The sequence below is a fragment of the Fluviicola sp. genome (assembly GCF_029266855.1).
Classification (GTDB): Bacteria; Bacteroidota; Bacteroidia; order Flavobacteriales_D; family Crocinitomicaceae; genus Fluviicola.
This window is the reverse complement of sequence record NZ_JAQSWB010000004.1, coordinates 288,357-346,027: the sequence shown is the minus strand read 5'-3', so window position 1 is coordinate 346,027 and position 57,671 is coordinate 288,357. Positions and strand designations below refer to the sequence as shown.

Below are 57,671 nucleotides of genomic sequence, written 5' to 3'. Positions count from 1 at the left end.
AGTATACACGTAGCATTTTCCGTCAAAAGGCTCTGAGCGACATTTGGTAAAAAGGTATAAGGAGTCATTGGAAAAACTCAATGCTTCACAATCGAAATATTTTTCGGTCAGCTTGGGAGGAAAGTCTTTTTGTTCGGGGTAAGAGAATTCAATAAACTTTGCTTCGACGTCCTGGTTATCGAGAATTTTCTTTAAACTCAATTTTAAGATCCGGAGATTCTTCCGCGTATTATTATTATTCCCAAAATCACCAATGTAGACGTGCCCTTTTTGATCCAAAGCAATGTCTTCCCAATCCTCATTTTCTGCATTGATAACATCAACTCTGTGCCGGATACTTCCGTCCAGGTTCAGCACGAAAATTTCGGGATCGTTACCACCGTCATTGTGGGCGATCAGGGTACTGTCGTTTGCAAAAACCCAGCCTGATATCTCCTTCAAATCTTTTGGGAGACGGCTTGTTTTTTGCATTGTTGCGGCAACAAGAAGGAGGGGTGCAAATATGAGGGCAGCTTTTTGCATAGTGCAAAAGTAAGAAGAATGATCCAACGATGAATTTGGAAATAAAGCAAAATGGCTATTTTGCAAATTGGCAACATTGCAATATTGCAATGTTGCCAATTTGCAACTTTGTAATTCTAGATCAGAACAGCTTCCACCCAGGATTTACCCCATTCAGCGATCTCCATCTCAGACCATAGTTGAGGATAAAAGACGCGTTTCTGGAAACGCGGAGGAAGATATTTTTGCCAGTTCGTGCCACCGGTAGCGGCAATGTCACCTTTATCTTTCTGCAAATAACGCACGGCAGATTTGTAGTGAACCAAAGGCCAGTTAATATTTACGTTGACATCGTTCTGTTTCAGCACATGAATAACTTCCGGTAATTCCTGGTCTTCAGCCGGAAGACGTAAGTAACACCGCCATAAGTTATCGTTGCGAAGACTTTCACCCATTTGAATGAATTCATCTCGGTAACGATCCTCGAATTGAGTCAACGTCAGTGTTTTTTTGCCGGTTTGCATATCCGTTGCGCCTTCTTTCCAGTAAATGTTCTCAAAAAGCTCGGAAATAGGTTCTTTACCGGTATATTTTTCGCGGTGATCCTTGTGAACCAACTGAAGAAAATCAGTAGAATGAATTTCAATTTTTCGGTACTGTGCAGATTGGAAACCTGAAGCAGGTGCAAGTGCCAGCCTGAATTTCAGGAATTGCTCACGTTGCATTCCGTCTACCATGATCTCGAAACTCTTAGTCAAAGCTTCAAAATAACGATTGATGCGCTGAACATGCTCTACGAAAAAAGAGGCATCTAAATTCTTGCGATCTGAAATTTGCTGAAATTCGTGTAAGCATAGCTTGAAGTACAACTCAGTTACCTGATGGTACATCAAAAACACCATTTCATCAGGGAAATCGGTATATGTTTTCTGCAGCGACAACAATGTATCTACTTGAACATAATCCCAGTAATTTGGCATTCGGGAATACAACAGACTATCCAGGTATGCCACTAAATCCTGACCTTGCGCATCATACTTCGCTTTGAGAAGAGTAATTCTTTCTAAGATTTCAGGAGTTAATTCCATTTATTTTCAGATTTTAGCTAACAAAGATATGCCAAAGCAATGTATTAATCGTGAACAAAAACGTTAATATTTGAACATTTCATTCTTTCCGGCATTTTGTTGACTAAAAGTTTAGCAAGTTACCTGGTTGCAGCTTAATTTATTGACCGCGATGGGTTTTCATCCACCGCGGCACGTTCTTATTTTGCTTTTACCAAATCGTGTTTCAAACCGGACCATTCTACCAAATGCAGTTTGATTGATCCGACAGGAATTTTTGCTTTCACTAAAATTGGAATTCGGTTTTCATCTTTTGTGACCCAAAAACTCAGGTCATCTTGTTTTTTAAATACACGACCGGTTTGAACCACTGGAGCAAATTTCATACAGTTAAACTTTCCTTTGCGAATGGAAATTTTCTCATCACCCAGGTATTTCACTTTCAACGGCCAGATTTCGTCATCCATAAAACATTTGAATTCAAATGTATCACCGACCTTGGCAGATTTGAAATTCAGGGTTCTGGCATAGTAAAAGGACGAGATCATATCCTGAATTCCCGTTGGAGTGGTAAAATCCTTTTCTCCGTTATGCACTTTTTGTTTGTCTTGCTTGAATGCATAATCCTGTGAAAGCTTGTATCCGCCTTCTTCTACTCTTCGAACGAATTGCCATGGAAAAATACCTTTCTTGTCGATATAACTTTCGTAGACATCATTCACCTTGTAAACTGCATTGAATCCGCCCAACGTTCTGCCGGTTCCTTTAATATGGTATAATTCCCTGTTTCCGTTTCCTTTTTTGCTTGTCTCTTTTACTTCGAGAACGGCTTCACCCGCATCTACAAAACCATAGGTAATGCGGTAACGCAACTTCTCTCCGGTCTGAAATGAATTGTTTGAAACCTTAGGTAATGCAACTTCCTGCATACTGGTGGTCAAACCAACCACTATAACGATTGCTGAAGAAATGATCAAACTTGTTTTCATAACTTAAATTCTATTGTTGAAAGAGTTGTTTACAAACCAGATGCCAAAAATTGCATTTTCACATTTTATGGAAATAACTGATTGCCAGTCAAAAGATACACTTTTTTCAAAAGAATCAAAATACCAAGAATCTGGTATTGAGTGACAAGCTTGTTTCAGGTACTTTTGACCTCAAATTTAGTTACTATGAAAAGGACGTTAATCGGGATATTTGTACTTGCTTCAATTGCAGTTACAGCGTGCAAAAAAAACAAAAAGGACGATGAAACGTCAGCTGATCAGTATGCACAGCATAAAACGGACATCAAGAAAACCTATGCCGATATGGCTTTTGCTGTATACAAAGATTCCTACACTTCAGCATTAACGTTGCAAACTGCTTGTCATACTTTGGCTGACAATCCGTCTCAAGCAACCCTTGATGCGGCAAAAACTGCATGGCTGAATGCGCGTGAAATTTACGGCTTAACTGAAATTTTCCGCTTTGTAGACGGACCGATCGACAATACAAATGACGGACCTGAAGGTTTGATCAACGCATGGCCGATGGATGAGAACTATGTGGATTATGTAGCTGGTGAACCGAACTCGGGAATTATTAATGACTTGGTCAATTACCCGGCAATTGATGCTTCTACGATCGTTCAGGCAAATGAATTCGGTGGAGAAACTAAAATTTCTTCCGGATACCATGCAATTGAGTTTTTATTGTGGGGACAGGATTTAAGCGACGCGTCTGCCGGAACAAGACCTTATACTGATTATGTTATTGGCGGAACAGCCTTAAACCAGGCACGAAGAGCAACTTATTTGAAAACAGTTGCAGATTTACTGGTTTCGGCATTGAACCAGGTTAAAAACGCATGGGATCCTGCAATTACAGGAAGCTATTACTATACTTTCCAAGCTTTGGATAACCAAACAGCTTTACGTAAAATGTTTAACTCCATGCGTGTATTGGCCGGAGATGAGTTGGCCGGGGAGCGTATCTACGTTGCTTACGTGAATGAAAGTCAGGAAGATGAGCATTCTTGTTTTTCAGATAATACACACAGAGATATTTACCTGAACGCATTGGCTGTTGAGAATCTGTATAAGGGAAATTATACTTCTCCTTTCGGAAACAATGTAAACGGATATGCTCTGGAAGATTTGGTTGGAACGATCAATGCAGATAAAAATACAACCTTAATCAACCGTTTTTCTGCTACGATGGGATTCATCGCTGTGATGTACGAACCATTTGATCAGGCAATCATTTTAGATGCTGAACGTCCTAAAGTTATGGATGTCGTTACTTCATTGCAAGCTGAACAAGAAGATATAGATGCAGCAGCAGCAGTATTCTCAATTACATTTTAATGAGGCACTTATTCCTGCTTGGAATCGTTTTATCTGTAGTGGTTTTTTCCTGTAAAAAGGAAGAAGCCACTATTGTTTCACCCTATAGTGACGATTCAACATTAATTGACCTGGGAGGTAATTGCAGTACCGGAGACCAAACTTCGTATGCCTTTTCTTATCAGATCAACGGATTGAGCTCAAATCAGTCCCTGATGTTTTTTGTGGGAAATTCTTTTTTTAATCAAAGTTGGGTTCAGGCACCGTCTTCAACAACAGCGCGTGATGGATTAGGACCCTTATTCAATGCAAGATCTTGCTCGGCTTGCCATTTCCGGGACGGAAGGGGTTCACCGCAAGCTAATTCCGGTTTGCTTTTCAGATTAGGAGCTGGTTTTGACAATTCTCCGGATGCTGTTTATGGTGGGCAATTACAGGATTTTTCTCACAATGCGATTAGTCCCGAAGGAGGTATGGGAATTACTTATGTGGAGGAAACCGGTTACTTTGCTGATGGTACAAGCTATTCCTTAAGAAAACCTATTTATACTGTTGCAGGACAAAATTATGGTGCCCTGCAGGGTACAACGGAAATATCCCCGAGAGTGGGACAGCAAATGGTCGGATTGGGCCTTTTGGAGTTGATTTCTGAGTCAGCTATTTTAGCACATGCTGATCCGAATGATGCGGATGGTGACGGAATATCCGGAACTGCAAATTATGTTTCGGATGTTGTTTCGGGAAACCTGCTTATCGGTCGGTTTGGCTGGAAAGCGAACGTTGGTAGTATTGCACATCAGGTAGCAGGTGCTTTTAACGGAGATATCGGGATTACGAGTTCGTATTTCCCCAATGAAAATTATACGGTCAATCAACCGTCTTGCGCAGGATTACCAAATGGCGGAGCGCCTGAAATTGAGGACAACGACCTGGAAGCAGTGATTCTTTACGCAAGAAGTTTGGCTGTTCCTAAAAGACGCAATACTACGGATGTTGAAGTAAAGTACGGAGCACAGTTCTTTAAATCGCTTGGTTGTGTTTCTTGCCATAAAATGAATTATACTACTGGTTTCGGCGGAGATATTGCTCCCCTGAAGAACCAGAAAATAACTCCTTATACAGACCTCTTACTTCACGACATGGGCCCTGATTTAGCGGATAATGTCCCGGATCACCTGGCTACCGGCTCCGAATGGAGAACGCCGCCGCTTTGGGGATTAGGATTGATTTCGATAGTGAACGGACATACAAATTTGTTGCACGACGGAAGAGCAAGATCCATAGAAGAAGCTATTTTATGGCATGGCGGAGAAGCTGAAAAGAGTAGGGAGAAATACAAAAAACTCCCGGCAGCTCAGCGTGGCTATCTCATCAAATATTTACAATCGTTGTAATCAAAGTTGAAGCCTTTATTCTAAGGTGACTCAGCGTTGAAAACCTTGACCGATGCGTCAATGGGAGTCGAAGGCAACCTCAGAGGATCGAAATCTCCGTCCTCCTGTTTTGAGCTTTCCCCTGCGGACTTGTATTGTTGGCAACAGGTTGACTTTCTCCAAACCCTTTTGCAATGATCCTATTGGCTTCAATTCCCTGGCTGATGAGGTAGTTCTTTACGGATTCCGCTCTTCTTTGCGATAAGAGCTGATTCGCATTTTCTTCTCCGTCACTGTCTGTGTGTCCCGCGATCTGGATTTTGAAATCCTTTTTGCGTTTCATAACTTCTACAAGGTTTTTGAGGTGGAAGTAACTTGCTGACTTCAAATCTGCTTTTGCCGCTTCAAATTGTAAATTGGTGAAGGAGAAGGTGGTTCCGGGATCGTATTCGATCAACAGCTCAGCTTCTTCAAAAAATTCTCCGGGCTTAACTGCAGGTATTTCCAGTGTATTGTATTCAATTTCGTCACCGATACTTTGAATCCGGATGTCGTAAATATCTCCGCAGGGAAGCTGGATAACAAATTGACCTGCCGGATTGCTCACACCGGAAAGTGTTTGTTTGGATTTTTGCCCCACGAAAAGGACTTTATCGTTTGCATAAGGTTTGCCGTTGAATCCTTTGACAGTTACTTTTACAGGAGCTTTTGCAACCTGCGCCTGAATTCCGAAGGAAAGAAAAGCCAGGCATAAAGAATAGATCAGTTTCATAAGATTGTTTTTCTTCTAAATGTCGGGTTTATGAAAAAGTAACACTCGAACGAAGCTTTTTCGGAAATGAAAAAACTCTCGGGGAGTTCGAGAATTCTCGAACTCTATTTGTAGCTTGAGTTCGTTAAAACTAGAATTCTAAAATTCGAATGTTGCTTGAACAAAAAAACCCCGACATTTATTGCCGGGGCTATTCAATATGATTAACAAATTTAGTTCTTAATCACCTTCGAAGTCGTTTCCTGTAATTCATTTGCTATTCGCACGAAATACATTCCCGGAGCATAAGCAGTGACCGGAATTTGAATTGAATCCTCCTGGTTCACCAGTTTGTTGGAAATCACTAATTGCCCGGCGCTGTTATACAATTGGATTGTTGTTCCGCTTGTCAATCCCTGTTCGCTCACAATATGGATCAATCCCTGGTCCGGATTATAAGAAATCAGATATTCCAAAGAGATTTCTTCCAGGCCAAGCCCACAGTTAGTTGTAATCTGAATTGGAAACACAATGGTATCTGACCCACATGAATTTTCCGTGATCAATTGAACAGTTACTGCTCCGTCGGCGCCAAAAGTTACCGTCGGCGAAGAGCTGTTTGATGTAGCGGGAGTTCCGCCCGGGAATGACCAGAAGAAATTATCTGCATGTGCAGAATTACTGCCATCGAAAGAAACGGAGGTCGGACAAGCGACTGTACTGTCCACAAATACAATTGTAGCCACGGTTGGATCATCCACATTGATGGTAATGGTTGTCGAGTTACTGCATGCTCCGTTCGTTCCGGTAATTGCATAAGTAGTTGTCACGCTGGGATTTGCCGTAACGTTGTTTCCGGTTGTTGCGGATAAACCCGTACCCGGAGTCCAGGTGATGGAACTCGCTCCTGAAGCAGTCAACGCGGTACTTGCACCGTTACAAATGGTATTATTACCTGCAACACTGATTGTTGGCACCGGGTTTACGGTAATGGAAACAAATGCTGAATCAAACAAAGAACAGCCGCCGCCGATTGTATACAGAATAGCATCGTATGTTCCCGGTGTTGCGTAGGTTACAGAAGCTGTTGGAGCTGAAGGAACAACGGTTGGTGTTCCACCTGGAAAATACCATAATAAAGTATCCTGGTAAGTACTTCCGGCAGCATTAAAATCAACGGAATTCCCGGAACAAACGGTTAATGTACTTGGTGTAATAACTGCTTGTGAAGGGGTATTCGTAAGGAATGGGTGAATGAATAAAGAGGCATTCAAATTCCAGGAACCTGCAGTTCCGTACTGATACCAGATATTGTCTGATTGTTGTTCCCAGATTGCGGAAGGAGTTGTTTGTCCTGCCGAATTACTTACAATACTTAAAGTGTCTTTTACTCCTGCGGTCCATTGTAAGTTTGTCAGATCAACGGAAACGAAGAATTTTTTAGATGCCGGTAATGTAACCGGATTATTTACAAATGCTGCCTCGGTGTAAAAACCGCCGTTTACATCGTTCATGATTTGACCCATTGTCAGGTTGGTCGTTCCTAGCAGCGTTCCGGGTGTACCACTGGTTCCGTCGTAAACTTTAATAGGAACGATCTTGGATGGAGTGGTTGAATAAGCGAGTCCGAATGCCAGCCATACATTGTTCAAAACGGTATTTGGGGAAGCAGATGCATCAAAGTACATGGCTTTCTGTTTGTCCAGGTATACATTCATTCCGTTGATCCAGCCATCTGATCCGAGAGTAGCGCCTGTGTAATAATTAGATCCTGTCCAGCCGGCTGGCGTCGGCAAATTAATCCGTTCACAGACTGCGGCAGCACTTACTGTAATATACCCGTTTTTGGTTTCTGTGTCTGTGCCGTTTGCATTTGTTACAGTGAGTGAAACGTTATAAGTTCCAGGTGTATTGTAGGTTATCGATGGAGGATTCTGTCCGTTAAATGAAGCAGGTGTTCCACCGGTAAAGGTCCAGTTCCACGATGTCGGATTGTAAGTGCTCAGATTGGTAAACAAAACAGAACCTCCGGCGCTGATTGCTGTGAAGTTGGCACTGAAATCGGCAACGGGTGGATTATTCAACGAGGTTGAAACACAGGCCATAGCTGCAGCCGCATCAATTCGCCCGCTTCCAAGTTCACCGATAAAAGAAGGATTTTGAGCATCTATATTCACAGCTGTTGTGAGTAAGCAGTTAATCAAATCGGAATTCGGCATGTTGGGATTCAGTGATTTCATTAATCCCGCCAAACCTGCTACCATTGGCGAAGCCATAGAGGTTCCGGATTTATTGCCGTAAGAATTTCCAACGGTTGTACTGTAGATATTATTTCCGGGAGCGGAAACATCGATCCAGGAACCGTAATTGGAAAAGCTGGCCTTGGTATTTGTACTTGTCGTTGCAGCTACTGAAACAACATTGTTGTAAGCTGCAGGATAAAATTGAGTATTCACGTCATCATTTCCGGCTGCAGCAATCAGGATACAACCTTCGCCTGCCGCATAATTGACAATGTTTTGAGCAGTGGTTGAAGTTCCCGGTCCGCCCCAGCTCATATTGATAACGTCTGCTCCGCTTACCGCGGCGTATAGAATTCCGTCATAACCATTGGTAACCTGGCCAACTGTGGTGGTAGATTTTACACACATCAGTTTACAGCTGAATCCGATAGAGGCAACACCGACACCATTGTTAGAGCGCGCAGATACAATTCCTGCAACATGTGTTCCGTGATCAAAAGAACTGCTCGGTGGATTTGGATTATTGTCATTGCTGGCAACGTCATATCCGTTGATGTCATCAATATACCCGTTATTGTCATCGTCAATGTTATTTCCTGCAATCTCACCGCTATTCACCCATAAGTTAGGTGAAAGGTCTGCATGGGTCCGTTCAACGGCATCATCGACAATAGCAACTACAACATTACTGCCGGTAGAAAAGTAATTCCAGGCAGTCGGGGCATTAATATTTGATAAACCCCATTGTGAGCTGTAAGAAGGATCATTCGGAGTTAAACACATCCGGTCAAGCGGAACTTTCTCGGCATATTCAACACCTTTCAGATTTTCCAGGTCTTTGATACATTTCTCTATATCCTGGATGGATGAGAATTCCAATAAATAGGTGCGCTGCAGGATTTCCGAATTTTTTGCCGCCGCAAATGGTTTGGAAAGATTGATAAATCCGTATTTGGAAACAACCTGGTTCAGTCCTGGAATGGATTGAACAGGAATTTTGCTTGGATTTTCTTTGAGTGGCTGGAGGATTCTCACCTCCTTGTCAAGTTTAAACCAGATCTTTCCGTCCTGGTAATTTACATGTACAGTTTGTGCAAATAAACCGAACGGAATAAAGGCTAGTAGTGAGAGTAGTTTTTTCATAAGTCTTTAATTTAGCAGATGCAATTTACGATAAATTGTTCATTTCCAAAAGTTCTGAATTGAAGACTTGGTTAGTTGGATATGAAGCGAGGATGTTCCATAGATAAGAGTCCGCCGCGGCGGACGAAGACTGAGGTTCCGTCTCACTCGATCCGAAGCGATCAGACTGAGGCTCCGTCTCACAAGACGGAATGCCGAGGGACATAACGTAGATATAGCATAGATATAGCATAGATATAGCATAGATATAGCATAGATATAGCGACGTTTGTATATATATTTAACACCCATACAATATATTTAACCGCTAATAACAAACGACTAAAACCTATTGCCCGATGCTTGTTCGCTATTGCCTATTCCTCCCATTGGCGCGAGGCTCTGGCTCGTGCCACTATTTCTTTTAGTCTTAACGTCCTAAAGTCCTAACATCTAATTCGCAATAAATAAGTCCTATCTTTAAAACCAGCAATCGTTTATTCATGAAAATCATCCGGTTTAAAATTCTATTCGTCTTTTTAATTTCTTTTTTAGTAGGGTTTTGCTTCCATTTGTTCAAATGGACGGTTCAGGAAAGTATCGTGTTGGCCTGGCTCACATTTGGAATTTTGTACCTGCTGGAAAGCTTGTTTACTGTTATCCGGATTCCTTCAAATCAAATTATGTCCCGTGCAAAGGATGAAGATCTGGGTGTGTGGATGCAGTTTATCCTGTTAATTATAACCTGTTCGACCGCCTTGATAGCGATTATCTTCTGGAATAGTGACAATAACATTCATTTCAGCAAACACAGTGTGATCCATGAAGTTTTCTTCATATCATCGATTATATTGGCTTGGATGGTATTACACCTCTCTTTTACTTTTCGCTATGCTCATTTATATTACGGGGATGAAAATGAGAAATATTCAAAACATGCCCGCGGATTAGATTTCCCGGGAGAGGCTCACCCGGATTATTTCGATTTTGCCTACTATTCCTTCACGATCGGGATGACTTTCCAGGTTTCCGATGTGGTGATTAAATCCAAAGGATTGCGCCGGCTCACCCTGGCCCATTCCCTGCTTGCGTTTTTCTTCAATACCATTTTGATCGCCATCACGATCAATGAGATTATTAATTTATAACCTTATCCTGCAACGGGCGGAATTATTTCCTCCTCCTTTTCCGGGAAAACAATCGTCCGTTCCAATTCTCTTGTAGGAATAAATGGCTTGCTCGTTAAGGGAAATAAATCCATCAGTTCACCGCTATAGTAAAACTCATAACACAATCCCCCGAAGGTGTATTCTTTATCTCCCACTTTGAAGGTTGATCCACCCACCGAAGGGTTTTTCTTCGGTTTGCTCTTTTGGAAACCCAGGTTGTAAAGTGTTCCCAAAATTTCAGGTCGGTAAGCTAATGTAAATCCTTCTCTTTCCCAATGTGCCTGGAATTGACGCAGGAAAAAAGCGGTATATAAATACGAATAGAAATGATCTCCGCCTTTCATCAAACGCTGGATCGTTAAATGCTTGTGGGCTTCGATCGTATCATTCACAAGTTCAGGAAAGGAATCTTTTACGTTCAAACAGTTTTGATAATAATCTCCGGGATAAAAGGGACTTCCTTTTTCATACAGGTTCCGCTCAATTTTCAAAGCTGTATTTTGAAGGATTCCTGTAACGCCATATCCTCTGTTGGTCGTCAGGATCAATCGGTTGTATGGAACAACATACTTTTTGAATTGTTCACGTGAAGAGTTAAACATCCGGATTTGTTCACCGACCAAACACATGACAATGAGCCTGGACTCGACACCTGTAATGCGGGAGACAGAATCGATGGCTGCACTGTCAGCCCTTACAACACTGCAGAATTCCTTCCATTCCCGGTAGTTTGCCCATGGGTAAACGGAAAGAGAAGCTTCATCCGCCTGTTTTTCAATGCGCTGCAGTTCCTTTTGGTAGCCTTTATGGTTTTTCATGCGGAGATTTGCTGCGTCAAGCATACGCAATGCTATGGTAACATCTCCGGTGCGTTGAAATGCATCCAAAATAATTTTGGCGTTGTGCGGATAATATTTTGCAAGCAGCCCGACATTTTGGTACATCAAACGTTCCTGTTTGGCAAAGGTCAGACTGTCTGTTTGAAATCCCTGGTTGTATTTTCCGGCCATCTGTGAAAAATAGCGGCTGTTCAAATCTACGTTTCCACCGTCATTGGTCCATTTCATTTTAACGGCTACCGCAACACCGATCAGTCCAAGGGCGATTGTTGCAAGCCCATGAATCAAAACAGAGTAGCTGATCCTCAGCCATCTGCGTTTGCGTTTTTTAGGAAGTTGAACGGGTGGTGTAAGGACAGGAGAATCTGTAGTATCCATGTTTAAGTTTCGAGTATGAGCCCTCTTACGGGAAATTTTCTGAAATGTTATATTTTGGCTCAAAAGTAAGTTATTTTGAGAGATTCTTCTTTTTTAGGATAATAGAAATGCAATTAACCCCGGAAAAGCCAACTAAAGTTATTTTGTACTTTTAAACCGAATGCAGCGTATCATAATTACTATCTACGGATCGAAATTCCGGGCCTCAGAAGCAATGCTTTTTTTGTTCTTACTACTCCTGCCTACGTTTTCGACTGCGCAACAACCTGCTTATTTTATTCTCGGGGAGCAGCAATTCAGAGGTGTGCAGGTTTATAATGTGACCCAAGACAATAAGAACAATTATTATTTTGCCACCAGTGATGGAATCTATCGATATGACTTTTACAATTATGATAAAATTGAATGTGAAAGTGCGAAAAGTAATTCGGTGTTTAGCTTTGTTAATGACAAAAACGGGACAATATACTGCCACAACTTAAACGGTCAGATTTTTCAAATTAAGAATGGAGTATGCAATCTGTTCTACGAACTTTGTAAAGATGATACGCACTCAGATATCAGTTTGTCTATCTCTGACAGGAATGAGTTAGTGATTTCAGGTGGGAAAGTAATTGTACTGAACAGCAAAGCGAAAGTAGTTCAGAAATTTACGATTAATCGGTTCCTGGCACAGCCGTTTTCTCTGCAAAATGGCACTTTGATCTTTCATGCTACCTATAGCAATAATCTCTTAACCTATGCTGCCGGTAAATTTAAGCGAATAACAGTGTCTGTTCGTTCCGGCAAATTACATCCTGATTCACATCTGCGTTTTTTTTCTATCGGATCAACCAATTACGCAGTGGATCTGCGCAACAAACAGGCATATAAATACAATTTCAGGAAACAGCAGTTAACAGCTCACTCGACCAGTTTTGAATTCAAAGCGGGTGAGGCTATGCGTATTTACCCTGTAAAGAACGGGGCATGGATTGCCGGAACACTTCCAAGTACAATTCTTTTGGATAGTAAACTTGTTCAAAAATCGAATGACCAGTTCTATAAAGACTATTTTGTTTCTGATGTCTATGAAGACCATGAAGGGAACACACTGATCAGCACTTTTGACAAAGGAATTCTGGTGATCCGGGATTCAGACATACCGGATGTGATTCGGGCATTTCGTGACGATCCGGTAACATCCCTCTCCGATGACCTGGATTTAGGCCTGCTCCTGGGAACAACCAAGGGTGCTTTGATGAGTTATAAAAACCAAACGTTTTATTCGATTACTCATGAGGGGACACACCCGATTGAGGGGATTTACACGCACCCAAAAAGCAATTTCATACTCTTTGATAATGGGTATGTGCGGGCTTACAATAAAAAAACAAACCAACTGCTTGATATCACGGAAGCATCATTGAAGGACGTTGCGTTTATTTCTAAAAGCGAGAGTTTCCTTGGTACTGGCAGGGGTGTGCTTCGATGTCGCATGAAAAACAATACGTTCCTGGTTGAGTCAGTAAATGGCTTAACCAACAGGATTTACTCATTGGCTTATCATGTCAGGAATCAGGTCCTTTTTGCTTCTACTTCTATTGGACTTGTTTGCAAAAACGCTTCAGGAGAAATCAAATCGATCCGTTACAAAGGGAAGGAGATTTTCCCTGTTGACCTGCTTCTGGATGGAGATTTACTCTATGCCAGCACCAATAACAATGGGATCCTGGTAATAAAAGAGGGGAAAGTAATCTCAACGATTCCGATCTGGATAAAAGGAAAACGGGAAACCCTGGAAAAGATCCGGCTTCAAGGTCAAAACATTCTGGGTAAAACATCCAATGGCTTATTTGTATTTGACCGAAACGAAGGTATTTTAAAAACCCTGCATTCACTCTTCGGGTTCTCCAATCAAAGTGTGATGGATTTTACGAGTAGTGGAGACACCTTTTGGGTAAGTCATTTTGGCGGGGTGCAGCAAATAGATTTACCTTATGCAAAACGCTCTTTTCATTTACCACCACTTCTGCTCAAATCTGTTAAGGTCAACGATCACCTGATTGATCATAACACCAATAAACACTTTACAAGTAACCAACGAAAACTGGTATTTGAATTGTCTATTCCAACTTTGCGCAGCAGAGAAAGTATCCAGTATCATTATAAACTCCTTGGCTACGATACACAATGGAACACGAATGAGAGCGATGAGAATCGCATCACCTATAATGCACTTGCTCCCGGAAATTACACCTTAAAAGTAAATGCTGAAATTAACGGCAATTACACGGACGAAATCACTTACTCGTTTTCCATTGCTTCACCGTTCTACCTTAGCTGGTGGTTTATCGGTTCCATGGCATTGATATTTATTGGAATTGTATTTATTATCTATCGTTGGCAATTGAGGATCCAGCAAACAAAATCAAGACAGCTTAACGAGTTAAATGCATCAAAACTCACTGCTATTCAATCGCAGATGAATCCGCACTTCATCTTCAATGCATTGAATTCGATCCAGGACCTTGTTCTAAAAGGAGATATTGAACATTCTTACTCATACATTACCACTTTCTCTAATATGGTGCGCAGAACATTGAGCTATTCGGAGAAGGACTTTATTGAATTTGAAGAGGAAATAAAACTTCTGGAATTATACCTGTCCCTTGAAAAATTACGGTTTAAAACAGATTTCACTTATTCTATAAATTCCATTAATGCCGATGGAGTATTGATTCCACCGCTTTTAATTCAACCATTTATTGAAAATGCGCTTGTACACGGATTACTTCATAAAGAAGGCCCCAAACACTTAAGTATTTCTTTCGAATTGAAGCAGGATTTAATTTGCACCATTGTTGATAATGGAATCGGACGCGAACGTGCAAAAGCCATTCGTCTTAGACAACGTGCTGACCATGAGTCTTTTTCAGGGAAGGCTATTAAAAACCGCTTTGAAATTTTAAGCGAAGTGCTTCAGGGAAAATTCGGATATGAATACGAAGATTTGTTTGAAAATGGAGAAGCCTCAGGAACAAAAGTGGTCTTGCGAATTCCCGTTGAACACAGTTACTAACACCGTTACTGAAATAAATATGGCTATTGCTGAATAGGATCAACGGAATCTAAAGAATGAAGTTAAGTTTGTACGCGTGAAGAAAATAAGGGCCATATTAGTCGATGATGAAGAAAGTGCAAGAGATGTGCTTGAAAATTTGTTGAAACGATTTTGTCCGGAAGTAGAACTTTTGGCGAAATGTACTAACTTGGAACAAGCCGTTGCCAGCATCCATGAACTCCATCCTGATTTAGTCTTTCTCGATATTGAAATGCCGAATTATGCCGGCTATGAAATCGTAAAGTTCTTTCCTGAGATTAATTTTGAACTCATTTTCGTAACAGCCTACGATAAATATGCTATTCGTGCTTTTGAAGTTTCCGCCATGGATTATCTGCTCAAACCCATAGACATTGATCGATTAAAAAATGCGGTCAGTAGGGTGATGAAGCAACGGGAAGTCGAACACCAAATTCAGCGGATTGCACTCCTAAGTGAAACCCTGGAAAGCAAGCGACTTAAAAATCTGGTAGTGACAGATAAAGGGCAGCAGCACATCCTGGCAATCGACCATATTGTTGCCATAGAAGCACAGGAATCTTATTGTATTATTCACTATTCGGACAAGACACTTGTTGCCAGCAAAAACCTCAGGCATTTCGAGACAATGTTGGAAACAGAACCCGCATTCTTTCGTGTTCACAAATCGTGGATCATTCATAAAGCCTTCCTGAAAACCTATTCCAAATCAGAATTGACCATTCACCTTGAAAAGGGAATCGTAGCCAAACTTTCCAAATACAAAAAGGCAGAATTTGAAGCCTGGTTGTAAATAATACATCCGCAATTGGGTTTCAGATTTCTTTAAGGACGTAATTATTTTTCATCCATTCCTGAACTCAATGGTCTGTTCCTGAACTTTTTTAAAGATCACCGAAAGAAGCACTTATTCTTGCTCTATAAAACAATTAAAGGACAGAATATGAAGAAAATACTACTTTCAATGGGCTTTGCCGGCTGCTTACTTCAAACTACAGCGCAAAGCTTACAGTTTGTCAGGCAAATGGGACAAACAGGTTACGGAGAAGGACACTCTCTTACATTGGATAATGCAGGAAATATATTTACAGCAGGGCGTTTTGCCGGTGCTATAGATTTCGACCCGAATGCCGGAATCACCAGTTTATCTTCGATTGGTACCGTGGATGCTTTCGTGGCACGTTATGATGCCCAATCTACACTGATATGGGCAAAACAACTGGGTGGATCCGGAGGTTTTATAGAAGCTGAGGAAATTGCTCTTGATGGAAACAACAATGTTTACGTTGTCGGACAATTTCAACTATCAGCAGATTTCGATCCCGGAGCCGGAACGGTTTCCATGACAAGCAACAGTGCTAAAGATTTGTTTATTCTAAAACTGGATGCATCCGGAAACTTTCTATGGGCCAGGCAATTTGGTGGCGGGTCCGGTATCAACGAAGGGCACTCACTTGCAGTAGACAATTCGGGGAATGTTTTCCTGGGTGGCTACTTCTCCGAAACAGCCGATTTCGATCCCGGAGCAGGAGTAACAAACCTGACAAGTTTTGGACAGGGAGACGGATTCATTGTAAAACTGGATGCGGCAGGAAACTTTGGATGGATAAAACAATTTGGCGGGACAAATGATGACCTGATCCGATCAGTGAAATTGGATAGCTCCGGAAATATTATTTGTACGGGGTCATTTTGGGGAACTGCCGATTTTGATCCCAATGCCGGAACGCAGAATTTGAATTCGTTCGGGTCATTAGACATCTTTGTTTTAAAATTAGACCCAAGCGGCAACTTTACATGGGTGAAACAATTCGGTGGAGCAGGCGGAGATCAGGGATACTCGGTCGCATCAGATGCCAGCGGAAATATTTATTCTGCAGGATACTTTACAGGAATAGCAGACTTCGATCCAGGTGCAGGAACTTCTGAACTGACTGCAGTGGGAGTGGCAGATGCATACGTTTCCAAATTGGATCCTTCAGGTAATGTAATCTGGACAAAACAATTGGGCGGAGACGGTGCTGATTATCCACTGGAACTGACAGTAAATGCTGCAGGAAAATCATACATCATCGGACAATTCGGAGGAACTTGTGATTTCGATCCAGGTGCCTCAATGGCTTCTTTGACCTCAAACGGCGGGTCCGATGCTTTTGTAACAATTCTCAATTCCGATGGCAGTTATTCATACGCTATGCAGCTTGGCGGAACCAATGCTGACTATGGTTTTGATATTGCAATAGACAATGACTCATTCTACTCAACCGGATATTTCCAGGGAACTGTTGATTTTGATCCGGGTGTGGGAACTGTTTCTTTAACTTCCGGAGGATATGACATTTACCTTCATAAGATGAGTCAAACAACTTTGAATATAAACGAATTAACAATGGAAATTGATTTGGAAGTGTCGCCGAATCCGGCCAATAGTGTTTTATCAATTGAAACTGTGGGAACCGTCCAATCAGTTTCTGTTTATTCCACTACCGGATGCTTGTTGTTTATGCAAAACAGCCCAACGATTTCGGTTGAGCATTTGCGTGCCGGAGCTTACATTTTGGTCGTAATTACGGATTCAGGTGTTGGAACGACGCGTTTCATCAAAGAATAGCAAAATGTATTTTAATAGGTAAATGAAAAGGGATTCTTGCAAGAATCCCTTTTTTTGTTTTGCTAAAAAAGCATTGAACAAAAAGAACGGTTGAGTGTATTGTTTTGAAATGTTTTCGATGAAAATTAGTCTGCTTGCCTTATTCCTTATCCCTGTTTTGCTTCACGCACAATATTACTTACCCGATTTGAAAATCCCGGGGTTAAAACCCACTTTTTACGAGAGTCTCCAATCAAAAACCGCGATACAAACAAGCCCGGATTTTCAAATGAAAGGCCCGGTGAAAACTGTTTGTGAAACTGTTCATTCGCTGAAGACAAATGGAGCAGACAGTTCTACCTGCCTGAAAGCAGAATACCTCTTCTCAGGAAAAGGAAAGCTTGTGAAGTACTGGGAAGATTCTGCAAGCACGCTACATAACTCCTATGAAGTTATTAACAGGGTAATAAACACGTATGATTCAAGTGGAGTAGTGCTTCTTGAAACAATTCGCTGGACCGATAGCGGACAAAAGTCAAAAACCGTGATACAATTTAACAAGCAGGGATTCAGGGAAAAGGAAGTTTATACGTGTTATGATTGCGAACAAGGATGGAATAAGAAAGACCCTTTTTATGACAGCATTTTTGATTATACGCTGGATTATCAATGGAGCCCGGACTTTGACAGCGTCAGTTTAAAATACCAGTATGTGAAACAAAAATCTCCTTATCAGCGAAATCAGGATAGGTTGTATTCATTTGTAGGAGAAATCAACGACAAGAAAAAGGACAGCACAAAAGTCAGGGTAGAAATGATTGAAGGTATTGGTTCACGTTGGAATTTTGTAGATGAGTATGAGTACGATTCCCAAAGGAGAATTGTCAAATGGATCATTTGGGATTACGAAGTGAAAAGCTCTGTAAATTCTCATCAGATGTTTGAATATAAACACAATGAAAAAGGAGAATTAACAGAAATCAAACATTCTTCCACCGGTCGCTCACCTGATTACAATCAATTTGTGTTGAATTCCCAGGTAGAGATCACCTACACTTCCTACGACAAATATGGAAACTGGGTTGAGCGGGAAGTTAAAGTGACTTCCTCAAATTATGGCATGCATGATATTCGTCGTAATTCAAGTTATTGTTACAAACGGGAGTTCAGTTACTATTAATTTTTCCTGCTGTTTTGTTTACCTTTCCCCATTCTTAACACAACCAGTAAATTCAGCAATGGAGAAACCTATTTACGATCCCCTGGAAATCAAAAAAGAGCTTGGAGTTCTTTACAAACATTTCCCCGAGGTGAAACGCCTGCTTCGGACCTTTGGTTGTGACGGGGTAACAGCAGAGGACCTGTTCCAGGAAGCTTTGATCATTTACCTGCGTAAGAAAAACGATCCCGATTTTGATTTTCAATTGGCCCCGATTCATTTTATCAAGCAAACCTGTAAATTGTTGTGGTACAATTCCGCACGTAAAGAACAAAAGCACGGTGCTACCGATCTGAAACTCGATGTGGAAGAAGTTCCGGATTCCTGGATGGAGAAAGAATTGCAATACAAGCAACTCGAAACCGCACTAACGAAAATCGGAAAACAGTGCAAAGAATTGCTGCATTTGTTCTACGGCCTGGGATGGAACATGGTCGACATTGCCAACAAACTTGGCATGAGAAACGATAAAGTTGCCAAAGCGCAAAAATATCGCTGCATCCAAAAAGCAAAGGACTTGGTGCAGGAAGCCCAGTTAAGTTTTGAATCATCTAATCAATACTAGGCCATGGAAACAAATTGGAATCAATTGATCGAGCGTTATTTGAATAACGAGCTTTCAGCAGAAGATAAAGCAGCTTTTGAAACTGAATTACAGGGAAATCCGGAGCTAAGAAAGGAATTTGAATTACATCAATTAACCAAAGAACTGATCCTGCGAAACTCCTTGCGTACATTGGTGAATCAATCGGGGAAATGGTTTCACCTGAAGAAGATCCTGATAAACAGTGGAATCGCATTGGTGATCGCCGGGGCTTTGACAGCCGCCGTATATTTTGTTGCTTCTGGAGGAAATAAGTCGAATAAAAAGGAAACACCGGAACTAATGGAGAAATCCATGATCGAAAACCTGGAGAAGTATCTGGCCTTCGAAAACGTCAATCCGGAATACTTCAAATTCACCGGAGAATCGGATGTGTTTTTATCTGCAAGCGGAGTTTTATTGAGTATTACAGACAACTCTTTTCTATTGGATGGCAAGCCTTATACCGGGGAGGCAATCGTACAATGGCAGGAAGCACAAAAAGCCTCTGATATTGTAAAGGCAGGATTGAGCACGATTTCAGGTGACAAATTACTGGAAACCCAGGGAATGTTCAGCCTGAATGCCTTTACACCCGAAGGAAAGAAACTTGAATTGACAAAAGAAGGAGTGTATGTGCAGGTTCCGGTCGATGAACTGAAAAAAGACATGAAACTCTTCACCGGAGTTCCTGGGAAAAACGGCACAATCGATTGGCAAAACCCCGAAGAACTGGAACGCTTACCCAAACCGAAAAACATGGCAAGGATGGATCTGTTTCCTCCGAAATACGAACCAAAACTCAATGAATTGAAATGGTTTACGGAAAAAACCAAACGTGATAGTTTGTATTTGAGTTTTGAGGAGAATTTGTCGGAAGCGCAATTTCTGTGGGGATCCGATACTGTGTCATCAGAGCAACAAATAAAAAGAAGTGTAAAAGAAAACCGAAAATCTAGTACTTTACAAGGTATTGAAAAGCCTGAAGACATGGTGCGCTGGAGTTTTTCAGTGGAATATTTGAATAACAATGAAGTAAATATTGTTGCTACGGTAAATCTGGAAGAAAATTGGATGGTTGGGATTTTGAATAAATCGATATCACCATTTACAATACCAACTAGGTTTAGGTTGGATAAATCCCCGGATTTTGCGTTTGTCGGAGAAGCTAAAGACCTCAGCCCGATTGCTTGGGCAATTGATTCTGAAACTGCTGAAAAGTATCAGATCAAAAAATATTGTAAGGAAATGGCAATCTACGAAAGCAGTTTACTTGTCTTCAAACAGAAAATTAAACTGTTAAGAAGAGGTGAATTCGAGATTTCCGGAAACTTTTCATGTCAGGTTTGTAAAGCTCAATCACAATGTTTACCTCCTTATTTAGGTGAATTTACTGTGCAGGTAAGTTCAAATGTTGAATCAAACAAGCATATTCCACCCTCCAAAGTCCTCGCCATCTGGAACAAAAAGTTCAACAACACGAACCTCGCAACCCAGGATTTCGAAGACCGCATGAAAGCGATCCATGAAACCTGCAACGAGAAAGTCTTTGATGTGTATGCGAAAAATCTGAACGAGCCTTTATGGAAATTGGATCAGCGGGTTGTGAAAATGGGTTATCCGGAATTTCAGGTCTTTGCAGATCAAAAAGTAGGAGCTGTCCGGATCAATGATGGACACCAAAAAAACCTGGATGCATTCTATGAAAAAGCAATTGAATCGATTCGTGAAAAGGGAAGGCAAAACTTTCAAACGGCTCGGGGAAGGGAACGCCTTTGGGATACCGAAGTTCAAAAAGAACGGGACAATGAAGTGCTTCGAAAAGGCTTGCGGGAATCAGCCAATCTGAATGAGGAATATGGATTCAACCTGGCAAATGTGGGGAAACAATTAGGGAAAACATTAGGTTTTCAAATCCATAATGGTGGACCGATTGTCAATATTGATAAATACGTATGGGATGCAACGGTAGCTCGTCAGTCGACCGTAATCACGGATCCTGAAACCGGGAAAACCGCTCGGATCACTTACGAACCACTTTCTCTTGAGGTAAAGGAATCCGGGAAATACAATAAACTCTATCTATACCTTTTCTCAAAGGAGATCAACAGTTATCAGCGTTTGGATTTCAAAAACGGGAAACTGGATTATAACCTGAATGGTGATATGAATTACCGTGCCTTCGTTGTCGGAATGAATGAAAAAGGTTATTTCTATCATCAGATCAATGAACTGAAAGCAGAAGATTTAGGCATGATTTCTTTGGAAGAGATCAGTGAAAAAGAATTCGATAAGCGGATCAATACCCTGAATGAGCATCGAACGGATAAACCAATGAGTTTAAAGGATGAATTGAAGTGGTTGTTCAAGGAAAAAGCGAATTATACTGTTCAAAAGAAACGACGGGAAAATGCTGCTTTCCGCAGAGAGATCCGCCCGACGATTTATTCGTGCGGACAAAGTGAAATACCAGATAACACCAGTATACTCGTTCAATGAAATGATTTTTGTCTACGTTGGGTGTGATTGATCGCGCCCAACATAATTTCTTTTCCGCAAATGCACAAATAAAATGCTCGCCTATCGGTCTCGCTGTTGAAGATTACCGTTCTGATAAAATGACTCTCTTATATTGGAGTTTGGATTTTCTGAAATTCACCAATACTCCGACTTCCATGCCGGAAACAGCTAAGTAATTAATAGTTTGTTCGAAATGCTCTTTGCAGAAATCAGAGACTGCCTTTACTTCTAAAATGATGGAATCGAAAACAACAAAATCGGCGTAGAATTCATGTGGAAGTATAGTGTCTTTGTATTTTACCTGATAACGTACTTCCCTGGCAAATGGTATTCCATTTTTTTTGAATTCATATTCTAAAGCATCTTTATAAACAATCTCAGAAAACCCGAATCCAAGTTCAGAATGAACTTCCATACAAGATCCGATTATTTCATAACATTCGTCTTTCAGTAGATAGTGTTCCATTCTAATTAAGTTAATCAAAAAGATCGTTGGATCCAACTTAATTATTGGGTTAAGAGCATAGGGCGACTGGTAAGCGCCCTTAAAATTTGTGCATTTGTGGGAAAAATTAGGACGTGACATAGCACGTCCTAATTGGTTTTCATTTCGCATAAACAGGATCGGATTACTGTTGAATAATCAATCGTTGCGTATGTAATTCTTTGTTATTGGAAATCAATGAAACAATGTACATTCCCGGATCAAGGGTCCCTTTTGCCAATTCCACTTTATCCAAATTGCGTGTCGTTAATTCCACGGTTTTAATAAGTTTGCCATTCATATCGAAGATCATGATCGATGATTGTGCAGTCGGATCAATTCCTGTAAACCCGATCGTAACGACATCATTGCTTGGATTGGGGTGAATAGTCATGGTACTTGAAGCGCTTAACGGATCCAAATTTCCGGATTGAATATCTTTGATACGTGACAACTCATCCTGCAAGTTCGCAATGGTTGTTTGCTGTTCCTTAATTGCTTCGACCATAACCGGGATCAAAGCTGTATAATTGACTGCTTTGTAACCGTTTTCAAGTGTATATACCATTTCAGGCAATACCTTTTCCACTTCCTGTGCGATGAATCCAAGTTGTTTTTCGTCACCGAATCCCATATCCGGGTTACGGGCTTTGTCCCAATTGTAAGCCACTCCGCGCATTTTCAATAGTTTATCCAGTGAACCTTCCAACTTTGTGACATCTTTTTTGAAGCGGGAATCTGAAGTGATGAGGTAACCGTCACTCATTGTGATCCCGTTTACTTTCAGTTTTAAAGTCCCGGATGTTACTGTTGCCCATGGTCCCGGCTGAACGTTATTGGTCAGTGTTACTGTGAAGGGGAATGGGCCTGTAGTTCCGATTCCAACTGAGGCACCATTGTCGTAGATTTGCGAACAGCTATAGCTGCTGCCATTGAATTTCGGAACAAAATTGGTGGTAAAACAATTGTTTATTGCAACGTTGCCCATACCGATTTTACTGTCGTATACATAGCCGTCCGAAGGATCGATTACCAGGAGGTTTCCTTTACCGGTTTGTAAGTTTTCAAAACGCACATTGGAATTGGTCCCGGGATCAAGCGGTTTATAAGCGGCATCCACGTGCAGGGTGGCTGTCGGGGCAGAGGTATGCAAGCCAAAATTACCGGTTGCTACCATTGTTCCGATTTCCAGGCTTTGTGATGGAATCCATGAATCAAACTGGAAAATGAGGCGATTGATATCCGGAGCCATATCTACATTGTCACCAAAAGCGATGATAGCGTTGGCTTCATTCCAATTATCGAAGCGTAATCCGAAAAAGGCTCTGTCGGTCGACCAGTTGGAAGTGAACCCGTAATAATTACAATTTGCCGGTGGGAAACTGGCCACATCGCAGGTACCGATGTTCGCCCATTGCGAAGAAGCATCTCCGTAAATTCCGCTTTGGAGATGACCGAGCCGGTTATCAGCGCCGTTTGTACCGTCAATCACCCAGTCATCGCCACTTGTGCAAATGCTGCCTGTAGGAAAATTAACTAATTGTGCTTGTGCGTTGCTACCTAAAAAGAGAACGGTAGCCATGAGTGCCACAGCACCCATTTGGTGAATTCTTGTTTTCATATGAATAGTGTTTAAATGAGGGTATAAGTTACGGGGAATGGATTGACTCCTGCAAATTTTTTATGTTAAAAATGAAGTGTTATTTTATTGAAAAACAGATTGTTATCCTTAATTCGCTTGTGTATTGAGGTAGGGGAAGCAATATTTTTTAGTTGCTAAAAGCAAAATATTCTGCTTAAGAGAAGGTTACGGCTGGTAGGGGGAATTATGTACCTTAATCAGGCAGCGACAAAATAGTTGGGTTAAACTATTGGGAATTTAGGTGATTTCCTGCTCTAAATCCCAGTCAATTAAAGGGCTGTTTGTCCGCCGCGGCGGACGAACATGCAACTTTAGGAACTTTTAAAACCAATTCGAACATTCTGTAATCCGATATAAGTAACCTGACTTAAGTAAATAATTCCCACCGACAGGTGATTTTTAAAATTTGCGCAACTTGTCCCGACACTTCGGGATTTGCGGGAAAGAAAAAACGCGGGATGATTCATCGTCCCGCGTTTCATTAATGTATTTCTATAAATAGGTTAAACCACCATATTCACAATTTTCCCGGGAACGACGATCACTTTTTTCGGAGTTTTTCCTTCCAGCCATTTTTGTGCTTCGGGCAAAGCCAACACCGCTTCTTCTACTTCTTTCGCAGAGAAAGCAGTCGGTAATTCAGCGTTAAATCGCATTTTTCCATTAAAAGATACGGGATAAATCGTGTTTGCTTCCACCAGCATCTCAGGGTTGAAGGTTGGGAAACTAGCTGTTGAAATCGTTCCAGCCTTGTGACCCAATGCTTCCGACCACAATTCTTCTGCGGCATGCGGAGCATAAGGAGCCAATAAAATAACTACCTGTTCGAGTACTTCTTTCGAATGACATTTTTGTTCTGTCAGTTCGTTTACACAAATCATCAAATTCGAAACGTTCGTGTTGAATGCATAACGTTCCAAATCGTCCTCTACTTTTTTGATGGTTTTATGTAAAGTCTTCAGGGAAGCTTTATCAGCAGGTGTATCTGTTACAATCACTTTTCCGTCCTCGTAAAACAAACGCCACAATTTGCGCAGGAAGTTATGCACTCCCGAAATTCCTTTCGTGTCCCATGGTTTTGTTTGCTCCAAAGGACCCAAGAACATTTCGTACATGCGAAGCGTATCTGCACCGAATTTCTCTACCAATTCATCCGGCGTTTGCACATTAAACTTGGATTTGGACATTTTTTCGACTTCGGAAACACAATGAAACTTTCCGTCTTTTCCATTTATTAAAACAGCATTTGATAGGTCATTAAAGGTAGACCTATAACCATCTTCGTTGATCAGAATATCATTATCAATAAATTCAATAGGAACATGTCGTAATCTAAATACTGATTGATTAATGTATTGGATCTCCAAACCAGTTAATTCTTCAATTTTTGCGTTTAATTCCTTATTTTGATCATAGCCATTTATATAGTCAGCAGATATTAACACTTCAAATTTCTTGTTGTGAGTTGAATTATTAAAAACATATGCTAAACTACTTCTCCCCAAAATCATCCCCTGGTTGATCATCTTCTTAAATGGCTCATCAAAGGAAATGTAACCCATATCGTACAAAAATTTGCACCAGAAACGGGAGTACAATAAGTGACCTGTTGCGTGTTCCGAACCTCCGATGTATAAATCCACCTGGTTCCAGTAATCCGCTTTTTCTTTCGAAACGAATTCCTGCTCGTTGTGCGGATCCATGTAGCGTAGGAAGTAGAATGAACTTCCGGCCCAACCTGGCATAGTGTTGTATTCCATGCGGTCGCCTTCCGAGTATTTCCACGCACTTTTTTCTGCTCGGGCCAATGGCGGTTCGCCGTCTTCTGTCGGTAAATATTTGTCTACTTCCGGCAATTCGATCGGCAAGTGTGCATCGTCAACCAAATACGGAATGTCGTTCTTATAATAAACCGGGAAAGGTTCACCCCAATAACGCTGACGTGAGAAGATCGCATCGCGCAGGCGGTAATTGGTTTTTCCTTTTCCAAGTCCTTGTTCTTCAATTTTCGCAATTGCAGTTTTCATGGCTGTTTTCACAGAAAGTCCGGTCAAAAATCCCGAATCGGTAATCGTTCCTTCTTTCTCGGAATAAGCTCCTTCGGAAATATCGACGTTCTCGAAAATATTTTTGATCGGAATATTGAAATGTTTCGCAAAATCCCAGTCGCGCTGATCACCACACGGAACTGCCATCACTGCACCTGTTCCGTAGGAAGCCAATACGTAATCTCCGATCCAAACCGGAATTTTTTCTCCTGAGAAGGGATGAATGGCATAAGCTCCGGTAAACTGGCCTGTAATGTTTTTCACATCAGCCTGTCTGTCGCGCTCAGATTTCAGGGAGGCAGCAGTCTTGTAAGCGTCAATTGCTTCGCGGTACTCTGCTGTTGTAATTTCATCAACCAAAGGATGTTCGGGTGCCAAAACCATGAAGGAAACACCAAAGATCGTATCAGGTCGGGTAGTGAATACTTCGATCTCGGCTTCGCTCGATCTCCGTACTTCTCCTGTTGACTGAGCGGAGTCGAAGGCAACAGAAAAACGAACTGAACAACCAACCGATTTCCCGATCCAGTTGCGCTGCATGTCTTTGATGGCGTCTGTCCAGTCAACAGTATCCAAACCTGTGATTAAACGCTCGGCATATGCTTTGATCCGCATCGACCACTGGCGCATGAGTTTTTGTTCTACCGGGTGACCGCCGCGCTCGGAAAGTCCGTTGATGACTTCGTCGTTTGCAAGCACCGTTCCCAAAGCCGGACACCAGTTTACCCAGGAATCAGCCAGGTAAGCCAAACGGTATTCCATTAAAATATCAGACTGCTCTTTTTCAGAGTAATTTTTCCAATCTTCAGCTGTAAACAAGTCAGTAAACTCGCTAACTGCTTTCACGTCCTTGTTTCCGTTCTTTTCGAATTCGGTAATCAGAGAATCGATCGATTCTGCTTTATCGCTTGTTATATTGTACCATGAATTAAAGATCTGTTTGAAAATCCACTGTGTCCATTTGTAATATTCCGGAGAAGAAGTGCGCACTTCCCTGTCCCAGTCGAAAGAGAATCCGATTTTATCCAGCTGATCGCGGTAACGTGCAATGTTTTGTTCGGTCGTAATTGCAGGATGCTGTCCTGTTTGAATGGCATATTGTTCAGCCGGAAGCCCGAATGAATCATAGCCCATTGGGTGCAGCACATTGTATCCTCTTAAGCGTTTGTAGCGTGCATAGATATCGGAAGCAATATAACCTAAAGGGTGACCAACGTGCAAACCGGCTCCAGACGGATACGGGAACATATCCAAAACATAATATTTTGGTTTGGCGCTGTTATCTTCCGCTTTGAATGTTTTGTTGTCGGCCCAAAATTGACGCCATTTCTTCTCAATTTCAATAAAATTATATTCCATGCTGTTACTTAGCTAAAAAGTGGCCCAAAGATACCAAAATAGAGCTAGTTATCGCCATTCACACATTTTTATCCGCACAGGATATGAAATCAGCGTAACCGAATTCTTTTTTGTTGTTATTTAGTTAAAAATAAAGCTCATGACTCTCCGTATTTTCCCCGCACTTTTAGCAGTAAGTTTCCTTTTTGGAGCTGCAGGTTCAGTGAATGCTGCCGAACAAGTTACGAACCAAAGCAAATCTGCTTTGGAAATGAAAGCCGGTTCTTCAACCAAGAAGAACGATTTCAAACCAAGAAAACGAAAAAAAGCAAAGTCAAGAAAACGTGGCGGTGGCTGTGAAGCCTATGGAGGGTAAGCCCTTTTTCGCTAAGATAGTTTTAACTCGATTTGATTCTTTTTTGTGACTCTGTTCACAGAAGAGAATCTTTTCTGTATGAAAAAAGCTATTTTTAGTCCATGTTTCGATTTATTCTCTCCTTCTCGTTACTTGTTGCATGCTTTTTTGATCTTTCAAACACGGCATTTGCAGGTAATGGAGATGAAGGAAGTTATCGGAAAGCATATCTTACAGAAAAAAACAGTACTAAGAAATTTTGGCGCCAGGTAGCACTCGGTAAATTCTACCAGTTGAACAATGTTCAAAAGGCAGATTCAATCCGATATGCGATTATTGATGCAAGTAGAGTAGAATCGGATTCTGCCAAACTGCAGGCTTTGATCTTCGACTTGCGAATCGAAGCATTGAAGGGGAATAAATCAGCATACTATGCTAAAATCCTTCAATTACAGCCTTATTTATCCCGCACGGATTCCAAACTGAACCAGGTTCACATTTTCCATTTACTGGCTGAATACCACATCGCTTATCGTGAATTCGAACAGGCAGATATTTATCTGACAGAAGCCCTGAGATTTTCAAAACGGGTCAGAAGTTATGCATTGATTGCAGAGACGAACCGCCTGTTCGCAAAATTGAGCATGGAACAAAATAAACGGGATGCTTCATTGAAATATGTGGAGACTTCCATTCAATACGCACGCCGGTCAACAGACAAATCACTGATGGCCAGATGTATGAACATGCAATCTGCCATTTACAGTTTCTTTGGTCAGGTGGAATTGTCTGTTTCCAAAAATTTCATTGCACTTCAATTAGCCAAGGAAGCAAACGATTATCCCCAGGTAGCTCAATATCAGCGGGAGATCGGGGAGTCCCAATACCAGATTTTCAATTACGACAACGCAAACACCTTCTTTCTTCAATCGCGGGAAACAGCTTTAAAAATCCAGGATATGCGTATGGTTGGTCTCGCCGATACGGATATAGGCTTGGTTAAACTGGCAAAGAAAGAATACGATGAGGCAATTGCTGAACTGAAAGGAGTCGTTCGAACACTTCAGGCATACAACGACCAGGATGGTTTGGGATTAGCACACAAATATTTAGGGAATGCCTTTAACGAGCAGCAAAAATATGATGAAGCACTGCGGTATTACAACATGGCTTTGGTTTATTTTGAATCTGCTGCAAACCGCTCGGAGATTGCTTCGGTTTACCACCTTGTGGGAACTGTTTTTGCCGAGCAGGGCAAATATAAAAACGCATTGAATTACCTGAATCGTTCCATTGAAATCCGTTCTCAATATGGGTATATCGGTGGAATTTATCCTTCTTACAAGGAGATTGCAGACGTTTATAAGAAGACCGGAAACATGGGGCTCGCATACCGGTACCTGGATATGTATTCCGATTATTCTGATAGTGCCCGTATTGTGGAAGTCAGTGCGAAAATTGCCGAACTATCCGAGTTGTACCGTTCCGAGCAGCGCGAACGACTGATTGCTATTCAGGCCGATTCGATCGAACTGCAGCGCAAGCAGAAAGAGAACACGGAACTACGGAACATTTTCCAAATGTACATCATCATTGGCTTTCTGGTGGTTTTGGCGCTGGGTGCCTTTATTCTTTATAACAGATGGAAGCAGCGGAATATCAGGCAATTGCAACGCGAGGCTGAAATGAATCAAACTCTCTTGCGTTCCCAGATGAATCCACATTTCGTATTCAACGCGATGTCGGTAATTCAAAGTTATATTTACGAGAATGACACGAAAAACTCAACCAAATTCCTGATCAACTTTTCAAAATTGATGCGTTTGATCCTGGAAAACTCTTCGAAAGAATTTATCCCGCTGGCTACGGAGATCGATATTTTGAACAAATACCTGGAAACTCAAAAACTGCGTTTCGGCGACCGCTTCGAATATGAAGTCAGTGTGAATGAGCGCTTATTGGAAGAAGGGGCAGTTATTCCTCCTATGATCACGCAGCCGTTTATTGAGAATGCCATAGAACACGGTCAGTTGCATACGATCAACGGGGGCTTTATTCATGTGCGTTTTACCAAGGATGAAGAGATGCTTCATGTGATGATCGAAGACAATGGAATCGGGAGAAAAGGGTCCAGGAACAATAAGAAAAGTGCCGAACATAAAAGTATGGCCATGAAAATTACCCAGGACCGGATCAACAATCTGAGTTATAAATACAAGATCCTGGGTAGAATGGAAATGGAGGATTATGATAAAGAGCAGGAAACGGGGACACTTGTGAATATTTATCTTCCTTACAGAACTGAAGGGACGAATTCCTGACAAGAGGTTCAAAGTTCAAAAAGTAAAAGCAACCATTTGAAGCATTGAGATTTCTAACCGTTTCTAAAATAAATCAGTAAGACAGCCGTTAATTTAATCTCATCCGGGAGTTTGAGCGTTTAATGCCATTAAATTTTTATCTTTCGGGAAATTACTTCAACAAACATGAAAAAAGTATTAATCATTGATGATGAGCAACGAACACGTGAATTGATTGCTAAAATGATCGAATCATTTGATCTGGATATTCAAACATTCCCTGTTGGTGAAAATGTACAATCAGGATTGGCCGCCATCAAAGAAATCAAACCGGATTTGGTGTTTTTGGATATCCAGATGCCTGACGGAACCGGATTCGATTTGTTGAAATCTCTTCCCGAAAAGAATTTCGAAGTAATTTTCATTACCGCACATGAAGAATTCGCTATCAAAGCAATTAAATTCTCAGCATTGGATTATATCCTGAAACCGGTTGACCCTGAAGAATTGAGGGGAGCGTTGGAACGGGCATTGGAATCGATGAAAGAGGCGGACAAACAAGGACCTCAGTTCGAAGCATTACAGAATAACATCCAACCCAATCAGAAAAGAAGATTGGTTTTGAAAACACAGGAAAGTGTTCATGTGGTGGACCTGGATCACATTATCCGGTGTGAAGCAGACCGGAATTATACATCGTTCTTCCTTACTGAAGGTAAAAAAATTCTGGTTTCCAGAACATTGAAAGATTATGAAACCTTGTTGTCCGGACACAACTTCTTACGTGTTCAGCAATCGCATCTGATCAACTTAAACTTTGTCGACAGGTATGACAAGGGAAATGGCGGAGCGGTGGTCATGAAGGACGGCTCAGAAGTACCTTTATCACCTGCTAAACGCGATATCTTCTTCCAAATATTAGAAAGCCTTTAAGGCCCGTTAAGTTATTTCTACGAAATATTCATTCAAATACGGTGTTTATTCATTAGTTAGTTTATGTTCTAGCTGCATAGCTATCTTAGAAGTGGAAATAAGGAGAATGGAATCAGGTTGTTTTCTATGTTAGGTTGAAGTTGAAACGGAAAATACTGCAATGGAGAGGCAGTTTTTTCATTTTCTAGTTTTATTGAAGAGTATACAGTTCTATCTCCGTCAAAGACTTGACCAATTAAGAACTTAGAAACAACCTGATTTTCATTATTGTTGATTGTTCACACGTGACATACAAACTAAAACACTACTAAACTAATTAGAGACTCATGTATTCATGGGTCTTTTTCTTTTAAAAGTATTAAACATTTCGTCGTTTAAATGTTTTTTTATAAGTTTAGTCGAAAACTCAGTTTTCAATTCATCAATTCATTTAATTTTGCTCAAAAATGGAAATGGACACAACTAATTTTGTTCAGATTGAAAAAGAGGAGGTAGCAGGTTTGCATTTTCCAAAAGAAGAAGTTTTGGAAGACACAGATTTGATTGCAATTCGCAAAGCGGATGTTAATCGCGCAATTTCTCTTGGAAATTTGGAACATTCTAAAGTAAAGATTTACTTTGCAGACGATAGTGGGGAGAAGGTTGTGCATACAACTATCTGGGCAGTAACAGACGTTGCGATCGTTTTAAAACAACACGTTCTTATTCCAACTCATCGTATCATCAAACTAGAAATATAATAGCATGTCGAAAAAAAAGTCAATCATTAGCTATGATAAGCTGAATATCGATCAAAAGAAACAATTATTAGTTGCATTTCCAGATGGTTTTTCCGGAAGTACTACAAAAATGACAAACCCGATAACAGGAGAAATTTTTGATTCATTGTTATGGGAAACAGATGAGATCATTTACCTGATAAAACTTCCGAAGGTAACAATGAAATCTCCGTCCGTAGAAGATGATGAGGATGATTTCGAAGATGATTTCGATTCAGTTGACGCAAAAGGAGAAGAGGAAGATGACGTTGCCGATGATGACGACGACGATTCTTACGATGATGCTCCTGAAGAAGCAGCCGACGAAGAAGACGAAGATTAAATGTCTGTAAAATAGAAAATATGCGCCCCGGTAATCCAGATAATCAGTTGGATACCGGGGCATTTTGATACTATGATCGAAGAACAACAAACAGCACCGGATCCGCAAGAGCAGGAAGATCACCAGAAAGCGCTAAAGCGAAAAAAATGGCTTAAGCGAGCTGGAATAGCCGGGTTCTTGTTTTTCCTGATTAAAGGCTTAGCCTGGATAGCTGTTGCATTATTTGCCTGGAAAGGGTGCAGCTAAGGGTAAAGTTTACCTTTTCCCTTAGTGGACATTAATAGGAAAACAGACTCTATGTTTCGTCTATTTGCACTAATACCGTTCTTCCTGCTCATCGCCGATTATTCATCCGCCCAGGATACAACATCGGTTTATTTTAAAACCGGGAGCCATAAGATCTCCGGGTTTTCACAAAAAGTTCTTGAAAAAGTTTTGGCCAATCTGGATAATACCGACCTCGTCGAAATAACTTGTATTGGATACTCTGACAGCACAGGCAACAGCGATGCAAACCAAAAACTTTCCGAACGAAGAGCCAAAGCTGTTTCCAAAGTGGTGAAGGGATATGTGAATTCCACTATTTCTGTTCTCACGGAATCCAAAGGTGAACTGCCCAGGATCGTAGATAGTTTAAGTCGGCGTGTGGATATCGTCTTCTTTTACAATTCCTCTGAAAACAACAGCAATCACGATACCATTGTCATACAGCCAAATGATCCCAGGTGTTTTTTCATCGATCAGCATTTGGAAGCATACATCCACGCGAAGATCAAGGTAAACAAAAAGAAGAAGGTGGTTTATCTCGAAGTACTCAATCGCCCGGAGTTCTCTTCCCGGAAATATTATTACGTGAAGAATCCTTCTCAGCCGAATTCAGTTGCTCAGCGGGTGAATTTCAAACTGGAAACAACCGGAAATTTGTGGTGGCGCGAGAAAAGACTGACGGCAACCATTCCGAAGGACAGTTATGACAAATATGGGCTGTTTTACCTGGAAAATCCACCATGTGAGGGCTGTAAAGAGCAGTTATTTAAAAAAGACACGAATGTCTTCTCGGGAACCCTTATTCAGAGTAATTATTTTGCAATGAGTGTCACACAGCTCAAAGCAAAACTGTTTCGTCCCAATGTGCTTCAAATCCGGATCCCGAAAGAATATGCAGAAGATAATGAATCGTATTACGCTATCAAAAGATTGCGGCACGATATAGAAAGAGAACTCCTGAGTTGGGAATCGAAAAGGGGAAAGAAGAAAGCGGACTACCTGTATACAAAGATCAAAATTAAAAATGTGGAATCTGTTTCCATTGCGAGCCCGCAGCGTGTTTCCTATTGTCCGGATCGAAGAAAAGGATCGAATAATGGCACCGGTGATTGGGTAAATTGTGGCGGTACAGTTCGCGGTTTTTCTTTTCCGGGAGACTTCTTTCTTACACTGGGAATTCATGCATTTTATCACAACGATACGGTAACAGCATTTGTTTCTGCCGGATTGGGTTACGAATTAAAACAACACGAACTGGTTTTGAATCTTGGAATCAATCATCGGTTGGGATTGTACTATTCGGGGTATTATCACTTCAATTTTTTAAGTTTCAGCACGATGACAAACCGTATGCTGGATCCATGGCAGAAACTTAGTAATTCCCGGTTTACAACTAATATTAAAGCATATATAGGGCCCGAATTCAGATCCTGCTACAACAAAAAGTACAGATCTTTCTCTGAAGTGAATTTACATCTTGGATTTTCCGTAGCATGGAACAATGGTTTGAATTATTACATTCAAGGAGGAGTGGCCAGGGATTTATCGAATCGGGTCAATACCGGTTTTTACCCATATATTCAAGCTGGAATTGGCTTCCGGTTTTAAATAAAACAGTAGGGGCGGAAAGTTTTCCGCCCCTACTGTTTTACAAATGATTTGCTATTTTATCAAGAATCTCTTAGTCGTTCAATTTCAATACAGCCATAAACGCTTCTTGTGGGATTTCCACTTTACCAACCTGGCGCATGCGTTTCTTTCCTTCTTTTTGTTTCTCCAGCAACTTGCGTTTACGGGAAATATCCCCTCCGTAACATTTTGCAGTAACATCTTTACGCAAAGCTTTAATCGTTTCGCGGGCAATGATCTTTGCACCGATAGCAGCCTGAATTGGAATTTCGAACTGTTGTCTTGGAATCAATTCTTTCAGTTTCACGCAAATTTTCTTCCCTAGGTCATAAGCATTGCTGCGGTGAACCAATGCAGAAAGCGCATCCAATTGTTCGCCATTCAACAAGATGTCCATCCGGATCAAATCAGATGTTTTGTACCCGATCGGGTGATAATCAAATGAGGCATAACCACGTGAAACGGATTTCAAACGGTCGTAAAAGTCAAACACAATCTCTGCCAAAGGCATTTCAAAGCTCAATTCAACACGATCTTGCGTCAAATACACCTGGTTTTTCAATTCACCGCGTTTCTCGATACACAAGGACATAATTTGTCCGATATACTCTGATTTGGTGATAACCTGAGCCTTAATATATGGTTCTTCAATATGATCCAAACTGGATGGATCCGGCAATTCAGATGGATTGTTAACCAACAATTTTACCTCCGGATTACGGGTTGTATAACAGTAGTAGGAAACGTTCGGTACTGTGGTAATCACAGTCATATTGAACTCGCGTTCCAAACGTTCCTGGATGATTTCCATATGCAGCATTCCAAGGAATCCGCAACGGAATCCGAAACCAAGTGCTGCAGAAGATTCGGGTTCGAACACCAGGGATGAATCATTCAACTGCAATTTCTCCATGGAATAGCGCAATTCCTCGTATTCATCTGTCTCTACCGGATAGATTCCGGCAAATACCATTGGTTTCACATCCTCGAATCCTTTAATCGGAACTTCGCAAGGACTTGCAGTGAGCGTAATGGTATCACCAACTTTTACTTCTTTAGCAGTCTTAATCCCCGAAATAATATAACCCACATCACCTGCACGGACTTCTTGCCTTGGACTCAAATCCATTTTCAGAATTCCCACTTCGTCTGCATTGTAATCTTTTCCTGTATTCAGGAAACGAACTCTGTCTCCCTTCTTGATCACTCCATTTTTAACGCGGTAGTAAGCAATGATTCCTCTAAACGGATTAAACACCGAGTCAAAGATCATGGCTTGTAATTGACCTTGTTCATCACCTTTTGGAGAAGGAATACGTTCAATAATTGCTCGCAGGATTTCATCAACACCCATTCCTGTTTTCCCTGAAGCTGGGATTACGTCGTTGGGGTCACAACCGATCAGCTCTACAATTTGATCCGTCACTTCTTCCGGATTTGCACTTGGCAGGTCCATTTTATTTAGGATCGGAATGATTTCCAAATCGTGCTCCAAGGCCAGGTATAAATTGGAAATGGTTTGCGCTTCGATTCCTTGCGTAGCATCTACAATCAGTAAAGCCCCTTCGCAAGCCGCAATCGAGCGGGAAACCTCATAAGAGAAATCCACGTGTCCGGGAGTGTCGATCAGATTCAATACATACTCTTGTCCTTCAAACTTGTAATTCATTTGAATAGCATGCGACTTAATAGTGATACCGCGCTCACGTTCCAAATCCATATTATCCAAAGCCTGAGCTTGCATATCACGATCAGATATGGTTCCAGTTGTTTGCAACAAACGATCGGCCAAAGTACTCTTCCCATGGTCGATATGTGCGATAATACAAAAATTGCGGATATGCTTCATGGCGCAAAGATAGTGCTTTTTTTTTCAGTTTTATGCCGGTCATTCTACATAAACCTTCGCCTGATAGCTCGTACCATTTTGTGTAACAACGACAAGATAGATTCCCTCGGAAAAGTTCATTGGAAGGTTTTGCGGTCCGGATTTCTGTTCCTGATAAACACATGTTCCTGATAAATCGAATAACTGAAGACCATAATCTGAATCAGTCTGGTTTGGTTGAATATAAAGTTCATTACCGGAACTGAAAATATCAAAATCTGCTTGTGTGTTGCCTGGTGAATTCAATAGTTGAGTAGTGTCTGCTTCAATACGGAGGTAGTCGTAATAAATTGATGCCGGACTGATGTTCAGATCCGTATAGATATAAATCGTTTTGGCACCTTCAAAATTCGTAAAGTAGATCACGGATGAGGTAATACCCGTTTCGAAATCCGTCCATTGTGGCGCCCCGGTATTCGGATCTTTAAAAGTGGTATCCATTAATTTGGAATAGTGAACAGTGCCGACAGAATCCGGTAAATCCATATCCAGATATACGCGAAGGGAGGCATATTGTGCCATTTCAGGCAAGTATTTGTGAATGCCTGCCGTAAGTTCGGATTGGGTTGAAAAAGGAGACATGTAGGCATGCATCCCGATCCGGTTTTGATCATCGCTTACACTGAAGTTTATAGTCGTTTGGCTGGCATCCGAATGAAAGAAAAAACCGGAACCACAATCGTAACGTAAGGCAACAGAAGTTCCGAATCCGCCTTCATAAATGGTTTTCCATTGTGCATTAGCACTTAAAGTAAATAAGAGTATTAAAAAAAGTATTGTTTTCTTCATGGTGATTGATTTAACTGGTTTGGTAAAAAGAACGTGTAAAAGGAAGGAAAGGTTGAAAAAACTAATTGCATACGGACCATCGAAGAATCAAAAAGTTTTTCAACTCAAAGATTTCCTGATAGTCATGAGCTTATCCCTTATCCAAAATCATTTTGACGATTCCCTGGATGCGTTGTGCCATTTCGTCTGTTGCAAGGTCATTGTCATCCGTTCCGAAAGGATCTTCGATTTCTTCCGCCAGGATCTCAATACTTACCAGTACGTAGAAGATAAAAGTCGCAATGATGGAAGAATAATATCCAAAATTGACTACGAAGGCAAAAGGCAGTGTAACAACATACGAAAAAATGAACTTCTTAAAGAACATGGAATACGAATACGGAATAGGGGTATTTTTGATGCGTTCACATGCGCCGACACAATCTAAAAATCCATTGAGATTTCTATCCAGGCGAAGGACATCTTCTTCCGAAATGATTCCTGCTTTTTTTAAATCATTCAGGCGCTTATACATTAACTCAACGATCCCGGAAGGAATGTGGTCCAGCTTCTTTAAGAAAATGGTTTCTTCTTCAGTGAGATCTAACAGTTCAAATTTAGTTCCGCTTCTCAAGTGTTCTTTAATACACAATGCAAAATTCCCGATGTGTCTTGCAAAATACACATCATCTGCTTCAGGTAATCCCAGGGCAGTGAGTTTCACGGCTAAATTCCGTGAATCATTTACCAGCTCACCCCATTTTCTGCGGCCTTCCCACCAACGGTCGTAAGCGGTATTGGTCCGGAAAACCAAAAGAAGTGATAAAACGAAGCCCAGGATGGAGTAAACAGCGAATAATTTTTCAAGAACTATTGCATCCGCAAAGAAATGAATTTCAAAAAATGCGATCCCCAATGTAAAGAGGAAGATAAATATCAATTCTTTCCAAAGGATAGTTAGGGTATCACTTTTTGTTAAGTGAAAAATTAATGCGAGCCAGCTTTTAGGATTGTACGTAATCATGTTCTGTATTGAGAAAGTCCGCCGCGGCGGAAAGACTGAGATACGACACTTACGAAGTATGCACCGCAGGTAAACGTTGCGCCTACGCTGAAGCTACTGCGTAAGCGTTAGTGCGGAAGTATCGAGGGATAAGCGCCAGTCCGCCGCGGCGGAAAGACTGAGATACGACACTTACGAAGTATGCACCGCAGGTAAACGTTGCACCTACGCTGAAGCTACTGCGTAAACGTCAGTGCGGAAGTATCGAGGGATAGGCACCGGTTCTTCGCGGAAAATGATCTGTTGTTTTCATTCGTGATAAAACACAGTGAAAAAACTGTTTAATTGATCGCGGGATAATTTTCATGGAAAAAACACGTTAATCTGGCAGAACCAATAAACCCGGACGAGTGAAATTTCGTCGATTAAGCATTAGAATTTGGCTATTGCCTAATTTGGGATAAATTTGCAACTCTTAATTGAAAACTGAATATGGAAGAAGGCACCAAGGTAATGCAGGAACAGCGAATGAATCTATTCGTAACATTATGGGCTAAACGTAAAATATTAATCATTGTTACTTCTGCCGGTTTGGTGGTTTCCACCGTTGTAGCTTTCTTAATGACGCCTCTGTACCGCTCTACGGCAATTGTATTCCCCGCTGCAACCAGTACGGTATCGTTCTCTGAACAACGAAATGCAAAAGCTTCATCGATGGATTTCGGTGAGGAAGAACAGGCTGAACAATTGATCCAGATCCTGCAGTCATCCAAGGTGCGCGATAAGGTGGTTCAGCAATTCGATTTGATGAAGCATTATGAAATTGAACCCGATGATGTGAATAAGCATTACAAATTGGTGAAAGAATACAACAGCCACATCTTGTTTGTGCGTACGCGTTACGGTTCGATCCAGATCGATGTATTGGATAAAGACGCCCAATTGGCAGCGGATATAGCAAACAAAATTGTGGATCTGATCGATACCGTTAAGAATGAAATGGTCATGGAACGTACGGTTCCGGCTTTTGAGATCAATAAACGTAAAAAAGAGCAGCTGGAAGCTGATAAAGAAGCGGTTTTAGATCAGCTGGATTCCTTGGCGGCTTTAGGAGTTGTTCCTTTGGAAGGTCGGGCGAATTTATTTCAAGCTTATGTAGAGGCTAAAAATCCGGCAGATAAAGCTGATTTTAAAAGACGTATCGATATCAACCTGGAGTTTGGAGCAGTATTCGACGGATTGGAATATGTGCGAAATGAAAAGATCATGAAATTGGCAGACTTCGCTTTGTCATACGAACAGGCAGAGTCGGATGCAAACACTCAGTTCAATCATAAATTTATCGTGGAACGGGCAGTGAAAGCAGACAAGAAAGACAAACCGAAACGGTTGATCATTATGTTACTGGCTACATTCGGAACCTTTGTTTTCATGGTTTTTGCCTTATTGATTCAGGATAAGATTAAAGAACTTCGCAAGTTAGCATAAGCGTGACTTTTTTTCGGGAAAATAGTTTATTGTTGACCTTAGGGCTGGCTTTTGTCGGCCTTCTGGCATACGGATTTTGGTTCGACAACGAATACATTCCCTTAATTCCTTATGCACTGATTGTTCTTTTCGTTGCACTGTTTTATACGGAATACACTTTCTTTTTTATCATTGCAGCAACACCTTTATCGATTAATATCGAAGAGTACACGGATAGTTTCGGGTTATTTGTCCCTACCGAACCCTTGCTTTTTGGCACGATGCTCCTGCTCCTGATCCAGAATATAAAGTATAACGTTTTCCCTAATTATCTGAGAAATTCAGTAATTGTTTGGACTGTGATCTTTTACCTGGGATGGGTTTTTTTCACTTCTATTACGAGTGAGAACATGGCCGTTTCGTTAAAATTTTTGTTGGCCAGGCTTTGGTTTATTATTCCGATTCTCTTTTATGGAAGCTCGATATTCTATGAGCCGAAAAAAATACGGTGGTTCCTTTGGCTGTTTATTTCCGCTATGGTTATTGCGATTACATACACCATCTTAGTACATGCATCTTACCGTTTCGGAGAAAAAGAAAGTCATTGGGTGATGTGGCCGTTCTTTAAGGATCACACGATTTACGGAGCTCTCGTCGCTTTGGTTGTACCATTGATCTTCTCTTTCTACTTTTCACGTAAACACACTCCTTTACTCCAGTTTATACTCATTGGTTTTATGTTCATTTCCTTGTTGGGATTGTATTTCAGTTATACGCGTGCGGCCTGGTTAAGCGTGTTTTTGGGAATAATTGTCTGGTTACTGATCCGTTTCAAGGTCAAATTTTCCTGGATAGCCGGAATTACCTTAATTGTTGGAATATATATTTGGGCTTCCTGGGATTCGATCCAGCAGGATTTGGCACGAAACAAATACGAACATACTACCGAAGAGTTCGGCGAGCGCCTGCAGAGTGCAACAAATGTAACTACCGATGCCTCCAACCTGGAGCGGATCAATCGCTGGAATTGTGCTATCGACATGTTCAGGGAACGTCCGTGGGTCGGATTTGGTCCGGGAATGTACTCTTTCGAATATGCGCGTTTCCAGAGACCTGAGAATCTGACGATCATTTCCACCAATTTCGGAAATATGGGGAATGCACACAGCGAATACCTCGGACCCCTGGCAGAAATGGGTTGGATCGGAATGTTGAGTATGCTGGCAATTGTAATTGCCATTTTTTACGAAGGAATTACGCTCTACAATGACTGGCCTGCTGAAGACCGTGAAATAAAGACACTCTTAATGGGCTTTATCGTTTCTTTGTCGACCTATTTTATTCACGGCTTTCTCAATAATTTTTTAGATACAGATAAGGCAGCGGTCCCCATTTGGGCAATGTGTGCTATCTTTATAGCCTTAAGAGCGCGTCTGAATCATATGCAGCGCCAAGTAAGAGTCAGCGCAACTGATGATAAAATCAGCTCACAAGCTAATTGACAAAGGAAAGAAATCGCTCATAAAAACAGATATATGTTTACAGGTATTATCGAAACCCTCGGAACGGTTCGTGCGATTGAAAAAGATCAAAGCAATGTTCATTTTACGGTAGAATCTGCCATCACTCACGAATTAAAAATAGATCAAAGTGTAGCCCATAACGGCTGTTGTTTGACGGTCGTAAAGATCGATGGAGATTCCTATGTGGTGACTGCTATTCAGGAAACCCTGGATAAAACCAACCTGGGTGAATTGGAAGTTGGCTCAAAAGTAAACCTGGAACGCTGTATGCTTCTTGGCGCACGCTTGGACGGACACATCGTACAGGGACATGTGGACACTACCGCTACCTGTGTTTCCATCGAAGATCTGAACGGAAGCTGGAAGTATACTTTCCGTTATGATTTCGACCAACCCACTGTTGCCAAAGGTTCCATCACGGTTAACGGGGTAAGTTTAACAGTTGTGGACTCTGAAAAAGGACTGTTTTCAGTTTGCATTATTCCTTATACGCAGGAACACACCAATTTCCATTCGTTCAAAGTGGGGACGAAGGTGAATTTGGAATTTGACATTATCGGAAAATACGTTGCCCGTTTAATGGAACAGCAAAAAGCTTAATGATTTAATAACACCCGGATTTAAATCGATTTAGTTTTTGTAAATGGCTGTAAATCAGCGTTGAATTTCTGTACTAAAATTTAGTTTTACTGTTTTGACAGGGAAAAACTTTAGGAACATAGCTCCCTCTTTTCCTACCTTTGGAAAAAATTTCAAACATGAAAAGACTTTTACTAATACCTATTTTACTGTTAGCCACAGTTTCTTTCAGTCAAATAGTGGATCAATTTAACTTTACCGGGGCACTGAATGCCAATGGTTGGGTTTCACATAGCGGAACTGCCGGGCAGTTCCAATCAGATAACGTAAGCTCTTTGACTTACTCCGGTTTAGCTGCCAGTGCTGGTTTTAAAGTAAATTACGTGTCTGCAAATGGTGAAGATGTAAATAAAGCATTGTCGATCACTTCTGATTCAGCATATTACTCATTGATTATAAATGTTCCTAATACCACAGGGCTTGCAGCAAACACTAACAACACGGGGGACAATTTTTTTGGGTTCGGTCAAACAGCCGGAGCTTCGGTTACCGTTTTTGGTGGCCAGTTGAGAATTCGTTCCGGGTCAGTCGCAGGAACATATCAATTAGCGCTTGTTAATTCCGGAGCTGCGTCTTTAACACCGGTTTTCACAGCAAACATGCCTGTTGGAACACCAATTTTTGTAGTGGTTAAATTGAAAAGAACCACTTCACCTGTTCAGGCCAGTTTATGGATCAATCCGGCCTTAGGCTTACCAACTGAACCTGTTCCTACGATGACTTCTACCTTAGGAGCAACAGCTTTCTCTGGCTTTGGCTCAATTTACCTTCGCCAGGCCGCAACTACCGGAAATACACAAATCGATGAAATTCGTGCCAGTTCAATATGGGCTGATGTAACTCCTTCCGGTGCTGTTTCTTGCAACACGACCAATACCATCAACGTTTCCGCCTGTCAATCTTATGAAGTTCCTTCTGGAGATGAAACATATGTTACTTCCGGAACATACATGGACACTATTCCAAATGCAGCGAATTGTGACAGTATTATCACTATCAACCTGACAATTAAAAACAATACAACAGCTACCATTTCTCCGGTTGCTTGCGGATCTTATACGGTTCCTTCAGGAGACGAAACATACATGATTTCGGGAACATATATGGATACTATCCCGAATATGGCAGGATGTGATAGCATTTTGACAATCAACCTGACGATCAGTGGTTCTATTACTTACTACCAGGATTTTGATACGGATGGATTCGGAAATGCCGCTGTTTCTCAAACCGGTTGCGCACCGATCCCGGGTTATGTGACAAATGATGATGATTGCGATGATACGAATAATGCAATCACGGTCGGATCAACTTATTATGCGGATGCTGATAGTGACGGCCTGGGGAACCCCGCGGTTTCACAAGTAGCTTGTTCTGCGCCAACAAACTTCGTTTCCAATAATACGGATTGTGATGATTCCAATAATGCAATTGGAGCTGCGCAAACTTACTACCAGGATTTAGATGGTGATACCTATGGTAATCCTGCAGTTTCTCAGACTGTGTGTACCCAGCCTGTTGGTTACGTTTCTGATAACACGGATTGTAACGACAATAACGATACAGCTTATCCGGGAGCAACTGAAATTCCAAATAACGGAATTGATGAAGATTGTAACGGATCGGATTTGAATACAATGGGAACTACCTTGGGAATGTACCAGTTTACTGGAAACACTTGTGCTACTCCGGTATTGGGACTTACAACAGCTCAACCTGCAAATGCAACTTTTAGTAATTACGCTTATAACAACGTAACGTGTGTAACGGGAACAGATTACCTGAATACCGGGGATTGGAATACAACTTCAACTGTCGATACATCGGAATACTATTCATTTACGGTAACTCCGGCAAATTGCTATGCACTGGATTTGAACCAGCTTAAATTTATGCATCGTGTGAGCGCAACTACCGGATTTGCAACTATTCATGTTCGTTCAAGTTTGGATGACTTCGCAGCTGATATCTATACTATGACATTTGCTGTTACGGCTTCTTATGTAAACGAAACAGTTGCGCTTTCAAGTGCTTTTGATGCAGTAACAGGCCCGCTTGAATTCCGTTTCTTTATGACCGGTGCCGGAGCGTCGACTGGTGCATACCGACATGAGGACGTGAGCCTTGTTGGTAACATCAACGCGTTAACACCTCAAACTTATTATGCCGATACAGACGATGACGGATTCGGTGATCCGGCTGTTCCTGTTACGGATTGTTCAGCTCCTGCAGGTTACGTTACTGACAATACGGATTGTGACGATACGAATGAAGAAGAATTCCCGGGTGCTGTTTGGTATGCAGATACGGATAACGACGGATTGGGTGACAATGGAACATCTCAGGTTTCATGTACACAACCTGCAAATTATGTTTCTGACAATACAGATTGTGACGATACAGACGATCAGATCGGAAGTATTGTAATCTATTATGTGGATGCAGACGGTGACGGTTTTGGTGATGCAACTGATGCGGGAACAAATTCATGTGCTCCGATCGCGGGATCTGTAACAAATGCAGATGATTGTGATGATTCGGATGATCAGGTGAATCCTACTGCAACAGAAGTATGTGACGGGTTTGATAACAACTGTGACGGAGATATCGACGAAGGACTTGCCATGCTTACTTATTATGAAGATGCGGACAACGATTCTTATGGTGATGCAGGATCTACAGTAACGGATTGTATACTGCCTGCTGGATACGTGATGAACGATGATGATTGTGATGACACAAATGCAGCAATCTTCCCTGGTGCAACAGATAATACCGGAAACGCAATTGACGAAAATTGTGACGGAGTGGATGGCGTTCTAGGAATCGAAGAATCGATCCTGGCTCAGTTGAGTGTCTACCCGAATCCTGGAACAACTTCAGTTGTTTTGAATATGAACAATGGATGGAATGGATTCCAGGTAAATTTTGTTAGCGTCGATGGCAAAGAAATCGCTTTGACTTCTTCACAACAATCCACGAATGAATTGGAATTCAATACAAGCTCATTGGTTTCAGGAGTATATTTCATCCGATTAACTTCCGCTTCGGGAACTGCTTTGGTTCGTTGGGTTAAGAATTAATCAGAAGATCATAAAAAACATAAAAACGTAGAGGCGCGATTAATCGCGCCTCTACGTTTTTATATCTACCTTTGCAACAATGGAACACATCATTTATAATGTTACAGTAAGCCTCGATCCGTCAATTGAACAGGATTGGGTGAATTGGATGCGGACGGTACACATTCCCGAAGTAATGGCAACCGGTTGTTTTTTGGAGAGCCGCATGTCTAAAATGAACGATGAGGAAGCAGGCGCCTGCACGTATGCCATGACGTATGTCGCATATAGCCGGGAACATTTGGACGATTATCAAAAGAATCATGCCGCACGTTTGCAGGTTGATCATAAAACTAAGTACGAAGGACGTTTTGCGGCTTTCAGAAGCACATTAAATGTCATTCAACACTTCACCCATGAACGTTAGAGCAAAAAAGCATTTAGGACAACATTTCCTGAAGGATAAAGGCATTTGTAAAAAAATTGCCGAGCAGTTTAAGCACCATCAGGGAGTGAAAACCGCTATTGAAATTGGACCCGGGATGGGTGCTCTGACAGAATTTTTGCTGCAGGACAAAGAAACCGAATTGTACGTGATGGATGTGGATGCAGAATCCATCGAATACCTGAAAATACATTATCCCCAATTAGACGGAAAGATTACTTTCGGAGATTTCCTGAAAATGGATCCGACTACCATTGTAGGGGATAAACCCTTTGCAGTTGTTGGTAATTTTCCCTACAATATTTCCTCCCAGATTCTCTTCAAATGCATTGATTTTAAAGATTCGATTCCCGAGATCATGGGCATGTTCCAGAAAGAAGTTGCACAGCGTGTAGCAGAAAAACCGGGAACGAAAACATACGGAATTCTGAGTGTTTTATTACAGGCTTACTATGATATTGAGTATTGTTTCACAGTCGACGAGCATGTTTTCGATCCGCCGCCAAAAGTTAAATCAGGTGTTATACGCTGTACCAGGAATAGCAGAGAGAAACTTCCCTGTGATGAAAAATTATTCAAGCAGGTAGTGAAAATGTCTTTCAATCAGCGACGTAAAACCATCCGGAATTCAATTAAGGCATTGCTTCCCGAAACTTATGAAGAGAATCCGATGCTCCAGTTAAGACCCGAGCGTTTAGGCGTGGAGGAGTTCATTGAATTAACCAATTGGGTGGAGTCGCACAGAGAAGCTCAAATCTGATTTACTATGGGCAAACTCGTTCTTATTCTTTTTATGATGCTGTCATTCAGCAGTTTTTCTCAGCTGAAGGATACGCTGGAAGCAAAGAAATTCTGGGCAGATAATATCGCGAATATCGTTTCCTTCAACAAGGATAAAATTCTTACTCAGATTCATTTTCCCTTGAAAGTCGGAGATAAGAAATTCACCAAAGAACAATTCAGGCCGGTGATGGACAAATACCTGAACCAGGATTTGCGCAACGAACTGAAAACAAAGGATATCCGATCGATCGATGCCTGGCAAATGATGGATGATGAAGGTCAGACATACATGCTTGTTTGCTATAAAGGAATCGAACCGCAGTATTCGGCGGCAGTACTTTGCTTTTTACAGTACGAAGGAAAATGGATGTTAAATCAGATTGATTACCACAAGGAAGAGTAATATTACATCTCTTTAACATTTCCCTTTTGCTCCTTTGTTTTCTCAGTATTTTCAAGGGTTTACTAACAAAAAAGGATGTATGTCCGTCATTTCTGTGAATAAGTAATTGTTACCATTCAACCTTTTCTCTTTCCTCCTCTGAAAATTCGATTATTTTTGTGCGAATTTCAAAAATAACTTTGCAATGTCACAAGAGAAAACAAGATATTCAGATAGTGAATTGGAAGAATTCCGTCAGTTGATCAACGATAAGTTGAAAGAAGCAAATGTTGATTACGATATGTTGAAGGCATCCTTGTCTAACGACAATCATGGAACAGATGATACGGGAAGGACTTTCAACATGATGGAGGACGGATCAGAAACGTTATCTCGCGAAGAAGTGGCTCAATTAGCAGCTCGCCAGGAGAAGTTTATTGAAAACCTGAAAAATGCCTTGATGCGTATCGAAAATAAAACGTATGGAATTTGCCGTGTAACCGGTAAACTGATCCAGAAAGAGCGTTTGAAATTGGTTCCTCATGCTACTTTGAGCATCGAAGCTAAAAACATGCAAAACAAATAAGTTGAAGAAACAACTCTATATCGTTTTAATAGCGGTATTCTGCATATTGCTTATTGATCAGATAACTAAAATTTGGGTTAAAACCACCTTTAATTATTACGATCCGCCGGTTAATGCCATTGGCTCATGGTTTCGGTTGCTATACATCGAAAACCAGGGAATGGCTTTCGGGACCACTTTCGGAGCAAGTATCTGGGCCAAACTTGGCCTGAGTATCTTCCGGATTTTTGCGAGTGGCGCAATTGCATACTATTTCCTGAAACAATGGCGCAGAGGTGCAAAAACAGAATTCCTGCTGGCAATCGGCTTGGTATTTGCCGGTGCAACGGGAAATCTGATCGACTCTATGTTCTACGATTTCATTTTTGATTACGATCCGTGTATCGGATTTAATCATTTGGAAGGTTCGGGAATCTGGTCGGATTGCGGAATCGTAGGTAAATATGAAACGCGCCACACCGGATTTTTATTAGGCAATGTAGTCGATATGTTCCAGTTCAATGTGGAATGGCCATCCTGGGTTCCATGGTATGACAAGAACGGAGACAATCAGATCTTCCCTGCAATCTGGAACGTAGCGGATGCCGCCATCAGTATTGGAGTGATCATGATCATTATCAGGCAGCGAAAATATTTCCCTAAAGAAAACAATAAGAAAGTAGCTTCGGCACCAACGACTTCATCAGAAGAAACAACAAAAAAAACGGAAGAGTAATCTTCCGTTTTTTGTTTTTAGTAAACCAGTAGGGTTTAAAGTTTTGGGAATTAATCACTCCCGATAGTTATTGGGATCACACCCAGACTTAATTTCTACCACAAATTCACAAATTTTAGCTCGGTTAAAGCTTCAGCATAGGTGCACCGCACTCGCTTTTGCACCATGTAAACACATATTATCAGTGTTTTACTAGGTAAAGAGGCGACTGGTAAGCGCCTCCGGCATTTGTGCATTTGTGGGAAAATATAACACAGCTTGTATTAAAAATGGTTTGGGTGCGAATAATACATATCCCGAAGTTTTACGCCCAGACTGGTTTTTTTTGTCTCGATCTATGACTTTCCTGTCGACCACAATTTGAATAACTTCTCCTGTTCAGGAGTCATTTCTTTGATGATCTCTATGGTATTATTCAGCGTTCCCTCTTTGAATTTCGCCGGGAATGTTAACGGGACTTGTTTTCCTTTTCGTTCTACGTGAATGGTAATCATGGTCCCTTCCGGAATCAGACTTCCATCTTCGTTTCGATATACCTTTTTGAGTTCGTCATAATCGATGATATCTTTTGCTTTTACTCCGAATGCGTTCCCTGCATCCGCCTTTTTAATAACAATCTTTCTGTTAACGACCCGATTATTTGCAGTTACTCCGGAATCCTTATCGGTAAAGAAATAAGAGGGAACTGTGCCTTTTTTTGATTTCGCATAATCAATACCAATGATCTTAAAGGTTTCTTCGATCGCTAAGGGTGTTGTTCCTTCTACGTATTTGGTGAAGAATTCTTTTAGGTCGGGGTGAACCGCTGAAACAAACTCATCAATAAAAGTTTCTTCGTTAAAGGAACGATTGCTTCCGTATTTGCTGCACAATTCGAAGATGACTGTTTTCAGGGTTTTGGAACCCTTGGTCAGGCGCATGATTTCAATATCCAGCAGCATTGCCATAATTGCTCCGCGCTCATAAACCTGTGAATAGTGATCGGAATAGGGCTTGTCAAATACATTTGCGCTCATAACAGTGAATGGCATATTATCCGGGTACGTGGCCGCATTCATTATTTTTCCCTTGATTTTGTCTTCAATGGTCGATTTTACAGTGGCCAATCCTCCCTGCATGGCAACGATCACAGAGAAATATTCCGTGGTTCCTTCATACAGCCACAAATGTTTCGACATGACCGGTTTGGTATAGTTGAATTCACCGATAAATTGGCTGTGCAAGCTCAGAGGGGAATAAATGTGCATGAACTCGTGGATTCCCGTTTCATAAACCATATCAGTGTAACTGTGATGACCAAAGTCAGGCAGGAAATAAGAGGAAGAATGACCGTGTTCCAAAGCACCGAAGCCTTGGCCTCCAAGTGATTTCGCAAGCTTAATTCTTTGGAAAAGACCTATTTTTTTCTCACCGCTGAAAACCGCTTCCAATTCGCGGTAATCTTTCACGAAATTCAAAAATGCGTAATTGTCAACTGGAAGTTTACCGCCCACAAACTGATCAATGGCGATCATGGCCGAATCAATTTTATGCTTGATATAATAGGCTGATGAATCTATTCCTTCGTGGTAGGATGCAATAATGACATCTGTTCCCTGAACACGGATGTTTTCTTCTTTCTCAGATGTAAACAAAATGGGATTATCAATCAGATCGTGATAATTTTTGCTCCGGAAAGTGACCCGGTCCTCTGTTTTGTCTGTTTGGATGAGTGTTGTAGAACCCGTAAGGTTTTTAGGCTTGGCGAATGTAAGGTCATATTCGTTATTCCATTCTAAACCAAAATATCCGAAAAGACCGCCATTATTGATATAGAAGTATTTACCCGCTTCAAATCCTGTTCCTGCAGGCTCGAAAATCTTAGTCTTTCCATTCTTTTCCTCCCAGGAATCATCCACCAGGTATTGAATTTTTGCAACATCCTTTCCGGGAAGGATCAAAAAGGAGTTGTTTCCTTTTTTCTTCACTTTCAGTGCTTTTCCGGCAGAATCAAAGGCTTTGAATTGAGTAATAAACCGGCCGTAGTCCAAAACGGCATAGGTTCCCGGCACTGTCATGGGAAAATTAAAAACAGCGGTGTCTCCTCCTTTATAAGCGGTGTTTAAAGTCACGGAAAGCTGGTCTTTGATACAACGGGTCAGGTCTACATTATAATTCATTTTTTGTGAGAACGAGCCGAATGCAAGGACAAAAGGGAATAATTGAAATAACAATTTCATGAATGATAGGATTTAAGGGTTGTTTATTAGAGTAAAGACAATACTTTATCGACATCCTCCGGAGTATCGATATTCGGTGTTTCAATTTCCGTTTCTACTACCTGGATGGAATACCCATTGTAGAGCCACCGCAGTTGTTCCAGCGATTCGATTTTCTCCAGTTGTGTTTCCTCGAGCTCACTTAGTTGAAGCAACACTTCCGAACGGTATGCATACAGTCCGATGTGTCTCAAAAAAGGATAGATTTCAAGAGGTTCTCCTTTTGCATTCGCGAAATTTGGAATCGGGCTGCGGGAAAAATAAAGTGCGCGTTGATCTTTGTCAATTACTACTTTGATCCGGTTGGGATTCATGACGTCTTCCATTCCAATCTTTCTGGAAGCAAGGGTAGCAATTTGTACTTTCGGATCTGCGAAAGCCTGTAATAATTGGTCCAGCTGCCGTGCATCAACCAAAGGTTCGTCTCCCTGGATATTAATCACGACATCATATTGTTCCGAAAGACTCCTCACAATTTCCGCACAACGGTCTGTTCCTGTCGGATGTTTGGAATCTGTTAGCATCACCTTTCCACCGAAATGATTTACGGTATCTGCAATCCGCTGATCATCCGTTGCAACGATCAGATCTGTAAGCAGGGAAGACTTTGCTGCTCCCTCCACTACGCGTTGGATCATTGTTTTTCCTTTCAGATCAATAAGTGGTTTGCCAGGAAAGCGGGAAGAGCCATAACGGGCGGGAATAATGCCGAGAATGCGCATGTTTTTTTCTTTCAAAGATAAGAAAAAGTCCGCCGCGGCGGAAAGACTGAGATACGATCCCGGACATCCGGGATTAGTGCGGAAGTATCGAGGGACAAGCGATTAGTCCGCCGCGGTGGAAAGACTGAGTACGACACTTACGAAGTATGCACCGCAGGTAAACGTTGCGCCTACGCTGATCGCATGTCGCCAATAGCTTTAGCGATGGCACAAGCTACTGCGTAAGCGTTAGTGCGAAAGTATCGAGGGATAAGCGACAGTCCATTTTAATTCTCTCTGCGTTCTTTGCGTCTTTGCGGTTCATTGTAAATTCCGGCATTTTTATTTTTAAGCGCGAAAAGCAGAGAAGACAAAGTTTAAAACTTCGTTTCCCCTTAATCTTGGAGAATAGAGGCAGATATTTTCACTAATTTTGCGGCATGAAAAAAGTAATCTCCTTAATCAGCGCTCTGATACTTACATTGAACCTTCTTGCCCAAGAGCAGCTAAATCTGGTCTCTTCTTCGAAAATTACTACTATCGGATACTGGAATAAAGGGGATAAGGTAAGTTATCATGTCACAAGTTCCGATGCAACAACAAAGTTCGGAGCAGCTCAACCTACGAAACAAACTTCGAATACTTACGATTTGGAAATAACAGTGGTCGACAGTACGGAGCACAGTTATATTTTAGAAATGAAATATCTGAAAGCTTCCGTAGAAGGAGTAGATCCGCAGTTGAAGGAAATAATGAATTCTTTTCAAACCACTTCAGCAATACGCTATCGAACAGATGAGTTTGGTACTTTTCAAAAAATCCTGAATACAGCGGTGTTGCAGAAAAACTTTAAAACAAAGTGCGAGGAGTTCAAAAAGCAATTGACAGCCAAATTGAGTCCCGAAGAGGCAAAGAAGTCCACAGCTTTCCTGGATGCGTTATTGGCCGAATTTGCCAAACCGGAAAACATAGAAGGACTCTACCTTGGAGATATAATGGCCATTCACGGAAATTACGGAATGGAACTGAATTTGAATAAACCGACAGATGTGGATGTCCAGATTCCTTGTCTGATGGATATTGTTGTCAATGGAACGGGAAAGATCTTATTACAGTCTATAAACAAAGCGAAGGATCTTGCAATAATCTCGATCAAATACAAACCGAATCAAGAAGAGCTAAAGAAATATATGAAGACTTTTTTTGAGCTCTTCGTACCCAAGGACAATAAGGATTTCAAGATTGATGATATGAAGATAGACTTCGAAAACACGGAGAAACTTCAAATGTATCTGTCCAGCGGCTGGATGGAATCCATTCAAACTAGTCGGACGGTTAGCATCACATTCGAAGACGAGAAAATCAAAAAAGTGATGACTGCAACCTATCAGTACAAATAACGGAAAGTGCTTTTTATATTTGTGACATGAAATATCTATTTGTCGGTTTGGGAAACCCGGGGTCGAAATACGAAGAAACACGCCATAATATCGGGTTCAAGGTGATCGAGGCTTTGGCTAAAGAGCTGGGTGGAACATTTTCCATGCAAAAGACAGCCGAGGTAGCGGAAGTAAAATTCAAAGGCAGGACCCTGGTTTTGGTGAAACCTACAACCTACATGAATCTTTCGGGGAAAGCAGTAAATTATTACCTGCAGCAAGAGAAAATCTCAAAGGAAAATTTGGTAGTGGTGACCGACGATCTGGCACTTCCCTTTGGAAAACTGCGTATGAAAGGCAAAGGTTCCGACGGCGGACATAACGGGTTAAAAGACATTCAGGCAACTTTGAATACTACGGAATATTGTCGCTTGCGCTTTGGAGTTGGTGCCGACTTTCACAAGGGACAGCAGGTTGATTATGTACTAGGTGAATGGGGGCCGGAAGAACGTGAAACATTGAGCGAACGGATCCTCGTGGCAACTGAATTTTTGAAAAGTTTTGCAACTATAGGAATTCAATTAACGATGACAAATTGGAATGGCAAATAAGCACTGGTTATCAGTGAGTTAACTTCTTTTGGCTGTTAAATATTGGCAATTCGCCTTTTTTGGCTGTTTTGAATTAAAACTATCAATATATTTGTGTGTGCAAATAAATACCATTTGCAGAATGAAACTATGCAATACATACGACTCACTAGGAGTGATGAATTCACAAAGAAACTCTCCCAACAAGTAGATGAATATCTGAAAAAAAACAACCTGAAACGTTACGGTAATTGGCGCATGCTACTTAAAGTTCCCTTAATGTTTTCCCTATTTTTACTTCCTTATTTCTTCATGGTTTTCGGCGTAATTGAAAATCATTGGCTGATGTTTTTCATGACCATTGTTATGGGTGTGGGAATGGCCGGAATCGGACTTTCTATTATGCATGATGCGAATCATGGCGCCTTCTCGAAATATAAATGGCTGAATAAAATAATGAGTTTCTCTATGGAGATGCTTGGAGGATTTAACTTAAACTGGCGGATTCAACACAACGTATTACATCACAGTTTTACGAACGTGCACGACATGGATGAAGACATCGATTCAATCGGATGGCTTCGTTTTTCACCGAATATGCCTCGTAAGAAAGTTCACCGTTTCCAGGTATATTATGCTTGGTTCTTTTACGGCTTAATGACTTTATCATGGATGACAAACAAAGATTTCATGCAGTTGAGCCGTTACAGTAAAGAAGGTTTGTTGAAAGCTCAAAACATCACATTCCGAAAAGCATTGATTCAATTGATCGTTTCAAAATTCTTGTACTACGTTTACATTATCGCTATTCCGCTATTTGTAATGGATGTTACCTGGTGGCAGGTACTGATCGGATTTGCCGCAATGCATTTTGTTTGCGGAATCATTCTGGCATTTGTATTCCAGGTGGCACATGTAATGCCTGAGACAGAGTTTATGACTCAGGATGGGTATGCCGAAAAAAATGACGACGTTTCCTGGGCAAAACATCAAATGATGACAACAGCAAATTTCGAAAATTGGAATCCTTTATTGACATGGTATGTCGGTGGATTGAATTACCAGATTGAGCATCATTTGTTCCCGGATATCTCACATATCCATTACCCGAAGATTTCGAAAATTGTAAAAAAGACAGCCCAGGAATACGGGATTCAATACAATTATCATACAACATTCTGGGGAGCGATCTTCAATCATTTAAGATTATTGAAACAACTGGGAAGAGCATAAGTTCTCGACAGGAATTCCAAAAGAATATTGAAAACCCGGCTATAAATGCCGGGTTTTTGTTTTTATATATTCCCTATCTTTAATGAGATATCGGAAACTATGGGACACGATCATGCACATCATCATCCGGATAAGCTCACAAAAGTAAATACGGCTTTTGTAGTCGGGATTATTCTCAATTTGCTGTTCGTGATCATTGAAGCCACAGTGGGGATCGTAATCGATTCACTTGCCGTTTTATCGGATGCCGGTCACAACTTGGCTGATGTCGGAACCTTGGTACTTTCCCTCCTGGCTTTCAGGTTAATGAAGATCAAACCCACAAACCAATACACCTACGGCTACCGGAAAACTACCATTTTGGTCGCTTTATTCAATTCCATGCTCTTGTTGCTTACAATTGCTGTAATCCTCTATGGAGCAATTGACCGTATTTTTCGTCCCCAGGAAATCCCGGGCCTGACAGTTTCAATTGTTGCAGGAATCGGGATCGTGATTAATTTCTCCACGGCTTTATTCTTTTTTCGCAATAAGGAAAAGGACATCAATATAAAAAGCGCTTACCTGCATTTATTGGCTGATGCACTGGTTTCAGCCGGATTGGTTGTCGGGGGAATAGTGATCTATTACACCAGCCTGTATTGGCTCGACACTGTTTTCAGCCTGATCATTGCGGCGATCATATTGTTCAGTACCTGGAAGCTGATGAAAGAAAGTCTTCGCTTGTCTCTGGACGGGGTTCCGAGTGCTATTCGTTTGGAAGAAATAGTGGACCTAATTCAAAGGGAAAAGGGAGTGAAGGAAGTTCATCACGTGCATATTTGGCCTTTAAGCTCTACTGAAAATGCCTTGACAGCCCACTTGGTCCTGGAAGAAGGTGTACGGGAAAAAGAGGAAGCACATATCAAGCACGAATTAAGACACATGCTGGAACATCAGAATATTCAGCACGTAACACTTGAAACCGAGCGGGAAGATTGCAGGAATGGAAGTTGTTCTTCTTAATTCCCCCTGCGGAGATCAGACGTCCGTGCTACTGGACTGACGAGTGCTAGACTCTGTCAGAGGATAAATGGGAAATATCAAAAAACCCTGACCTCGCGGGAGCGAACATCAGGGCTTGTAGCGTGTATGTAGGTATTTTATTTCTTTATCAGCAATTGCTTCGTAACAGTCCCTTCGCTTGAAACTACCTTCAGCCAGTAAATCCCGTCAGCTAAATCCCTTACATCCAAAGTAAATGAACTGCTTGAATTTTGCTGTGTGAATAACACCTGACCATTTGATCCGTAAACAAGTGCTTCTGATCTTTCCACGTTCGTTTTTACACTAACACTATTGGAAGCCGGATTCGGATGCATCGAATATTCGAAAATACTATTCTCAGCTAACTCCAGACACGGATCCGAAAGGATTAAAACCGTGTCTTTATCCTGGCAGCCATTGTTATTCGTGACTGTTAACACATAAGCTCCGGCTTGTGATCCGGTAGTGTTTTGGCTTGTTGCACCATTACTCCAGTTATAAGTCGGATATCCTCCGGGTCCGTTCAAATTAACGGGGAAATGATTGGAACATACGGTCATATCAGCACCTAAATTGATCGAAGGCACAGCGAGTAATGCTAAGGTAAGTGTATCTGAATCCACACACCCGTTTGTGTCTGTTCCGGTAACGATGTAAGAACCTGCAGTCGTTGCGTTGAATGGAATTCCGTTTAGAATCCCGTTATTCCAAACCAGATCTGGTGCTCCGCTTGCAGTTAAAGTAATTGCGGTTCCGGCACAAACTGTTTGGTTCGAACCTGCATCAATCACTGGAAGTAAATTTACCGTGACGCTTACCGTATCTGAATTCTCACATCCGTAGAGGTCTGTAGCTGTTGCAATGTATTCTGAACTCGTGCTTGGAAAGAAATCTACTCCGTTCTGCACACTGTTGTTCCAGGTAATTGTTTCGGTGGAAGCAGCCATGAGGTTCACTGTGTCACCGCTGCAAATTGTTATATCGGATCCCGCAGCAATAAGGGGTAAATCCAGTATTTCAATCAATTCAGCGGTAGTCGTATCCGTACAGGCGTGAGTGGTATTTGAAACGTAGACACGGTAGTTTCCTGCCTCGGTAATTTCCAGGGAGTTTCCTGTTTCCCCGCTAATGATCTGGTCATCTTTCAGCCATTGAACACTACTTTGAGCATCTCCCGGGATCGTTAAAATAAGCTCGTCACCCGCACAGATAGAATCGGCAGGAACTGAAATAACAGCTCCGGAAAGACCCACACAGGTGTTTACATCAAAAATGGAAAGTGTCGAACTGATCTCATTTGCCAAAATCACGATATCATTTCCGGTCGGGGAATCTTCTTTTTTAATAATGATAATCCCTTCGGCACCGCGATCCGGACCGTTGGAAGCAAGAGAACGGTTATTGTAGTACCCGACATAAACCGGGGCGCTTGGAACATCCACATTAAATAGCATGACTCCGCCAACACGTTCCAGGGAAACGAATAGATAGTGATTCCCGTTGATGAATGCTGTAGCCACTCCTTCCGGCTCCGGACCTTTATCATCCGAACGGTTTTTTGCTGTTGGTGACCCGGAACTGTTGCTTGCATTGAATAAACCGCTAAGTGTCGGGTGGTTCGCAGTGATTTGCTCGATTAGATCTTTTGAATCGAAAACCAATGCCCCTGTTTGTGCATTCCAAATGGAGAATGAACGTGTTCCGAAAACGTGGATATCATCAATATCTCCGTCTGCATCCGTGTCACCGCTTGCGTTACTTACGTTGATCCGGCCAAGGAATTGGTTGTGTTTTAAAATGTTTAGATCCGGAATGGAAGCATCCAGTGAGGTAGCAGATAAGCGGGCTACTTCCGTGATTGCCGTATATTCGCGTGCATCTCCTTCGTTTGCTGAGAAAATGTATTCTGCTCCGCCGATAGAAGCATGTGCGAGTGCATCCGGCATGAATAAACCTTTGATCGGTGCTGAACCAATGAAGACACCGGCAGTTTGATCCGAAGCATCCAAACCGCTGTTCCCGTTTGCATAGTTCATGGTTCCCAATGGACGAACTGCACTGACTGTTCCGGAAGCTATATCGATGACTGCCATTGCATTGTTCTCCTGTAAAGAAACATAAGCTGTTGAATTGTCTTCGGAAAGGGTAATGTATTCCGGTTCGAAATCCTGGGCTGCAGAACTTCCGGGTCCGAAAATGCGAATCCCCTGGGAACGTAAAGCAGCTTCTTGTCCGTTGAATGACTGGAAATTCACCAGTGTTACGTTGGAAGCACTCAGGGAAGCATATCCGCCCGTAATATCAATAATTCCAACCGAACCTTCCGGGTCAATAGAATAATCTGATTTAGGCTCACCTTCACAGGCCACTAAAATTTTGGTGTGATCGTTGTTGAATGTGATCATATCGGGCATCGCTCCCACAGGAACCTGTGAGATCAGTGTTCCGTTTTCATCTAGGAAAACAATGGTGCCATTTGCCTGCGGATTGGAATTTTCCATCGCACAGGCTACTACGCCATTATGAACAGTCAATGAATTGATATTTCCATAAGGTGTCATTGAAATAGAATTGAGCAAAGCAGGAGCTGAAGGATTCGAAAGGTCTACGATATCCATTTTTGCACCTATGGAATTGGCAATGTATAATTTATCTGTTGTGGGATCAAAGGCAACAATTTCTGCAGAGTTACTTCCTTCTGTTCCATTGGAGAAACTTGAAAGCAGGTTGAGTTTTAATTCGTTGTTGGGTATTGGCGCCTGGTAATCATTGTCTTTGATGTATACGATCTGGAATGAATTCGTTCCGATTGCAGCATTTTCCAATGACCTGATTTTAAGAATTGCCTTTTCGGTTCTTTCTGCAAGTGCATCATCAATAATAGTAAGATTGACATTCTGTACCCCGGAAAAACTTCCCGGAATAATCACCGTGTCTTCTGCCAATGTGAAATCCGTATTTTCCAAAGCATCCGTATACACGGAATAACTCAGAATAACCCTTGCAGGATAACTATTTGGAGTTGCAACATTGATTCCGACCGTAACCGTTCCCGCATTCTCTGCAAAGTTTTGAGTAAGAGCTGAAAATGTAAATGTTCCCGGAGGAGGAAGTAAGCTTACGGAGGAAAGATTGTCTAAAGTTGGTGTTACAAGTGTCCAGCTGCGACTGCTTGTCCAAAGTTCGGTTTGGGTATTGTACGACCCGACTGCGCGAATAGACTGATCACCTCCCGGGTCACCTGCAAAAAAGGAAGTAGTTTGAAGTTTTCCTCCGCTGTAAAGATCGTTGACTGGTAGTTGGTAACCATCGGCACCTGCATTTAGAACGGCTGTTCCAAGTGCTGTTCCATAGAATAA

The 57,671-nt window shown here is 41.5% G+C and carries 44 protein-coding genes (2 of these 44 cut by a window edge); 29 read left to right on the top strand and 15 right to left on the bottom strand.

The window, feature by feature from the left end:
• From K0S23_RS11715 to K0S23_RS11705, 3 genes are all read right to left on the bottom strand, one after another.
• Window positions 1-522, bottom strand: partial view of a hypothetical protein gene (locus K0S23_RS11715; RefSeq protein WP_300357468.1) — the 5' portion only. 321 nt of this gene lie to the left of the window's left edge; 522 of the gene's 843 nt are visible here — the first part of the coding sequence; it begins with the start codon at window positions 520-522; its stop codon lies beyond the left edge, outside the window.
• A gap of 116 nt (window positions 523-638) precedes the next feature.
• Window positions 639-1,589, bottom strand: a complete 951-nt coding sequence (locus K0S23_RS11710) for a tryptophan 2,3-dioxygenase family protein (protein WP_300357465.1) — start codon at window positions 1,587-1,589, stop codon at window positions 639-641.
• A gap of 179 nt (window positions 1,590-1,768) precedes the next feature.
• A complete protein-coding gene (locus K0S23_RS11705; protein WP_300357462.1) occupies window positions 1,769-2,557 on the bottom strand; it encodes a DUF3108 domain-containing protein in 789 nt (262 codons plus the stop codon).
• A gap of 186 nt (window positions 2,558-2,743) precedes the next feature.
• Here K0S23_RS11705 and K0S23_RS11700 point away from each other — a divergent pair, with 186 nt between their 5' ends.
• Window positions 2,744-3,919 (top strand): imelysin family protein, encoded by a 1,176-nt coding sequence (locus tag K0S23_RS11700; RefSeq protein ID WP_300357458.1) that lies wholly within the window; start codon window positions 2,744-2,746, stop codon window positions 3,917-3,919.
• Window positions 3,919-5,292, top strand: coding sequence for a di-heme oxidoredictase family protein (locus K0S23_RS11695; RefSeq protein ID WP_300357455.1), 1,374 nt, complete (start codon window positions 3,919-3,921; stop codon window positions 5,290-5,292). The genes K0S23_RS11700 and K0S23_RS11695 overlap by 1 nt, the downstream gene beginning before the upstream one ends.
• Window positions 5,293-5,371: 79 nt before the next feature.
• On the opposite strand, the gene K0S23_RS11690 is transcribed toward K0S23_RS11695, so the two are convergent.
• Together K0S23_RS11690 and K0S23_RS11685 are read right to left on the bottom strand one after the other, a co-directional pair.
• The gene (locus K0S23_RS11690; protein WP_300357452.1) at window positions 5,372-6,043 is read right to left on the bottom strand and encodes an OmpA family protein; all 672 of its coding nucleotides are present in this window, start codon (window positions 6,041-6,043) and stop codon (window positions 5,372-5,374) included.
• Between the two features lie 212 nt (window positions 6,044-6,255).
• Window positions 6,256-9,408 carry a S8 family serine peptidase gene (locus K0S23_RS11685; RefSeq protein ID WP_300357449.1) on the bottom strand — a complete coding sequence of 1,051 codons (3,153 nt, stop codon included), beginning with the start codon at window positions 9,406-9,408 and terminating at the stop codon, window positions 6,256-6,258.
• Window positions 9,409-9,890: 482 nt separating this feature from the next.
• Between K0S23_RS11685 and K0S23_RS11680 the strand changes: the two genes are divergently transcribed.
• Window positions 9,891-10,535, top strand: a complete 645-nt coding sequence (locus K0S23_RS11680) for a DUF1345 domain-containing protein (RefSeq protein WP_300357446.1) — start codon at window positions 9,891-9,893, stop codon at window positions 10,533-10,535.
• A 2-nt stretch (window positions 10,536-10,537) separates the two neighbouring features.
• On the opposite strand, the gene K0S23_RS11675 is transcribed toward K0S23_RS11680, so the two are convergent.
• Window positions 10,538-11,773, bottom strand: coding sequence for a hypothetical protein (locus K0S23_RS11675; protein ID WP_300357444.1), 1,236 nt, complete (start codon window positions 11,771-11,773; stop codon window positions 10,538-10,540).
• 160 nt (window positions 11,774-11,933) lie between these two features.
• Here K0S23_RS11675 and K0S23_RS11670 point away from each other — a divergent pair, with 160 nt between their 5' ends.
• From K0S23_RS11670 to K0S23_RS11645, 6 genes are all read left to right on the top strand, one after another.
• Complete coding sequence (locus tag K0S23_RS11670; protein ID WP_300357442.1) at window positions 11,934-14,834, top strand: histidine kinase; 2,901 nt, start codon at window positions 11,934-11,936, stop codon at window positions 14,832-14,834.
• 76 nt (window positions 14,835-14,910) lie between these two features.
• Entirely contained in the window at window positions 14,911-15,648 is a 738-nt protein-coding gene (locus K0S23_RS11665) for a response regulator transcription factor (protein ID WP_300357440.1), read from the top strand.
• 150 nt (window positions 15,649-15,798) lie between these two features.
• Entirely contained in the window at window positions 15,799-17,466 is a 1,668-nt protein-coding gene (locus K0S23_RS11660; RefSeq protein ID WP_300357437.1) for an SBBP repeat-containing protein, read from the top strand.
• A 118-nt stretch (window positions 17,467-17,584) separates the two neighbouring features.
• On the top strand, window positions 17,585-18,625 hold the full coding sequence (locus tag K0S23_RS11655; RefSeq protein ID WP_300357434.1) for a hypothetical protein: 1,041 nt from the start codon (window positions 17,585-17,587) through the stop codon (window positions 18,623-18,625).
• 58 nt (window positions 18,626-18,683) lie between these two features.
• Window positions 18,684-19,229 carry a sigma-70 family RNA polymerase sigma factor gene (locus K0S23_RS11650; protein WP_300357432.1) on the top strand — a complete coding sequence of 182 codons (546 nt, stop codon included), beginning with the start codon at window positions 18,684-18,686 and terminating at the stop codon, window positions 19,227-19,229.
• Window positions 19,230-19,232: 3 nt separating this feature from the next.
• Complete coding sequence (locus K0S23_RS11645; RefSeq protein WP_300357429.1) at window positions 19,233-21,746, top strand: hypothetical protein; 2,514 nt, start codon at window positions 19,233-19,235, stop codon at window positions 21,744-21,746.
• 103 nt (window positions 21,747-21,849) lie between these two features.
• Here K0S23_RS11645 and K0S23_RS11640 read toward each other — a convergent pair whose 3' ends face one another.
• From K0S23_RS11640 to K0S23_RS11630, 3 genes are all read right to left on the bottom strand, one after another.
• Window positions 21,850-22,233, bottom strand: a complete 384-nt coding sequence (locus K0S23_RS11640; protein WP_300357427.1) for a GxxExxY protein — start codon at window positions 22,231-22,233, stop codon at window positions 21,850-21,852.
• A gap of 163 nt (window positions 22,234-22,396) precedes the next feature.
• The gene (locus K0S23_RS11635; RefSeq protein WP_300357426.1) at window positions 22,397-23,872 is read right to left on the bottom strand and encodes a tail fiber domain-containing protein; all 1,476 of its coding nucleotides are present in this window, start codon (window positions 23,870-23,872) and stop codon (window positions 22,397-22,399) included.
• 524 nt (window positions 23,873-24,396) lie between these two features.
• Window positions 24,397-27,300, bottom strand: a complete 2,904-nt coding sequence (locus K0S23_RS11630) for a class I tRNA ligase family protein (protein ID WP_300357423.1) — start codon at window positions 27,298-27,300, stop codon at window positions 24,397-24,399.
• 139 nt (window positions 27,301-27,439) lie between these two features.
• Between K0S23_RS11630 and K0S23_RS11625 the strand changes: the two genes are divergently transcribed.
• The 7 genes from K0S23_RS11625 (at window position 27,440) to K0S23_RS11595 (ending at window position 33,843) form a co-directional block, all read left to right on the top strand.
• The gene (locus tag K0S23_RS11625) at window positions 27,440-27,655 is read left to right on the top strand and encodes a hypothetical protein (protein ID WP_300357421.1); all 216 of its coding nucleotides are present in this window, start codon (window positions 27,440-27,442) and stop codon (window positions 27,653-27,655) included.
• A 101-nt stretch (window positions 27,656-27,756) separates the two neighbouring features.
• Window positions 27,757-29,955, top strand: a complete 2,199-nt coding sequence (locus K0S23_RS11620) for a histidine kinase (RefSeq protein ID WP_300357419.1) — start codon at window positions 27,757-27,759, stop codon at window positions 29,953-29,955.
• A gap of 165 nt (window positions 29,956-30,120) precedes the next feature.
• Window positions 30,121-30,867 carry a LytTR family DNA-binding domain-containing protein gene (locus K0S23_RS11615; RefSeq protein ID WP_300357416.1) on the top strand — a complete coding sequence of 249 codons (747 nt, stop codon included), beginning with the start codon at window positions 30,121-30,123 and terminating at the stop codon, window positions 30,865-30,867.
• A 452-nt stretch (window positions 30,868-31,319) separates the two neighbouring features.
• Window positions 31,320-31,607, top strand: coding sequence for a hypothetical protein (locus K0S23_RS11610; RefSeq protein WP_300357415.1), 288 nt, complete (start codon window positions 31,320-31,322; stop codon window positions 31,605-31,607).
• 4 nt (window positions 31,608-31,611) lie between these two features.
• Window positions 31,612-31,968 (top strand): hypothetical protein, encoded by a 357-nt coding sequence (locus tag K0S23_RS11605; RefSeq protein WP_300357413.1) that lies wholly within the window; start codon window positions 31,612-31,614, stop codon window positions 31,966-31,968.
• Window positions 31,969-32,040: 72 nt separating this feature from the next.
• Window positions 32,041-32,214: a hypothetical protein gene (locus K0S23_RS11600; protein ID WP_300357409.1), complete on the top strand. Its 174-nt coding sequence runs from the start codon at window positions 32,041-32,043 to the stop codon at window positions 32,212-32,214.
• Between the two features lie 51 nt (window positions 32,215-32,265).
• Window positions 32,266-33,843, top strand: a complete 1,578-nt coding sequence (locus K0S23_RS11595; protein ID WP_300357406.1) for an OmpA family protein — start codon at window positions 32,266-32,268, stop codon at window positions 33,841-33,843.
• A 73-nt stretch (window positions 33,844-33,916) separates the two neighbouring features.
• Here the strand turns inward: K0S23_RS11595 and lepA are convergent, their stop codons facing one another.
• From lepA to K0S23_RS11580, 3 genes are all read right to left on the bottom strand, one after another.
• Window positions 33,917-35,713 carry a translation elongation factor 4 gene (gene lepA / locus K0S23_RS11590; RefSeq protein WP_300357404.1) on the bottom strand — a complete coding sequence of 599 codons (1,797 nt, stop codon included), beginning with the start codon at window positions 35,711-35,713 and terminating at the stop codon, window positions 33,917-33,919.
• A gap of 39 nt (window positions 35,714-35,752) precedes the next feature.
• Complete coding sequence (locus tag K0S23_RS11585; protein WP_300357401.1) at window positions 35,753-36,541, bottom strand: T9SS type A sorting domain-containing protein; 789 nt, start codon at window positions 36,539-36,541, stop codon at window positions 35,753-35,755.
• Window positions 36,542-36,671: 130 nt separating this feature from the next.
• A complete protein-coding gene (locus K0S23_RS11580; RefSeq protein WP_300357399.1) occupies window positions 36,672-37,544 on the bottom strand; it encodes a bestrophin family protein in 873 nt (290 codons plus the stop codon).
• A 471-nt stretch (window positions 37,545-38,015) separates the two neighbouring features.
• On the opposite strand from K0S23_RS11580, the gene K0S23_RS11575 reads away from it, so the two are divergent.
• The 9 genes from K0S23_RS11575 (at window position 38,016) to K0S23_RS11535 (ending at window position 47,125) form a co-directional block, all read left to right on the top strand.
• A complete protein-coding gene (locus K0S23_RS11575; RefSeq protein ID WP_300357397.1) occupies window positions 38,016-39,011 on the top strand; it encodes a Wzz/FepE/Etk N-terminal domain-containing protein in 996 nt (331 codons plus the stop codon).
• A gap of 29 nt (window positions 39,012-39,040) precedes the next feature.
• Window positions 39,041-40,492: an O-antigen ligase family protein gene (locus K0S23_RS11570; protein ID WP_300357395.1), complete on the top strand. Its 1,452-nt coding sequence runs from the start codon at window positions 39,041-39,043 to the stop codon at window positions 40,490-40,492.
• A 33-nt stretch (window positions 40,493-40,525) separates the two neighbouring features.
• Window positions 40,526-41,113, top strand: coding sequence for a riboflavin synthase (locus tag K0S23_RS11565; RefSeq protein ID WP_300357393.1), 588 nt, complete (start codon window positions 40,526-40,528; stop codon window positions 41,111-41,113).
• A gap of 158 nt (window positions 41,114-41,271) precedes the next feature.
• Complete coding sequence (locus K0S23_RS11560; RefSeq protein WP_300357391.1) at window positions 41,272-44,235, top strand: MopE-related protein; 2,964 nt, start codon at window positions 41,272-41,274, stop codon at window positions 44,233-44,235.
• A 79-nt stretch (window positions 44,236-44,314) separates the two neighbouring features.
• Window positions 44,315-44,641 carry a DUF4286 family protein gene (locus K0S23_RS11555; protein WP_300357388.1) on the top strand — a complete coding sequence of 109 codons (327 nt, stop codon included), beginning with the start codon at window positions 44,315-44,317 and terminating at the stop codon, window positions 44,639-44,641.
• Entirely contained in the window at window positions 44,631-45,419 is a 789-nt protein-coding gene (rsmA, locus tag K0S23_RS11550; protein ID WP_300357385.1) for a 16S rRNA (adenine(1518)-N(6)/adenine(1519)-N(6))-dimethyltransferase RsmA, read from the top strand. Before K0S23_RS11555 ends, rsmA begins: the two co-directional genes overlap by 11 nt.
• Window positions 45,420-45,425: 6 nt before the next feature.
• A complete protein-coding gene (locus K0S23_RS11545) occupies window positions 45,426-45,845 on the top strand; it encodes a hypothetical protein (protein ID WP_300357383.1) in 420 nt (139 codons plus the stop codon).
• Window positions 45,846-46,029: 184 nt separating this feature from the next.
• Window positions 46,030-46,410 (top strand): TraR/DksA C4-type zinc finger protein, encoded by a 381-nt coding sequence (locus K0S23_RS11540; protein WP_300357380.1) that lies wholly within the window; start codon window positions 46,030-46,032, stop codon window positions 46,408-46,410.
• 1 nt (window position 46,411) lies between these two features.
• Entirely contained in the window at window positions 46,412-47,125 is a 714-nt protein-coding gene (locus K0S23_RS11535; protein WP_300357377.1) for a signal peptidase II, read from the top strand.
• A gap of 335 nt (window positions 47,126-47,460) precedes the next feature.
• Here K0S23_RS11535 and K0S23_RS11530 read toward each other — a convergent pair whose 3' ends face one another.
• Window positions 47,461-49,344 (bottom strand): hypothetical protein, encoded by a 1,884-nt coding sequence (locus K0S23_RS11530; protein WP_300357375.1) that lies wholly within the window; start codon window positions 49,342-49,344, stop codon window positions 47,461-47,463.
• A gap of 26 nt (window positions 49,345-49,370) precedes the next feature.
• Window positions 49,371-50,105 (bottom strand): 3-deoxy-manno-octulosonate cytidylyltransferase, encoded by a 735-nt coding sequence (gene kdsB, locus K0S23_RS11525; protein ID WP_300357373.1) that lies wholly within the window; start codon window positions 50,103-50,105, stop codon window positions 49,371-49,373.
• A gap of 419 nt (window positions 50,106-50,524) precedes the next feature.
• On the opposite strand from kdsB, the gene K0S23_RS11520 reads away from it, so the two are divergent.
• The 4 genes from K0S23_RS11520 to K0S23_RS11505 all read left to right on the top strand — a co-directional run bounded on the left by K0S23_RS11520 (window position 50,525) and on the right by K0S23_RS11505 (window position 54,291).
• Window positions 50,525-51,484, top strand: a complete 960-nt coding sequence (locus K0S23_RS11520; protein WP_300357371.1) for a hypothetical protein — start codon at window positions 50,525-50,527, stop codon at window positions 51,482-51,484.
• Window positions 51,485-51,510: 26 nt separating this feature from the next.
• On the top strand, window positions 51,511-52,074 hold the full coding sequence (gene pth / locus K0S23_RS11515) for an aminoacyl-tRNA hydrolase (RefSeq protein ID WP_300357369.1): 564 nt from the start codon (window positions 51,511-51,513) through the stop codon (window positions 52,072-52,074).
• Between the two features lie 129 nt (window positions 52,075-52,203).
• The gene (locus K0S23_RS11510) at window positions 52,204-53,286 is read left to right on the top strand and encodes an acyl-CoA desaturase (protein ID WP_300357367.1); all 1,083 of its coding nucleotides are present in this window, start codon (window positions 52,204-52,206) and stop codon (window positions 53,284-53,286) included.
• Window positions 53,287-53,385: 99 nt separating this feature from the next.
• Window positions 53,386-54,291: a cation diffusion facilitator family transporter gene (locus K0S23_RS11505; RefSeq protein WP_300357365.1), complete on the top strand. Its 906-nt coding sequence runs from the start codon at window positions 53,386-53,388 to the stop codon at window positions 54,289-54,291.
• Window positions 54,292-54,428: 137 nt separating this feature from the next.
• Here K0S23_RS11505 and K0S23_RS11500 read toward each other — a convergent pair whose 3' ends face one another.
• On the bottom strand, window positions 54,429-57,671 hold the 3' portion of the coding sequence (locus tag K0S23_RS11500) for a choice-of-anchor I family protein (RefSeq protein WP_300357363.1). The gene runs 480 nt beyond the window's last position; 3,243 of the gene's 3,723 nt are visible here — the last part of the coding sequence; its start codon lies beyond the right edge, outside the window; it ends in the stop codon at window positions 54,429-54,431.

Excerpts from the sequence above, each read along its gene's own strand:
- K0S23_RS11710 (WP_300357465.1), bottom strand. The coding sequence starts at position 1,589 with ATGGAATTAACTCCTGAAATCTTAGAAAGAATTACTCTTCTCAAAGCG.
- K0S23_RS11705 (WP_300357462.1), bottom strand. The coding sequence starts at position 2,557 with ATGAAAACAAGTTTGATCATTTCTTCAGCAATCGTTATAGTGGTTGGT.
- K0S23_RS11700 (WP_300357458.1), top strand. The coding sequence starts at position 2,744 with ATGAAAAGGACGTTAATCGGGATATTTGTACTTGCTTCAATTGCAGTT.
- K0S23_RS11695 (WP_300357455.1), top strand. The coding sequence starts at position 3,919 with ATGAGGCACTTATTCCTGCTTGGAATCGTTTTATCTGTAGTGGTTTTT.
- K0S23_RS11690 (WP_300357452.1), bottom strand. The coding sequence starts at position 6,043 with ATGAAACTGATCTATTCTTTATGCCTGGCTTTTCTTTCCTTCGGAATT.
- K0S23_RS11685 (WP_300357449.1), bottom strand. The coding sequence starts at position 9,408 with ATGAAAAAACTACTCTCACTACTAGCCTTTATTCCGTTCGGTTTATTT.
- K0S23_RS11680 (WP_300357446.1), top strand. The coding sequence starts at position 9,891 with ATGAAAATCATCCGGTTTAAAATTCTATTCGTCTTTTTAATTTCTTTT.
- K0S23_RS11675 (WP_300357444.1), bottom strand. The coding sequence starts at position 11,773 with ATGGATACTACAGATTCTCCTGTCCTTACACCACCCGTTCAACTTCCT.
- K0S23_RS11670 (WP_300357442.1), top strand. The coding sequence starts at position 11,934 with ATGCAGCGTATCATAATTACTATCTACGGATCGAAATTCCGGGCCTCA.
- K0S23_RS11660 (WP_300357437.1), top strand. The coding sequence starts at position 15,799 with ATGAAGAAAATACTACTTTCAATGGGCTTTGCCGGCTGCTTACTTCAA.
- K0S23_RS11655 (WP_300357434.1), top strand. The coding sequence starts at position 17,585 with ATGAAAATTAGTCTGCTTGCCTTATTCCTTATCCCTGTTTTGCTTCAC.
- K0S23_RS11650 (WP_300357432.1), top strand. The coding sequence starts at position 18,684 with ATGGAGAAACCTATTTACGATCCCCTGGAAATCAAAAAAGAGCTTGGA.
- K0S23_RS11645 (WP_300357429.1), top strand. The coding sequence starts at position 19,233 with ATGGAAACAAATTGGAATCAATTGATCGAGCGTTATTTGAATAACGAG.
- K0S23_RS11640 (WP_300357427.1), bottom strand. The coding sequence starts at position 22,233 with ATGGAACACTATCTACTGAAAGACGAATGTTATGAAATAATCGGATCT.
- K0S23_RS11635 (WP_300357426.1), bottom strand. The coding sequence starts at position 23,872 with ATGAAAACAAGAATTCACCAAATGGGTGCTGTGGCACTCATGGCTACC.
- K0S23_RS11630 (WP_300357423.1), bottom strand. The coding sequence starts at position 27,300 with ATGGAATATAATTTTATTGAAATTGAGAAGAAATGGCGTCAATTTTGG.
- K0S23_RS11625 (WP_300357421.1), top strand. The coding sequence starts at position 27,440 with ATGACTCTCCGTATTTTCCCCGCACTTTTAGCAGTAAGTTTCCTTTTT.
- K0S23_RS11620 (WP_300357419.1), top strand. The coding sequence starts at position 27,757 with ATGTTTCGATTTATTCTCTCCTTCTCGTTACTTGTTGCATGCTTTTTT.
- K0S23_RS11615 (WP_300357416.1), top strand. The coding sequence starts at position 30,121 with ATGAAAAAAGTATTAATCATTGATGATGAGCAACGAACACGTGAATTG.
- K0S23_RS11610 (WP_300357415.1), top strand. The coding sequence starts at position 31,320 with ATGGACACAACTAATTTTGTTCAGATTGAAAAAGAGGAGGTAGCAGGT.
- K0S23_RS11605 (WP_300357413.1), top strand. The coding sequence starts at position 31,612 with ATGTCGAAAAAAAAGTCAATCATTAGCTATGATAAGCTGAATATCGAT.
- K0S23_RS11600 (WP_300357409.1), top strand. The coding sequence starts at position 32,041 with ATGATCGAAGAACAACAAACAGCACCGGATCCGCAAGAGCAGGAAGAT.
- K0S23_RS11595 (WP_300357406.1), top strand. The coding sequence starts at position 32,266 with ATGTTTCGTCTATTTGCACTAATACCGTTCTTCCTGCTCATCGCCGAT.
- lepA (WP_300357404.1), bottom strand. The coding sequence starts at position 35,713 with ATGAAGCATATCCGCAATTTTTGTATTATCGCACATATCGACCATGGG.
- K0S23_RS11585 (WP_300357401.1), bottom strand. The coding sequence starts at position 36,541 with ATGAAGAAAACAATACTTTTTTTAATACTCTTATTTACTTTAAGTGCT.
- K0S23_RS11580 (WP_300357399.1), bottom strand. The coding sequence starts at position 37,544 with ATGATTACGTACAATCCTAAAAGCTGGCTCGCATTAATTTTTCACTTA.
- K0S23_RS11575 (WP_300357397.1), top strand. The coding sequence starts at position 38,016 with ATGGAAGAAGGCACCAAGGTAATGCAGGAACAGCGAATGAATCTATTC.
- K0S23_RS11565 (WP_300357393.1), top strand. The coding sequence starts at position 40,526 with ATGTTTACAGGTATTATCGAAACCCTCGGAACGGTTCGTGCGATTGAA.
- K0S23_RS11560 (WP_300357391.1), top strand. The coding sequence starts at position 41,272 with ATGAAAAGACTTTTACTAATACCTATTTTACTGTTAGCCACAGTTTCT.
- K0S23_RS11555 (WP_300357388.1), top strand. The coding sequence starts at position 44,315 with ATGGAACACATCATTTATAATGTTACAGTAAGCCTCGATCCGTCAATT.
- rsmA (WP_300357385.1), top strand. The coding sequence starts at position 44,631 with ATGAACGTTAGAGCAAAAAAGCATTTAGGACAACATTTCCTGAAGGAT.
- K0S23_RS11545 (WP_300357383.1), top strand. The coding sequence starts at position 45,426 with ATGGGCAAACTCGTTCTTATTCTTTTTATGATGCTGTCATTCAGCAGT.
- K0S23_RS11540 (WP_300357380.1), top strand. The coding sequence starts at position 46,030 with ATGTCACAAGAGAAAACAAGATATTCAGATAGTGAATTGGAAGAATTC.
- K0S23_RS11530 (WP_300357375.1), bottom strand. The coding sequence starts at position 49,344 with ATGAAATTGTTATTTCAATTATTCCCTTTTGTCCTTGCATTCGGCTCG.
- kdsB (WP_300357373.1), bottom strand. The coding sequence starts at position 50,105 with ATGCGCATTCTCGGCATTATTCCCGCCCGTTATGGCTCTTCCCGCTTT.
- K0S23_RS11520 (WP_300357371.1), top strand. The coding sequence starts at position 50,525 with ATGAAAAAAGTAATCTCCTTAATCAGCGCTCTGATACTTACATTGAAC.
- pth (WP_300357369.1), top strand. The coding sequence starts at position 51,511 with ATGAAATATCTATTTGTCGGTTTGGGAAACCCGGGGTCGAAATACGAA.
- K0S23_RS11510 (WP_300357367.1), top strand. The coding sequence starts at position 52,204 with ATGCAATACATACGACTCACTAGGAGTGATGAATTCACAAAGAAACTC.
- K0S23_RS11505 (WP_300357365.1), top strand. The coding sequence starts at position 53,386 with ATGGGACACGATCATGCACATCATCATCCGGATAAGCTCACAAAAGTA.